The sequence below is a fragment of the Caballeronia sp. ATUFL_M2_KS44 genome, assembly GCF_023630965.1.
GTDB lineage: Bacteria > Pseudomonadota > Gammaproteobacteria > Burkholderiales > Burkholderiaceae > Caballeronia > Caballeronia concitans.
In genome coordinates this window covers 1-57,671 of record NZ_JALQEA010000036.1, presented here as the reverse complement: position 1 = coordinate 57,671, position 57,671 = coordinate 1, and the positions used below count along the sequence as shown (strand labels likewise).

The following is a 57,671-nucleotide window of genomic DNA, read 5'->3' as shown; positions in this document are numbered from 1 at the left end:
TCGCGTTGCTGCCGGCGCGCGGCGTGATTCGCGGGAGCGGCGTGCTGTTCGGCTTGCTGCTGGGCGTCGTGGTGGGCGGATCGCGCGTCGTGGTGAACGCGCATTCGGTGTCGGAAGTCGTGAGCGGATGCGCGCTCGGCGCGGCGGTTTCGCTCGCGTTCGTGTGCATCGCGTGGCGCGCGGAGCCGGGGAAGCTCTCGCCGGCGCCCGTTGCGGCAAGTCTGGCGGCTGTCGTCGTGGCGCTGCACGGCGTGCCGGTGCCGACGCAACACTGGATCACCGAGATCGCGCTCGGATTGTCCGGCCACCATTACCCGTACGTGCGCGCGCTCTGGAAGTCGAAGAGCCATCGCACGCTGGAGCGTCGCACGGACGTACAAGCCGTCAGCGCGACCGCGACGGCCTGACGCGGCCATCGCTCTTTTCGTTGTAGTGAAGCGCGTTTAGTCGTTCACGCCGATGATCACGCTTGATGCCTTCACCACCGCCACCGCTTTCTGACCCGGCGCGAGCCCGAGCGTATCGGCGCTGTGATTCGTGATGATCGCGGTGACGGTCGTGGAATCGTCGAGCGAAAGCGTCACCTCGGCGTTGACCGCGCCGCGCGTCACGCTGGCAACCGTGCCGCGCAACTGATTGCGCGCCGACAGCTTCGCCGGCGAATCTTCCATCAGCATGACCCACGACGCCTTGATGAGCGCGAACGCGTCGCCGCCTTCGGCGAGGCCGAGCGCCTCGGTGCTTTCATGCGTGACGACCGCGACGATCGTCTGACCGCCCGGCAAGCCGAGCTCGATTTCGTCGTTGACCGCGCCGCGCGTGACCTTCGTGACTTTCCCTGCTAGCTGATTGCGTGCACTCGTTTTCAATCCCAATCTCCCGATTAGTCGCCAATCGTCCTCGAAGCCTTCAATGGCTTCGCTCACCCTTCTCAAAAACTTGCGATGCTCGCGCTCGACCGCGTAATACGTGTCGATGATCCGCAGCGCCGATGCCGTCAGCCGCGTCCCGCCGCCGCCCCGCCCGCCGGTTGCGCTCGTCACGAGCGGCTCGCCGGCCAGATTGTTCATCGTATCGACGGCGTCCCACGCCGCCTTGTAGCTGAGACCGACCGCCTTCGCCGCCGCCGTGATCGATCCGGTCTCGCGGATCGCGGCCAGAAGCGCGATGCGCGCCGCACCGCCGAGCGTTTCGTCGCCGCTTTTCAGCCACACGGAGCCGTCGAGTCCGAGCGCGTCGCGTGGGTCGTTTGAAGCGGGCGAAGTCGTCCTGGTCATCGTCGGCGCGTGAGAAAGATCTTAAATGCGAACAGTTCAACGATTATATCGACGCGACGCGCGAAGAAGATCGAGAAACATCATCGGCGTATCGATTCATACGAAATAACAAAGGCTTACGAGTTCACGAAAGCGTCACATGCGCGGGCAAACATGGGCTATCCCGCAACGTCTCACGCCCTCAGGACGCGCCATGAATCAGATCGTCTTTCCCCAGTCGCAGGGAGGCCGCACGCTCGGACAGCGGCTCGCCTTTCTGGTGTTTCTGCTCGCGATCGGAGCGGGCGCGGTCTACTGCGTCATGCATTTGCTGGAAGACCTCGCACCGGTGCGCGAATCGTCGGCGTTTCCTTATATCCTGCTCGGCGTCGCGCTATTGATCGCGCTGGGATTCGAGTTCGTCAACGGCTTTCACGATACCGCCAACGCCGTCGCGACCGTCATCTACACGCACTCGCTGACGCCCAATCTCGCGGTCGTCTGGTCGGGCGCGTGGAATTTCATCGGCGTGCTCATTTCCAGCGGCGCGGTGGCGTTCGGCATTCTGCAATTGCTGCCGGTTGAACTCATTATCGGCGTCGGCAGTTCGCAGGGTTTCGCGATGGTCTTCGCGCTGCTGATCGCGGCGATCATCTGGAACCTCGGCACGTGGGCGCTCGGCTTGCCGTCGTCCAGTTCGCATACGCTCATCGGCTCGGTGATCGGCGTCGGCCTCATGAACCAGATGCTGCACGGAACCAACGGCACGTCGGGCGTGGACTGGAGCCAGGCGATTTCCGTCGGCAAGTCGCTGCTGTTCTCGCCGATCATCGGCTTCGTTCTCGCCGGCTTTCTGCTGTATGTGCTGAAGCTCGTCGTGCGCGTGCCGGCGCTTTATCAGGAGCCGAAGAAGAACACGCCACCGCCGTTCTGGATTCGCGGCCTGCTGATCCTCACGTGCACCGGCGTTTCGTTCGCGCACGGCTCCAACGACGGCCAGAAAGGCATGGGCCTCATCATGCTGATCCTGATCGGCACCGTGCCGACCGCCTACGCGCTCAACAAGGCTGTTTCGCCCGGCGAAACGCAGACGTTCCTCGCGGTCAGCCACAGCGCATCCGAGGCGTTGCAGCGCTATGCCGGCAGCGCACCGGCGGCGAAAGACACGCGCGCGACCGTCGAGCATTACGTTCAGACGAAGACGCTCGCGCCGGACACGGTCGCATCGCTCAAGAGCCTGGTCGATTCGATCGATTCGCAGATTCGCCCCAGCGAAAGCATCGCCGCCGTGCCGCAAGGCAATGTCCGCAACGTGCGCAACGAGATGTACATCGCGTCCGAGGCGTTGCGGCTGATGGAGAAGCAGAAAGCGCCCGCCTTCTCTTCGGGCGACGCCGCCGTGCTCGAAAACTACAAGCATCAACTCGATCACGCGACGAAGTTCATCCCGACGTGGGTCAAGGTCGCGGTGGCCGTCGCGCTCGGTTTGGGAACGATGGTCGGCTGGAAGCGCATCGTCGTGACGGTGGGCGAGCGCATCGGCAAGACGCATTTGACGTATGGACAAGGCGCGTCGGCGGAAGTCGTGGCGATGCTGACCATCGGCGCCGCCGATGCCTACGGGCTACCGGTGAGCACGACGCACGTGTTGTCGTCGGGCGTCGCGGGCACGATGGCCGCGAACGGCTCCGGCCTTCAGTGGCGCACGGTGCGCAGCCTCGCGCTGGCGTGGATTCTGACGCTGCCGGTTTCCATCGCGCTCGCCGGTTTGCTGTTCTGGCTCTTCCGCGGACTCTTCTGAAGAAGGCGGCGATGAAATTCTTTCAAGCCGCCCATCCAACTCTTTCCTTTTGACAATCGCCTGCGTCGGCGCGCGCGTCGTCCGATCGACGCCGCGCCTTGTGGCATCGGCACTTGCCGCCGATGGCACGGATGCTGCTCTTTGCTTCTCGTCGATCGCAACGCTGGACGGCCAGCGGCATCCCGCCGCTCGCTACGACGTGTGGCTTTATTGGGAGGCCACGTCGCGCCGGATGGTCGCGCGGTCTTTTATAAGGAGAAGTCAAATGACGATCGGAACCATCCTGTTGATCATCCTGATCTTGCTGTTGATCGGCGCCATTCCGTCCTGGCCGCACAGCCGAAGCTGGGGCTATGGACCGAGCGGGATTTTGGGCGTCGTGCTGGTCGTGGTGATCGTCCTGTTGCTGATGGGCCGGATATAAGCGCCTTCGCCGCTCGCTCAAAAAGAAAGGGGCGCTCGATTGGAGCGCCCCTTTCTCATGTGTGCCGCCTTCTTTCGCTTTCGGCTCGGTCAGACGCGCATGACCTGTCCGTTCGGATCGATCTTGCGGGGAATGACGGGTTCCTTCTGTTTCGACGACGACGCTTTGCCTTCCGGCGGCGTGATCGGCTGAGCGATCGATTGACCGATAGCGGTCTTATCGGCGACCTGCTTCACCGCCGATGCGCTCTTGCGCTTCTTCTTCGCCGCCGTCCGCGCCGTTGCGCCGTGCGCCTTGTTCTTGCCCTTCACCACGTGAACTTCGGGCGGGTTCCAGACTTCCGTGTAATGCGTCGCGGCCACGGCCGGCGACGAACCCAGCACGAAAGCCATCGTCAGGAATGCGAGCTTCAAGTCGTTTCGCTCCATCGATTTATGCCCCTAGTGACCGTGGCGCGCGCTGCGCGAGAGGATGGCGTCGAGCGAGCGCTCGGACGTTTCGAGTTCGCGCAGCGCCGCGTCGAGGCGCTGTTGCGAACGGGCCACCGAGCGCGCGCCATGCTCGAAATGCGGCTCGCCTCGCGTGGCGTCGAACGCGGCGTTGACCGCGCGCGTCGCGCGCATGAAACGTTCGAGCGCGGCGGCTTCGAGCGAATCGTTGCGGGAAATCATCGGCAAGCTCCTTGTTGCAGACAAGCTGTACGAATATACAGTAAGCCGGCCTCCCGGCAAACAAACGGCGCGGCACGTGGCGAAAATGCCGAAGCGCCTCTTGACCGGCGCGCGCATCGGCATGTGTGCGAGAGGCGCGGCATTTCGCCGCGCACTGGATCGCTCGCAGCCGGTTAAGCGCGGCTTAATTCTCCGCAGCCACACTCCAGTCGCGATCAGACCCGGCCGCCGCGCATTATGACGCGGCGCCGTCCATCCGGACTGCCGGGACGCCAACAGAGGAACGTGTCATGCCCGCCAACACCGCCGCGCGCCCATCGTTCGCCAATCTTGCGCGAGCCATGCGCAGCCACACCGCCCTGAAGCTCAGCCGATGCCGTCTGTCCGCGCCCATCGAGCCGCCGTGGGGCCAGCCGTATCGGATGGTCGAATGGTCGCTGAAAAGCGATCCGCGCCTGCAGCGCTGCGTCGTTCCGGCGGATTGCTCGCCGTCCGATATCGCCGATGCATTGCAATCCCACGTTCCCGGCCGCCGCTACGGTCCGCACGACGACGAAGACTGAGCGCCTGCCGAAAACGCCCAGCGCCCAACGCCCGCGCTAAATTTAGCTTGTATAAATCCATATCTGGACTACCATGCGTTAAGAGTTCCTTTGGAGACTTAACGACATGCCTCATGCCGCACGCGCTCCTTCGGCGGCGTCCGGTCATCCGGCGCCGCGTCCCGCGCCGGATATCGGCGACTTGTCCGCTGCCGGCCTGCGCGCCTTCATCAATATCGCCCGCGACTGGGCGCTGTCCGCCGACGAGCAGATCAAGCTGCTCGGCTCGCCCGGCCGCTCCACGTACTTCAAGTGGAAGAACGCGCCGGAATCCGCACGCCTCACGCGCGACACGCTCGAGCGCCTTTCGCTGATTCTCGGCATCTACAAGGCGCTGCAGATTCTGCTGCCGGAGCCGCACGCCGCCGATACCTGGGTCCGCCGTCCCAACGCCGCGCCGCCCTTCGGCGGACGGCCGGCGCTCGATCGCATGCTGGCGGGCAATATCAGCGATCTCGTCGCCGTTCGCCAGTATCTCGACGCGATGCGAGGCGGCTGGGCGTGACCGACAAGCACGCTGCACCGAACTGGCGGGACCGCTGGCCGCATGGCGAACTCGACTGGTCGCCCGCGTATCGCGTCATTCCCACGCGCTTTCCGGCGGTGAATCTGTTCGATCGCGTCGCGTCGCCGCAGGATTTCGACGCGCTCTACGCGCTCGAAGCAATGACCAACGACCGTCTGCGCACCGAGCTCGGCGAACTGGATCTCGTGCCGCACGAGGAACGCTGCTTCGGTCCCGGCTGCGGGCCGATCATGGCGGCGTTCACGCATTTGAACCCGAGCGGCAGCCGCTTTTCCGACGGCAGCTACGGCGTCTTTTATTGCGCCCGCGAGCGGCAGACGGCGATTGCGGAAACGCGCTATCACGCCGGGCTTTTCCTCGCCGCGACAAAGGAAGCGCCGCTGCGTCAGCAGATGCGTCTCTACACGGTGATGGCGCGCGGTGAAGTCGTCGATTTACGCGGCGATCGCATCGCGCGGGCGGGACTCGATCCGCGCATTCTCGCGCCCGACGATTACGCGCCCGGCAAGGCGCTGGGCCGTGCGATACGGGCGGCGGGCGCGCCGGGCATCGCGTATCCGTCGGTGCGCGATCCGCAGGGCGAATGCCTCGCCGCCCTGCGCACGACGATGCTGCGCGACTGTCACCACGCCGCGTATCTCGAATACAACTGGAACGGCGAGGCGATCGACTACGTGTTCGAGCTGAATCAGGTCGGATAAGCGGATCGATAAGCGGTCATCGGATCGCGACCGCCGTCGGCGTGCGCGTGCGCGACAGCTTCTTCGACGCCGGACGCGCCGCCTTCGGCGCGGTCTTGCGCGCGACGGTTTCGATCGCCTGCGCCGCCGCGCCCTTCGCGCTGCCCTTCAACGCGCCCGCGCGCGCCTTGCGGCTCGACTCGGCGAGCAGGCCGGTCAGCCGCGCATCGCTTGCCGCGGCGCCCTTGCGGTTCTTGCGCGCCGCCTCGCGCGCACGCCGCTTCGCATCCTTTTCGAGAAAGATGACGAGCGCGGCTTCATCCGTCTTGAGCCCGTGACGGCGCGACGCCGGCAGCGCTTCCGCGAGTTCGCCCGCCTCGAACGCCTCGATCACGGCCGGATGCACATAACACTTGCGGCAGACCGCAGGCGTGTTGCGCAGCAGTTGCGACACTTCCTTGATCGTCCCGACGATGTGCTTGCGCGCCTCCGTCACCGTCTCCCACTGGAGCTTTCGCAGCGCCGCGAGCGCGAACACGCTGCCCGCCCACGTCCGATAATCCTTCGCCGTGAACTCCGCGCCGGTGATCTCGCGCAGATAGTCGTTGATATCGGACGAACTGACGGCGTGGCGCGTGCCGTCCGCGTCGAGATACTGGAAGAGATCCTGGCCCGGCAGATCCATGCAGCGCTTCACGATCCGGGCGATGCGCGCATCGCTCACGGAGACGTCGTGCTCGATTCCGCTCTTGCCGCGAAACTTGAAGCGCAGCGTTCCCGCCGATACCTTCAGGTGGCGCTTTCGCAGCGTCGTCAGCCCATACGAGCGATTCTCCCGCGCGTATTCCTCGCTGCCGACGCGAATGAGCGTCGTATCGAGCAGACGCACGACGGTGGCGAGCACCTTGTCGCGCGGCATGCCGTCGAGCGCAAGATCGCGCGTGACGCGGGCGCGCAGCTTCGGCAGCACCGCGCCGAACGCGAGCATGCGCTCGTACTTGGTGGCGTCGCGGGTTTCGCGCCATTGCGGGTGATAGCGATACTGCTTGCGACCGCGCGCGTCGCGGCCCGTCGCCTGGAGATGGCCGCGCGAGTCCGGGCAGATCCAGACATCGATATAAGCGGGCGGAATGGCGAGCGCGTTGATGCGCCTGATCTCGGCTTCATCGTCGATGCGCTTGCCTTGCGTGTTGAAGTAGACGAACGCGCCGTCGATCCATTCGCGCGTGTAGCCGCGGCGCGAGTCGTCGACGTATCGCAGGCCTGGCGGAAGGTCCTCGGGGCAGGCCGAAGCGTGATCGCCTAGCGCGCCGTTGATTGCGCCCGTCTCTTTAGCCCCGTTGCTTGCGTTGGTCGCCACTGCGTGCCTCGCCTTTGTACGTTCGATTCATGGCGAGGGTTGGAGCAACGGCCATGCCGCCCTACGGCAACGCTAGTTCTCGCGCGCCTTCGGAAGCCGCCCATCGCTCCTTCACGGACCAACGTTCGTCGGTGCCGGCTTCGACGATCGTGAGCCGCCCTTCCGCCGCGAACGCGCCCGTATCGATGAAAATCTGCGAGCCGATCTGACGCACCGCGCGCATCGGCGTGTGGCCGCAATACGTCGGCGAGAGGCCGCGCTGAAGCGCCGGGTCCGCGTTGCCGAGCGCCAAGCCGCGGCCCCAGAGCATCTGGGAGCGCGTGTCGTCGGCAAACTCGGCGGCGTCGAGATCGGCGTCGCTGCCGAAGAACTCCGCGTGCAGCACGTTGAAGCGCCGCGTGCCCTCGCCGACGATCCGCACGAGCGGCAGGCGCGCGAGCCGCGTGGCGAGCATGCGGAGATGGTCGTCGGCGAGCGTTTCGGCCCACGCGCCGCCGATCGCGTACCACGCCTGACGACGCATGCTACCCGTCGCCACCGCGATCAGCGAGTCTTCGTGGTTGCCGAGCACCGGATAGAACCACGGCTTGTCGATGAGCTCAATCGCCGCGAGCGAATCCGTGCCGCGATCGATCAAATCGCCGACCGAGAACAGCCGGTCGCGCGAGCCGTCGAAGCCGATCTCGCGCAACAGATAGCGCAGCGCATCGACGCAGCCGTGCAAATCGCCGACGACGAAATCGCGGCCGATGTCATTGGCGGGATGCCTGCAAACGACAGGATAGGTAGGATCATTCATGCGTCGATCTTAGCGCCGGCACAACGCCCGGTGTGCGTGCTGGGTCGCTTTTCGCTGCGTTTTGGGTGGCAAGCGCGGCGGGCGTTTCGCATTGGTTTCCAATTGCGATTGTCGCCTGAAAGCGGGCGCGATGGCCATGTCCGCGCCATCTTCCTCGTCTCCTTTCCTCGGCGCGCTTTCTCATGTCGCTGTAAGGCGCGTCAGTGATAATCGCTGACTTCCATCGCTTTCTCTCTCGACGATGAACTTCCTCCCGCCCGTCTTGCGCACGCGTCCGCGCGCGTTGATCGCCCTGCTGGTCGGCTTTGTCGTCACCGCGCTGATTCCGGGACACGTCCGGCCGACCGTGCGCGCGCTGATCGGCTGGGACTCGGCCGTGTGGCTCTATCTCGCGCTGATCTGGCTGCAGATGGCCACCGCGCATCAGCGCAACGTGCAGGCGCTCGCCGAGCGCGAGGACGAAAACGCCGCCGCCGTGCTGATGATCGTGAGTCTCGCGGCCATCGCGAGCCTGGTGGCGATCGTCGTCGAATTGTCGGCGGCGAAGAGTCTCGGCGCGCACGCGTTCGTGAATTACGCGCTGACCGGCGCGACCATGCTCGGCGGCTGGTTCCTCATCCCGACGATGTTCACGCTCCACTACGCGCGGCACTACTACCGCTCGCCTCCGAACGATACCGCGCTCCGATTCCCCGACCGCCACCTGAAACCCGACTATTGGGATTTCCTGTACTTCTCGTTCACCATCGCGGTCGCTTCGCAGACTTCGGATGTCGTGCTCTGCTCGACGAGCGCACGCCGCACCGCGCTCGCGCAATCGGTCCTGTCGTTCTTCTTCAATCTCGCCGTGCTCGGCTTGTCCGTGAACATCGCGGCGAGCATGGTCGGCGGCTGACGTCCTTTCGCCCTCACTCTTCGATCAGGCGCGCAACGCGCCTGTCACATCGCGTCCATAAGCTCGTCTTCATGCGCTCTAAAGCGCCTGTGTAAAAACGCGGCGCGCGCCGCTGTCACTTTTACACGCAGCACGATCGTGCGCCCAAAAGGCGTTGCCGGATGCGCGGCAGCGGACCCTCTTCGAACATAAGTCCGAAATGATCGTGCGTCCCCGCACATACGCGCGGGGGTCGTGGCATGCACATTGCTGCACTGCGCCAGCCACTTAAAAGAACCCAATCTGCACCAGGAATGCGCGGCCCGGCTGCTCCTCGTTTCGCCGATACGACGACAACGAGCGCATGGCCATCGCCCCGCGTCTGCCCGCACAGGAGCCCATTTTGCCTTTGAACGTTCTGCTGGTCGCCTCCGAGGCCGTCCCGCTCGCCAAGACCGGCGGCCTCGGCGACATGGTCAGCGCTTACGCCGCCGCCCTTCGCGGCGCCGGCGTCGATGCCACCATCCTCCTGCCCGCTTATCCGGCCGCGATCGCCATGGCGGAGGACGTCAGCAAGGTTTGCACCTTGCGCGGCCTGCCCGGCGGCGATGCCGCGCTCCTGCGGGCACGCATGCCCGATACCGGCGTGCCGGTTCTTTTGCTGCGCTGCGATGCACTCTATGCGCGCACCGGGCTCTATCAGGATGCACAGGGCCGCGACTATCCCGACAACGCGGTGCGTTTCGCGACGCTGTCGGCGGCTGCGGTGCGTATCGCGCAAGGCGTGCGGGGCGTGAAGAAGCCGGACATCGTTCATGCGCACGACTGGCACAGCGGCCTCACGCCGCTCTTGATGAAGCATGCGGGCGTGCAGGCGAAGAGCGTCTTCACGATCCACAACCTCGCGTTCCAGGGCAACTACGCGCTCTCGCTCGGGCCGTCGCTCGGCGTGCCGGAAAAGTGGCTCGTGCACGCGCTGAGCGATCCGAAGAGCATCGAGTTCTACGGCGCGCTGAGCCTGATGAAAGCGGGCATCGTGCATAGCGACCGCGTGACGACCGTCAGCGAAAACTACGCGCGCGAAATTCTCACGCCGCGCTTCGGGCATTTGATGGAAGGCGTGCTGCAAAGCTGCGCCGGCAAGCTTTCGGGCGTGGTGAACGGCATCGACGAAGAAACGTGGAATCCCGCCGTCGATCCGCTCATCGAGCGCAATTATTCTTTCGACGACACGCGCGGCAAGCACGCCTGCAAGCGCACGCTGCAGCGCATGTTCGGCCTGCCCGTCGATCCGTTCGCGCCGCTCATGGCGATCGGCAGCCGCATGACCGGTCAGAAACTCGCGGACGTGGTGCTCGAAGCGCTGCCGCGTTTGCTCGAAAAGCATCCGCGTTTGCAACTCGCGGTGATCGGCCAGGGCGAGGCGTACATCGAGAAGGGCTTCAGAAAGCTTGCGCAGGAATGGCCGGATCGCGTGGGCGTGCATATCGGTTATAGCGAGCGCCGCGCGCACGCGCTGCACGCGGGCGCGGACATCCTGCTGCACGGCAGCCGCTTCGAGCCGTGCGGCCTCACCCAGCTTTACGCGATGCGCTACGGCACGCTGCCCGTCGCATCGCGCGTGGGCGGGCTCGCCGATACCATCGTCGATGCCGCCGACGCCGACATCGCGCCGCGCGAAATCGTCTACGTGCGCGACGGCACGCACGACGCGCCCATCGCGGTGAAAAGCGCATCGCGCGCGCCGACCGGCTTTCTCTTCGACGGCGAAACGCCCGACGATGTCGTCACCGCGGCGAGCCGCGCGATCGACGCGTACATGCGTCCGCCCGTCTGGCGCACGATGCAGCGCAACGCGATGTCGTGCGATTTCGGCTGGAGCGAGGCCGTCGCGAAGATGGTCGCGCTCTACTCCGATCTGAGCGGCCTGCGCCCGAGCCGCACCGCGCTGCGCCTGCGCCGTCTCGCCGAACCCGCCGCCGCGCCGCAAGTGCTCGCCCCTCGCGCACGCGAAACCTCCGGCAAGCCGCTCGTCGCCAAGAGCGCATAAGCGCGCGTGACTCGGAAGCCGCGGCGGCCCGCATCCGCCACGGCTTGCCGCATATTGCCGCATAGTATCGCTGTGACGATGCGCCGCTTCGGGTCGGGTTCGGGCGCGGCACGCAACGTGCTGTCAGCCGATGCAACGCCCGCTGGAACCCCTTTGGACCGTGGCGGCAGCCGTGCTCGATCCATTGCATCGCGAGACGCGACCCGGACTTGCATCGTCGACGGCGCTCGGCTTTCGCATGAGGTCCGCGAAGCGCGCGAAGCGCCACAACGTGCGGACCGGCCCTTCAGCCAGTTTGACCCGTGAGCGTGATCGCGATTGTTGCCCGCATCCCCGCCACCGCAGGACGACTCTGGAAAAGACGAACGATGGAAAACCATCAAGCTCATCATGCGTACGCGCCCCGCATCTATTTCATCGATCCCCTTCTCGTCGGCCCCCTGGCCAACTGGCCCGCGCAGTTCGAGCACGCGGCCGCGCTGGGGTTCGATCACGTCCTGATCGGCTCGCCGTTCACGCCCGGCAGCAACGGGCATCGCGAAGCCGTCGCGGATCATCATCGGCTGCATCCTGTCTTCGAATCGAGCGCGAGCGCCGCGGACGATCTGCGCGCCCTCGCCGATGCAGCGAAAAAGCACGGCATCACGCTGCTCGTCGATATCGTGATCGACCGCGTGAGCACCGAAGGCGGCCTCTTTCAGGACAACCAGCACTGGTTCAAGCCGTTCGAAAGCGCCGATGCGCGCCTCGATCCGCGCCGCCCGCCGAGTCAGCGCGACGTCGCGCACGCCAATTTCGCCGATGGCGAAGCCGCGCAGCAACTCACCACGTGGTGGGCGCGCGAACTGAGCGCGATCGCGGATGCGGGCATCGGCGGTTTTCGCTTCGGCTCGCCGGAGGCCGTGCCCGCGCACGTGTGGCGCAGGCTCGGCGCGGCGGTGCGCGAGAAGCATCCGGAGACGCGCTGGCTCGCGTGGACGGTGGGCGTATCGCGCCACGATCTGCACGGTCTTGCCGATGCCGGTTTCGACGCGGTCTTCGCTTCCACACGCTGGTGGGATTTCAGGAGCGCATGGCTCGTCGACGAACACGCGGCGCTGTCGCGCATCGCGCCGCCGGTCACGTTCCCGGAAGAGCCGTTCGGCGCCCGCCTGATCGCCGATCTGAGCGATACGAGCGATACCGCGCTCATCGAACGCGCGTACTGCCGCGCGCTCTTCACCGCCGCCGCGATCGGCACCGGCATGCTCGTGCCGATGGGTTTCGAATACGGCGTCGGCTTGCCGATGTCGCAGCAATACGGCGTCGCGGCCGAGTATCAGCGCGCGAAGAGCGAGGCGCGCATCGACCTGTGCGCGCAAGTCAAGCGCGCGAACGCGTTGCAGAGCGGGACCGCAACGCTTGGCAGCGTGGGCGAATTGCGCGCGCTGACGGGCGCGGGCACGCCGTACGCGGCGCTGATCCGCGCGGCGGGCGGCGACTTGCGGCATAGCGAATCGGCGGTGCTCGTCGTCATCAATCCCGATCTGGTCGCGCCGGTTCATGTCGATACGCGGCATCTGCTCGAAGGCGTGCCCGGCAACTACACGCGCTTCGCGCCCCTCGGCGATGCCGGCGCGAAAGCCGAGCGCCTCGCGTCGCTCACGCTGAAGGCGGGCGAAGTGCGCCTGTTCCGCGCGGAAGCCGAGCCGTTCGTTCTGCTCGCGCAGCCGCAGGTCAAGCGCGGCGCGAAGGCCGCCGACAAGAAGTCCGTGGCCGAAGCGATCTCCGCGCCGCGCGTGTCGATCGAAAGCGTGACGCCTTCGGTCGATAACGGCCGCTTCCCGGCGAAGCGCATTGTCGGCGAGGCGGTGGAGATTCAGGCCGCGATCTTCGCGGAAGGCCACGACAAGATCGCCGCTGCCGTGCAATGGCGCGCCGCCGACGAAACCGAATGGCACGAAACGCCGATGTCGCCCGTGCAGCCGCTCGGCCTCGACTTGTGGACCACGCGCATTCCGCTCGAACGCGTGGGACGCCATGAATTCGTGGTGATGGCGTGGCGCGACGATTACGCGTCGCTCGCCGATCACATGCAGAAGAAGCTGAAGGCCGGGCAGACGGTGGAACTCGAAGTCGAGGAAGCGAAGCATCTGTTCGCGCTGATTCTCGCCGAAGTGAAGACTGTTGAAGATTCGGACAGCGCGCCGCTGGAGAAGATCGTCAAGGAATTCACGAAGGCCGACGACGCGCGCAAGCTCGAACTCGTGCTCGCGCCCGCGACGGCGAAAGCGGTGGCGGCGGCGCGGCATCGACCGTTCCTGTCGCGCGATCCGGTGGTGTATCGCATCGATTCGGAACGCGCGGCCGCGCGCTTCGCGAGCTGGTACGAGATCTTCCCGCGTTCCATGAGCGACGACGAGAACCGTCACGGCACGTTCATCGACGTGATCGGCAAGATGCCGCGCATCCGCGAAATGGGCTTCGACGTGCTCTATTTCCCGCCGATCCATCCGATCGGCCTCGCCAATCGCAAGGGCAAGAACAACTCGCTGACGGCCGAGCCGGGCGATGTCGGCAGCCCGTACGCGATCGGCGCGAAGGAAGGCGGCCATACGGCGGTGCATCCGGAACTCGGCAATCTCGACGACTTCAAGCGCATGCTCGACGCCGCGCATGAACATGGTCTCGAAATCGCGCTCGACTTCGCGGTGCAATGCTCGCCGGATCATCCGTGGCTGAAGGAGCATCCGACGTGGTTCGCATGGCGTCCCGACGGCACGCTGCGCTATGCGGAGAATCCGCCGAAGAAGTATCAGGACATCGTGAACCCGGACTTCTATGCGAAGGACGCGAAGCCCGATTTGTGGATCGCGTTGCGCGACGTGTTCCTGCACTGGATCGCGGCGGGCGTGCGCATCTTCCGCGTCGATAATCCGCATACGAAGCCGTTTCCGTTCTGGGAATGGGTTATCGGCGACGTGCGCGCACGCCATCCCGACGTGATGTTCCTCGCCGAAGCGTTCACGCGTCCGCGCGTGATGAATCGCCTCGCGAAGCTCGGCTTCTCGCAGTCGTACACGTACTTCACGTGGCGCGAGACGAAGCGCGACTTCCTCGAGTACATGCACGACCTCACGCAGACCGACGCGAAGGACTACTTCCGGCCGAACTTCTTCGTCAACACGCCGGACATCAATCCGCGCTTTCTGCAAAGCTCGGGGCGTCCCGGCTTCGTGATTCGCGCGGCGCTCGCGGCGACGTTGTCGGGACTGTGGGGCGTGTATAGCGGCTTCGAGTTGTGCGAGGCCGCCGCGCTGCCGAACAGCGAGGAATATCTGGACTCGGAGAAGTATCAGTTGAAGGCGTGGGACTGGAACCGGCCGGGCAATATCGTCGGGGAAATCACGGCGCTCAACCGCATTCGCCGCGCGAATCCCGCATTGCAGACGCATCTCGGCGTGAACTTCCTGCCCGCGCATAACGATCACATCCTGTTCTTCGAGAAGGTGAACGCATCGGGCGACAACGTCGTGCTCGTCGCGATCAATCTCGATCCGTTCAACGAGCAAGGCGCGGACATCGAACTGCCCTGGAAGACGCTCGAACGCTGGGGCGTGAAGGAATACGATGCGGTCGCGGTGGAGGATCAGGTGACGGGCGACCGTTTCGAATGGCACGGACGCCGGCAGCATGTGCGGCTCAATCCGCATTCGCTGCCCTTCGCGATCTGGCGCATCTCGCCGACGTCGGGCCTGCCGAAGCCGCACGCGGATGCGAACGCCTGAATGCGCGGCGACGAGCGAACGAGCGTGAACCGATAACAAGGCACATCGCCTACGACGAGCACTTGGAGCAAACCGTGGATACAAGGGTGAAGCGCAACAAAAAGACATCGCTATTGAGCGACGATCCGCTCTGGTACAAGGACGCAATCATTTATCAGGTTCACATCAAGTCGTTCTTCGATGCGAACAACGACGGCATCGGCGACTTCGCGGGCCTGCTCGCGAAGCTCGATTACATCGCGGAATTGGGCGTCGATGCGATCTGGCTGTTGCCGTTCTATCCGTCGCCGCGTCGCGACGATGGCTACGACATCGCCGATTATCGCAACGTGCATCCGGACTACGGCACGCTCGCCGACGTGAAGCGCTTCATTCAGGAAGCGCACGCGCGCGGCATTCGCGTGATCACGGAACTGGTCATCAATCACACGTCGGACCAGCATCCGTGGTTTCAGCGCGCGCGGCGTGCGAAGCCGGGATCGAATCATCGCAATTACTACGTCTGGTCCGACACGGACAAGAAGTATGAAGAGACGCGCATCATCTTCATCGATTCCGAGCCTTCGAACTGGACGCACGATCCCGTTGCCGGCCAGTACTACTGGCATCGTTTCTATTCGCACCAGCCCGATCTGAACTTCGATAATCCCGCCGTCATCAAGGAAGTGCTTTCCGTGATGCGCTTCTGGCTCGACATGGGCATCGACGGTCTGCGGCTGGATGCGGTGCCTTATCTCGTCGAACGTGAAGGCACGAACAACGAGAACCTGCCGGAAACGCACGCCATTCTGAAGCAGATTCGCGCGACCATCGACGCCGAATATCCGAACCGCATGCTGCTCGCCGAAGCGAACCAGTGGCCGGAAGACGTGAAGGAATATTTCGGCGACGAAGACGAATGCCACATGGCGTTCCACTTCCCGCTGATGCCGCGCATCTACATGTCGATTGCGAGCGAGGACCGCTTTCCGATCACCGACATCATGCGGCAGACGCCCGATCTCGCGGCCACGAATCAATGGGCGATCTTCCTGCGCAATCACGATGAACTCACGCTCGAAATGGTGACGGACTCGGAGCGCGATTATCTCTGGAACACCTATGCCGCGGATCGCCGCGCGCGCCTGAATCTCGGCATTCGCCGCCGTCTCGCGCCGTTGATGGAACGCGACCGGCGCCGCATCGAACTGATCAACTCGCTGCTCTTGTCGATGCCGGGCACGCCCGTCATCTATTACGGCGACGAGCTCGGCATGGGCGACAACATCCACCTGGGCGATCGCGATGGCGTGCGCACGCCGATGCAATGGTCGTCGGACCGCAATGGCGGCTTCTCGCGCGCCGATCCCGAGCAGCTCGTGCTGCCGCCGGTGATGGGATCGCTCTATGGCTATGACGCGGTGAATGTCGAATCGCAAAGCCGCGATCCGCATTCGCTGCTGAACTGGACGCGCAAGATGCTCGCGGTGCGCCGCTCGAAGCATGCGTTCGGGCGCGGGACCATCCGCTTCCTGAAGCCGAGCAATCGAAAGATTCTGGCCTATCTGCGCGAACTCGAAGGCGAGCCGCCGATTCTCTGCGTCGCGAATCTGTCGCGCGCGCCGCAAGCGGTGGAACTCGATCTTTCGGAATTCGCGGGTTCGGTGCCGCTCGAAATGACCGCCGATTCGCCGTTCCCCGCCATCGGCCAGCTCACGTATCTGCTGACGTTCCCGCCCTATGGCTTCCTGTGGTTCCAGCTCTGTCCCGGCAATATGCGGCCCGCGTGGTCGCAAGCGCCGTCGGAGCAATTGCCGGAGTTCGTGACCATGGTCATTCGCGCGGGACAAACGGGGCCGACGCCGGAGAACGTGCGCCTGCTCGAATCGGAAGTGCTGCCGAGCTATCTCAGCAAGCGCCGCTGGTTTGCATCGAAGGATCAGAAGCTGCATGCGGTGCGTCTTGCCGCGCTCACGACGATAGAAGGCGCGGGCTTCGCGTTCACCGAAATCGAAGCCGATGTCGGCAAGCATACCGAGCGCTACGTGCTGCCGCTTTCGATTGCCTGGGGCACGGAAACCACGTCGCCGCTTTATATGCAGCTTGCGCTCGCGCGCGTGCGCCGTGGCCGCACGATCGGTCATATCACCGATGCGTTCGCGGTGCCGCAGTTCACCTACGGCATCTTGCAGAAGCTCAAGCAGCGCGCTGTCGTGCCGACCGTGCAGAAGAGCGAGATTCGCTTCGTTCCGACGGAACGCTTCGATACGCTCGACATGAATCCGGCATCGCCGCCCGAGATTCGCTGGCTCGCGGCCGAGCAAAGCAACAGCTCGCTCGTGATCGGCGACAAGGTCGTGCTGAAGCTCGTACGGCGCGTGGTCGGCGGCATTCATCCGGAAGCGGAGATGAGCCGCTATTTGACGAAGCTCGGCTACGCGAACACCGGCCCGCTGTACGGCGAAGTGGTGCGCGTCGATCCGCAGAACGTGCCGCATACGCTCGTGATCCTGCAAGGCTTCGTCGACAACCAGGGCGATGCGTGGAACTACGCGCTCGACTATCTGCGCCGTGTCGTCGATGAACTCGCGGTCACCGGCGATACCGACGAGACCAAGCCCGATCAGGCCGCGCAGGCGGGCGGACTCGAAGGCTACGGCAATATCGCGGGCATCATCGGCAAGCGGCTCGGCGAACTGCATGTCGCGCTCGCCACGCCGACCGACGACGAAGCGTTCTCGCCGCGCCGCGCCAACGCGAAGGACGTGAAGGGCTGGATCGACGGCACGCTGCAACTGCTCACGTCCGCGCTCGACATCCTCGAGCAGAAGATCGCCGGGTTCAGCGAGCATGACCGTGCGCTTGCGCAAGATCTGCTGGATCGTCGCGAGAAACTCGTCGATGCCGTGAAGAAGCTCGTTGCTTCCGATGCCGATGCGCTCTGCACGCGCATCCACGGCGACTTCCATCTCGGCCAGGTGCTGATGGCGCAAGGCGATGCGTATCTCATCGACTTCGAAGGCGAGCCCGCGCGCACACTCGACGAGCGCCGCAGGAAGACGAGTCCGCTGCGCGACGTGGCCGGCCTCATGCGATCGCTTTCGTATGCGAGCGCCGCCGCGCAGCCGACGACGGAGAACGCGCCCGCGCAAACCGCCGATCGCAAGCGCGCGCTGTTCGAGAAGATGCGCGTGTTCGCCGAAGACCGGTTCCTGCGGCAATACAAGCAGGCCGTCGCGGCGTCGCCCGAGACGATTGCAAGCGAGAGCGTATTTACCGCCCTGCTCGATCTTTTCCTGATCGAAAAGGCCGCTTACGAGATCCGTTACGAAGCAGCGAACCGGCCGACGTGGATCGGGCTGCCGCTGCGCGGTCTCGCGTCGCTCGCGAGCCGGCTGCTGGGCGATGCGGGCGCCCCGCCCGCGCCCGGCACGCGTCCTGCGAGCGACGCCATCAAGGACACTCCGGATGGAACCCATCATGAATAACCGTAGCGATGCGGGACCGGACACGCGCAATCCTGCGCATGGCCTGAATCCGCTCGATATCGATGCGATCGTCGAGGCGCGGCATCCCGATCCGTTCTCGATGCTCGGCCTGCATCAGACCGAACACGGCCATGTCGTGCGCGCGTTCTTGCCGAATGCAGCGGGCGCGAGCGTGATCGATGCATCGAATGGCGAGCCGCTCGGCACGCTCACGCGCATCCACGATGCGGGGCTTTTCGCGGGCTATGTCGAACGTCCCGCCGCGTACCGGCTTCAAATCGACTGGCACGGCACGCCGCAGGAAACGCACGACACGTATTCGTTCGGCCCCGTGCTGCCCGATGACTGGCTGAATCGCCTGTCGCACGCCGATCCGTATGCGGTGCTCGAATGCCTCGGCTCGCGGCCGGTCACGCATGGCGGCGTGGCGGGCGTGCGCTTCGCGGTGTGGGCGCCGAATGCGCGGCGCGTGTCGGTGGTCGGCGACTTCAATACGTGGGATGGCCGTCGGCATCCGATGCGTCTGCGTCATGACGCGGGCGTGTGGGAGTTGTTCATTCCGGGCATCGGCGCGGGCACGCGCTACAAGTACGAGATCGTGACGCGCGACGGCCATACGCTGCCGCTGAAGGCCGATCCGTGCGCGATGCAGAGCGAGAAGCCGCCTTCGACGGCATCGGTGGTGGCGGATGCCGACGCCATCGATCATTTCGCCTGGACCGATGGCGAATGGATGGGCTCGCGTGCTGGCAAGCAGACGCAGCACGCGCCCATCGCGATTTACGAAGCGCACGCGGAATCGTGGCTGCGCGTGCCGGAAGAAGGCAGTCGCGGCATGAACTGGCACGAGCTGGCGGAGCGTCTGATTCCGTATGCGAAGAGCATGGGTTTCACGCATATCGAGTTCATGCCGGTGGCGGAGCATCCGTTCGGCGGATCGTGGGGTTATCAGCCGCTTGGCCAGTTCGCGCCGTCCGCGCGTTTCGGCACGCCGGAGCAGTTCGCGGAGTTCGTGAATCGCGCGCATGAGGCGGGAATCGGCGTGATCATCGACTGGGTGCCGGCGCATTTTCCGAACGATGCGCATGGCCTCGTGCAATTCGACGGCACGCCGCTTTACGAGCATGCCGATCCGCGCGAGGGGTATCACCAGGACTGGAACACGATGATCTACAACCTCGGCCGCAACGAGGTGAGCGCGTTCCTGATCGCATCGGGGCTGGCGTGGCTGAAGCGTTATCACGTGGACGGCTTGCGTGTGGATGCTGTCGCTTCGATGCTGTATCGCGACTATTCGCGCAAGGCTGGCGAGTGGGTGCCGAATATTTATGGCGGCCGTGAGAATCTCGAATCGATTGCGTTTCTCAAGCGATTGAATCAGGAAGTGCGGCACATTCCTGGCGCGATCACGATTGCGGAGGAATCCACCGCATGGCCCGGCGTGACGGCGAGCGTGGAGAGCGGCGGCCTCGGCTTCGACTTCAAGTGGAACATGGGGTGGATGCACGACACGCTGCATTACATGCAGGAAGATCCGGTGTATCGGCAGTATCACCATCATCTGTTCACGTTCGGGATGGTGTATGCGTATTCCGAGCGATTCGTGCTGCCGCTATCGCACGATGAAGTGGTGCACGGCAAGGGATCGTTGATCGGCAAGATGCCGGGCGACCGCTGGCAGAAGTTTGCGAATCTGCGTGCGTATTTGAGCTTCATGTGGACGCATCCGGGCAAGAAGCTGTTGTTCATGGGCGGTGAGTTCGGTCAGGTGGCGGAGTTCAATCACGACGAATCGCCGCACTGGCATTTGCTCGACGATCCGTTCCATGGCGGACTGCAGAAGCTCGTGCGCGATCTCAATCTGCTTTATGTGAGTGAGCCTGCGCTGCACAAGCTGGATAGCGATCCGCGCGGATTCGAGTGGATTGTCGGCGATGACAATGCGAACAGTGTGTTTGCGTATCGGCGCACGGATGCCGAAGGGCGCGATGTGATCGTCGTTTGCAATATGACGCCGGTGCCGCGCGTCGGGTATCGCGTTGGGCTGCCTCGCGGCGGGCGCTGGAGTGAAGTGCTCAATTCCGATGCTGCTATTTATGGCGGTTCCAATACCGGGAACGGTGGGGTCATTCATGCGGATGACTTCACCAGTCATGGGAAGCAGCAGTCTGCTGCACTTACTCTGCCGCCGTTGGCTACTATCATTTTGCGGGCTGATTAAGTGGGTTTCTTCTTCTTTTCGTGTCGGTCTATTAGCACGCCCCTCCCCGGGGCGGGGGTCACTTTCTTTGCTGCTGCAAAGAAAGTAACCAAAGAAAGCAGCTTTTCTGGCCCAAAGCACTGACTGTGTAATCACTCCGTAGAACCAGATTGGCACTCAGCTTGATAGAACCTTGAATCACCTTCCACGCCCACTGACCACCAACGTCCTCCGAGCCCCCTGGCTCGTTAACACCAACGCAGTTTCGGCGCACGGGCAATGATGCAAGCGCGGCGCGAAAGGTAAGTGGGCGGTAGTGCCCGATCGGTTTTGTCGAGCCGGGGGGCTCGCATGACGTGGCGCTCAGTGGGCGTGGAAGGTGATCCAAGGTTGTGTCAAGCTGAGTGCCAGCGTGGGTCTACGGAGTGGTCACGCATGGTGTGCTTTGGGCCTAGAAAGCTGCTTTCTTTGGTTACTTTCTTTGCAGCAGCAAAGAAAGTGACCCCCGCCCCGGGGAGGGGCGCACTAATAGACCGACACGATCAAGAAGAAAGCGCCCCCGCCCCGGAGAGGGGCAACGCAAACAGACCGACGCGATAAAACCAGCCCACAAAAAGCATAGCGAGAGAAAAAGCAGAACCCCAAACAAACGCCGGAAAGGCAAAAAACAACGACCGATCATGCCAAACGCGCTTCCAGAAAAGTTGCTCCCGGGCGCTCCGTACCCGCTCGGAGCCAACTGGGATGGTTTGGGCGTCAACTTCGCGGTGTTTTCGTCGAATGCGCACCGCATCGAGGTGTGTCTCTTCGATAGTACCGGCCGCAAGGAGTTGATGCGCTTCGACCTGCCCGAATGCACCGACGAAATCTGGCACGGCTATCTGTCCGGCGCGCATCCCGGCACCGTCTACGGATTCCGCGCGCACGGACCCTATCAGCCGCAACAAGGGCATCGCTTCAATCCGCACAAGCTGCTGCTCGATCCCTACGCCAAGAAACTCGTCGGCCCCTGGCGATGGTCCGACGCGCTCTTCGGCTATCGCGTGCATTCCAATCGACTCGACATGTCGATGGACCGCCGCGATTCCGCGCCCGCCATGCCGAAATGCATCGTCACCGACGACGCCTTCGACTGGTCCCGCGACGTGCGCCCCGACACGCCCTGGGGCGAAACCATCGTCTACGAAACGCACGTGCGCGGTGCATCGATGAACCGCACCGATATCCGCCAGCACGAACGCGGCTCCTTCGCCGCGCTCTCGTCGCCATGGTTCATCGAACATCTGCAAAAGCTCGGCATCACCGCCGTCGAATTTCTGCCCGTTCACGCATTTCTGAACGACCGCTTTCTCGTCGAACGCGGGCTGCGCAACTACTGGGGCTATAACACCGCCGCGTTCTTCGCGCCCGAACCCACGTATCTGTCGACACACCGGCTCAACGAAATGCGCATCGCCGTGCGGCAACTGCACGCGGCAGGCATCGAAGTCATTCTCGACGTCGTCTATAACCACACGTGCGAAGGCAACGAACTCGGGCCGACGCTCTCGTGGCGCGGGCTCGACAACGCCAGCTACTATCGCCTCATTCCCGGCGACGAACGGCGCTACATCAACGAAACCGGCTGCGGCAACACCGTGAATCTCTCGCATCCGCGCGTGCTGCAAATGGTGATGGATTCGCTGCGCTACTGGTGCACGGCCTTCAATATCGACGGCTTTCGTTTCGATCTCGGCGTCACGCTCGGGCGCGAAGGACACGGCTTCGATCCCGGCTCCGGCTTCTTCGACGCGATCCGCCAAGACCCGATTCTCTCCACGCGCAAGCTCATTTCCGAGCCGTGGGATATCGGTCCCGATGGCTATCAGGTCGGCAATCATCCGCCCGGCTTCGCGGAATGGAACGACAAGTTCCGCGACGGCGTGCGGCGCTTCTGGCGCGGCGACGCAGGCATGCGGCCCGATCTCGCGGCGCGTCTCACAGGCTCCGCGGAATTGTTCAACCGGCGCTTCAGAAAGCCGTGGGCGTCGGTGAACTTCGTCGCGTCGCATGACGGCTTCACGCTCGCCGATGTCACCGCCTACACGCACAAGCACAACGAAGCGAATCAGGAGGGCAACAACGACGGGCACAACGAAAACTGCAGCGCGAACTGGGGCGTCGAAGGCCCGACCGACGATCCCGCCATTCTCGATGTCCGCGCGCGCCTCGCCCGTTCGATGATCGCCACGACGCTGCTGTCGCTCGGCACGCCGATGATCCTCGCCGGCGACGAATTCCTGCGCACGCAGCACGGCAACAACAACGCGTATTGCCAGGACAACGAGATTTCTTGGATCGACTGGGACGCGGCGCATAGCCCGCGCGGCGTGGAGATGACCGAGTTCGTCGCGCGCGTCATCGCGTTGCGCAAAAAATACCCGGTGCTGCGCGAAACCCGCTTTCTTTACGGCGATCGCGAAGTGCTGCCGGGCCTCTACGACGTGAGCTGGTTCGACGAACGCGGCAACGCGCTCGCCATCGAAGCATGGCAGGACCCCGAAGGCCGCGCGCTGACATTGCGTCGCGCGGGGCCTGGAATCACGGGTGAAATCGACGTCGTCCTCATCATGATCAACGGCGCCGCGCAATCGCTCGCGTTCGCGCCGCCCGCGCCGCACTTGGAATGGAATGTGCTCCTGGATAGCGCGGAGCCAGACGCCGTCGAACGGCCGCTTGTCGGAAGCGAACTGCAACTGGAAGCGCACAGTATCGTCGTGCTGCTCGCGCAACCGACCGGCGAAGCCGACTGGCAAGCCGTATGGATGGCGGGCGCGCATCAAGGCCCGCGTCTTCTGACCGCGCTGCCGCCGGACCCCGGAACGCTGCCCTCGCATCAGCCTCCGGAAATCGATTCGACGCATTAGAAGGCTTTGCCTCATGCGTCGAGGCTCGCGCGGCACGCATCCAATCAAAGTGGCAATGCGGTAGCAACCAGGCACGAAATCATGTCCGAACGTCCGATCGATCCTCACAAGCATCAACACGCGCATTGCCTTCCCTTCGGCGCCCATCTCACTGGCGCGGATCGCGAAGCGCCGTGCACGCGCTTTCGTTTCTGGGCGCCGTCGCGCGAGAGCGTGCAAGTCGAAATTCAACGTGCCGGCAGCGAAACGCCCGAACTCATCAAAATGCAGCCGGCCGGCGACGGCTGGTTCGAAGCCGAAGCGAATGCGGGCGCCGGCACGCTGTATCGCTATCGTCTCGACGACGACCTCGCGGTGCCCGATCCGGCATCGCGCTTTCAGCCGCAAGACGTTCATGGTCCGAGCGAAGTCGTCGATCCGCGCGCGTATCGCTGGAACAACACGAACTGGCACGGCCGTCCGTGGGAAGAGACCGTGCTGTACGAGCTGCACGTCGGCGCGATGGGCGGCTATAAAGGCGTCATCGCGCGTCTGCCCGAACTCGCGCAACTGGGCATCACGGCGATCGAACTGATGCCGCTCAACGACTTCTCCGGCACGCGCAACTGGGGCTATGACGGCGTGCTGCCCTATGCGCCCGATTCCGCGTATGGCCGTCCCGAAGAACTGAAAGAACTCATCGATACCGCGCATGGCCTCGGCCTGATGGTGTTTCTCGATGTCGTCTACAACCACTTCGGTCCGGACGGCAATTATCTGCATGCCTATGCGAAGACGTTCTTCCGCGAAGGCGTGAATACGCCGTGGGGACCGGCGATCGACTTCGAACGTCCGCAAGTGCGCGACTTCTTCTTCGACAATGCGCTGTACTGGCTCAACGAATATCGCTTCGATGGCCTGCGCCTCGATGCGGTGCACGCGATCAACGACGACGAATGGCTGCGCGAACTCGCGGACCGCGTGCGCAGTTCGGTGGAAGCGCAACGTCATATTCATCTCGTGCTGGAGAACGAGCACAACACGGCGAACCTTCTGGAAAAGCACTTCGACGCGCAATGGAGCGACGACTCGCACAACACGCTGCACGTGCTTCTCACCGGCGAAAGCGAGAGCTATTACGGCGCGTACTCGGAGAAGCCCATCGAGAAGCTCGCGCGTCTCTTGGCCGAAGGCTTCGTGTATCAGGGCGATCCGTCGCCCATTCACGATGGCGCGCCGCGCGGCGAGCCGAGCGCGCACTTGCCGCCCACGGCCTTCGTGATGTTCCTGCAGAACCACGATCAAGTGGGCAATCGCGCAATGGGCGAACGCCTGCGCTCGCTGACCGACGATCAATCGCTTTATGCCGCCACCGGACTCTTGCTGATTTCCCCGCAAATTCCGATGCTTTTCATGGAAGAGCAATACGGTTCGAAGCAGCCGTTCCTCTTCTTCACCGACTATCACGACGAACTCGCCGATGCGGTGCGCGAAGGCCGACGCCGTGAATTCGCGAAGTTCTCCGCATTCGCCGACGAAAAGCGCCGCGCGCAGATTCCCGATCCGAACGACAAGCGCACGTTCGAGATGTCGTCGCCGAGCGTGTCGAGCAAGGAAGACGAGCTGGATCGTCTGGACTGGCTGCACTTCTATCGCTCGGCGCTGACGGTGCGTGCGAAGCTCATCATGCCGCGTTTGAAGAGCTCGAAGGCGCTCGGCGCGAATGTGATCGGCGAGAAGGCGGTCGTTGCACGCTGGAAGCTCGGCGATGGCGAAACGCTCACCATCGCGCTCAATCTCGCGGATGCGCCCGTCGCCCTTTCCGATGCACCGCAAGGCAAGGTCATCTTCGAAACGCCCGCGCGTGCGCAGGATCGCACGAGCGCGGGCGAATTGAGCGCGCGCACCTTCGTCGCGTGGCTGACCGGCGACGTGAACGAATACGCAAGCGCGCACGATGCGCGTCATCTGGAACAGAAAGAAGGACAACGCCCGTGACCGCGAACCAGCAAAAGGATGCGCGTCCACGCTCTCCGCTCGAAACGCTCGCGGAACGCGCGGGCTTCGAAGTGGAATGGCAGGACGCGCACAAGAACACGCAGCGTGTGCCTGAAAACACGCTGCGCATCCTGCTCGAAAAGCTCGGCCTGCCATGCGGCAACGCCACGCAGATCAAGCAGAGCATGGCCGCCGTCGATGCGGAAATGAGCGGCCGCAAGCTGCCGCCGCTCATCACGGCGGAAGTGGATCGCGGCATCGCGCTGCCGGTGTCGGTGGCGAAGTCGGGCGCGCGGTATCGCGTGGAACTGGAAAGCGGCGAGGTCATCGACGGACGCTTCACGTCGCCCAAAGGCGAGACCGCGTTGCTCGCGCCGATCTCCGAGCCGGGCTATCACACGCTCGTCATCAACGACCATCGCACGACGCTCGCGGTCGCGCCTGCACGCTGCTATACGATCGACGACGCCTGGCGTCCGCTTCACGACGACGCTGAAAAAGCGCCGCCGCTATTCGGCATCGCGACACAGGTGTATGGCTTGCGCCGCAATGGCGATGGCGGCATCGGCGACTTCACGGCGCTTGCATCGTTTGCAACGAAGGCCGCGAAGCACGGCAGCCACGCGATCGCCATCAGCCCGATGCACGCGATGTTCAGCGCCGAGCCGAACAAGTTCAGCCCTTATTCGCCCTCGTCGCGGCTCTTCATCAACATCGCGCATGTCGATCCCGCCGCAGTGCTCGGTGCGCCGGCCGCGCGCGCCGCGATCGAAAAATCAGGCGTCGCCGATGAACTCGCCGAACTCGAAAGCATGCCGCTCATCGACTGGCCGCGTGCGATGAAAGCGCGCATCGCCGTGTTGCGCGCGCTCTTCGATGCGTTCTCGCAAGACAGTGAATCGGCGTTCGCGAAAGACTTTGCATCGTTCGTGAAAGAAGGCGGACGTGCGCTCGAAGATCACGCGCGCTTCGAAGCGTTGCAAGCAGAACAGATCGCGCGGAACGGCGAAGGCCACTGGCGCAACTGGCCAGAGGAATTGCGCGATCCGCGCAGCGATGCGGTGGCCGCGTTTGCAGACGCGCATCGCCGCGACGTGGACTTCTTCCTTTTCACGCAATGGCTCGCCGCCAAAGGTCTGATGCATGCTCAGCACGCCGCGCGCGATGCGGGCATGGCGGTCGGTCTCGTCGCCGATCTCGCCGTGGGTTGCGATAGCGCCGGAAGTCACGCGTGGTCGTATCGCGATGAAATGCTCACGGGCGTGTCGGTTGGCGCGCCGCCCGATCTCTTCAATCAGGCCGGCCAATCGTGGGGACTGACGACGTTCTCGCCGCGCGCGATGCGCATGCAGGGCTTCGCCGCGTTCATCGACATGTTGCGCTGTTCGTTCGCGCTGGCCGGCGGCATTCGCATCGATCATATTCTCGGCTTGCGTCGGCTATGGCTCGTGCCCGAAGGCGAAAGCGCGAAGGACGGCGCGTATCTGCGCTATCCGTTCGATGATCTGCTGCGGCTCATTGCGCTGGAATCGTGGCGCTATAACGCGATCGTCGTCGGTGAAGATCTCGGCACCGTGCCGCCCGGTTTCAGCGAGCGATTGCAGGAGCACGGCTTGCTAGGTATTCGCGTGCTATGGTTCGAACGTACTGAGGATGGCGAAGGATTCAAGCCGCCTCGCGAATGGAGCAACGGCGTGACCGCAACCACGACGACGCACGACCTTCCCACGGTCACCGGATGGTGGCGCGGAGAGGACATCGAATGGCGCTCGAAGATAGGCCAGACGATGGCGCGCGACGATGGCCGCGATCCCGTTGAAGTCGCGATGGAAGCGCGGAGCGAAGACCGCGCGCAACTGTGGCGCGCGTTTCAGGAAGCGGGCGTGGCGGCTCCGGATGTCGAAGCGCCGCCCGTCGATAACGCGCCCGTGGATGAAGCGCTCGCGTTCGTCGGCATGACGCCCGCGCCGATGGTCACGTATCCGCTCGAAGATTTGCTCGCGCTTGCCGAACAGCCGAACCTTCCCGGTTCGATCGACGAGCATCCGAACTGGCGTCGGCGCATGACGCTGCCCGTCGACGAACTCTTTCTGGACGATGCATTCTGCGATCGCCTGCTCGCCGTGGAATCCGCCCGCAAGCGCGCCGTTCACCCTGACAACTTAGATACCCCAAAGCCCGAAACGCCATGACAGTACCGCGCTCCACGCTAAGGCTTCAGCTTCACAAGGGCTTCACGTTCGACGACGCCGCCGCGCAGGTGGACTATTTCGCGTCGCTCGGCGTGAGCCATGCGTATGCATCGCCGATCACGACTGCGACATCCGGCTCCGCGCACGGCTACGACACCGTGGATTACACGAAGGTCAATCCCGAACTCGGCGGCGAGGAAGGCTTGCGACGCTTCGTCGAGAAACTGCGCGCGCACGACATGGGCTTGATCGTCGATGTGGTGCCGAACCACATGGGCGTCGGCGGATCGGAGAACGCGTGGTGGCAGGACATCCTCGAATGGGGCCGGCATGCGGCGCATGCGCGCTTCTTCGATGTGGACTGGCACTCGCCCGACCCCGCGTTGCGCGGCAAGGTGCTCGCGCCGTTTCTCGGCGCAGCGTATGGCGAAGAGTTGCAGGGCGGCAAGATCAAGCTCGCGTATCGTGCGGACGAGGGGCGCTTCGTCATTGAGTACTACTCGCATGTGTTCCCTGTGTGTCCGGTCGATTACCCCGCGGTGCTTCAAGAAGCGCCCGAGCTTGCGCAGCGTTTCAGCGGCCTGACGACGCAACCCGCCGATCAGCCGCGCGCCGCCGATGCATGCACCGCGCTCGCGACCATCGCGCAGACGGAAGGCGGACAGGCCGCGATTGCAGCGGTGCTCGCCGCGCATTCGTCGGAGACGCAGGCGGGACGCGAGCGCTTGCATCGGCTGCTCGAACGGCAGCACTATCGGCTCGCATGGTGGCGCACCGCAGCGGACGAAGTGAACTGGCGGCGTTTCTTCGACGTGAGCACGCTGGGCGGCGTGCGCGTGGAGCGGCCCGAGGTGTTCGAGGCATCGCATGCGCTGATCTTCCGGCTCTTCACGGAAGGTTTGATCGATGGCGTTCGCATCGATCACGTCGATGGCCTCGCGGAGCCGCGCGAGTATTGTCAGCGTTTGCGTGCGCGGCTCGAAGAATTGGCCGCCGAACGTCCCGAAGCGTTGCGCCACGGAAGCGGCCACACGTACTTCGTGGTCGAGAAGATTCTCGCGCGCGGTGAGCCGTTGCGTCGCGACTGGCAGGTGGACGGCACGACCGGCTATGACTTCATGAACGATGTCGGCGCGTTGCTGCACGACCCTGCGGGCGCGGAGCCGCTTGCTGCGTTGTGGGCCGAGATCACCGGCAAGAGCAGTGAGTTCGCGGATGAAGCGCTCATCGCGCGACGCAAGATTCTTGCGGAAAATCTCGCGGCAGAGCTTGACCGTGTGACGCGTGCGTTGCATCGCATTGCGCGCGATGCGCAGACCACGCGCGATTTCACGTTCACGTCCATCCGTCGCGTGGTGGCGGAACTCGTCGTGCATTTCCCGGTGTATCGCATCTATCCGGTGGGTGGCGTGCGCAGCGCAGAGGATGATCGTTATTTCTCGCAGGCATTGGAGAAGGCGCGCGAATCGCTGGCCGCTGCGGATCACGTGATACTCGATCAGGTCGCGCAATGGCTCGGCGGCAAGCTGCCTGACGAACCTGCGCAGGCTGAACGCAATGAACGTAATGAGCGGAACGATCGTCAGCGCGAGCGCGCGGCGGATCGCAATCGTGAGCGGGATCGCAATCAGGCGCAGGCGGGACAGAACCCGCAGGCATCGACGGGATCGCAGCGCCGCGCAGCACAGACCTTGTTCTCGCAACTGACGTCGCCGGTGGCGGCGAAGGCGGTGGAGGATACGGCGTGTTATCGCTATGGGCGGCTCATCTCGCGTAACGAAGTGGGCGCCGATCCGGGCGAATTTTCGTTGTCGGTCGAGGCGTTTCACAAGGGTAATAGTGAGCGTCTTGCGTCCTTCCCTCATGCGATGCTGTGCACCGCGACGCACGATCACAAGCGCGGAGAGGATGTGCGCGCGCGCATTGCGGCATTGAGCGAGATTCCCGATGAATGGGCGGCGACGCTCAAGGCGTGGTCGACGTTGAATACGCCATTGCGACGCGGGCCGAATGGCGGCCACGATGAAACGAGCGATAGCCACGACTGGGCGCCCGGCCCTGCTGCCGAGTCGATGCTGTATCAAACGCTCGTGGGTTGCTGGCCGCTCACGCTCGCGCCGGACGACGAAGCGGGCGTTCAGGAACTGGCGGAGCGCGTGGCGCAGTGGCAATTGAAGGCGCTGCGCGAAGGCAAGTTGCGCACGAGTTGGTTCGCGCCGGATGAGGCTTACGAGCAGGCATGCCGTGACTTCCTGTTCGATATCGTCTCGCCGCAGCGGCGCAATGGCTTCTTGCAGGAGTTGTCGTCTTTCGTCGCGCGGATTGGACCGGTCGGTGCAATCGATAGCTTTCAGCAGACGCTATTGCGGCTGACGGCCCCCGGTGTGCCGGATCTTTATCAGGGCACCGAGCTATGGGATTTCAGTTTGGTCGATCCGGACAATCGTCGGCCGGTGGATTATGCGTTGCGTCGTCAGTGGTCCGAAGAGATCGATGCGAAGGGTCCGCCTTCGGAGCAGATGCCGAATTGGCGTGATGGACGCGTGAAGCTCGGCCTCGTGCGGCGGGCGCTGGCGTTGCGCAAGCATTGTGAATCGCTGTTTGCGCAAGGTGAGTATTTGCCGCTCGCGGTGGAAGGGGAACATGCGAAGCATGTGATTGCTTATGCGCGGCATGCGGGCAGTGCTTATGCGATTGTGATTGCTACGCGGCTGGCGGCGCCGTTGCTCGGCGATAAGCGCGATGTACCTTTGGTCGAGCCTTCTGTGTGGGGCGACACTTATGTCGTGCTGCCGGAGGCGCTCCATTCTCGAGCGCTTTTCGATTGGCTCAGCCCGCATGCGCCTAAGGCGGATGGTGAGCGGCTCTTTTTGCGTGACGCGCTGGGTGTCATGCCGGTGGCGTTGCTCGTGGAGGAAGGGGTTCCGGGGTGTGGGGCTTAAGGTTTGTTTTTGCCTTGCCGGCGGGGTGGTCCTGTTTTTCGTGTCGGTCTATTAGCTCGCCCCTCCCCGGGGCGGGGGTCACTTTCTTTGCTGCTGCAAAGAAAGTAACCAAAGAAAGCAGCTTTTTCGCCCGCACTTCGTTTTCTGACGGTGCACTCCGTAGAAAAACGTTGGCACTCAGCGTGAATCAGCCTTGAATCACCTTCCGCGCCCGCTGAGCGCCACCCCATGCGAGCCCCCTGGCTCGACAAAACCATTGGTTTGCAATGCGCCACTCGAACAAATTTCACCCAGAACCTACTCATCGCGCCATCAATCGGGAAGACTTGGTTCGTAGCGTTATTCGTGACGCGTGGTTTGCGGTTGCTGGGCAGAGTCTTTGAGTTTTGAGTGGGCGCTAGCACGCGATGGTGTTGTCGAGCCCGGGGGCTCGCGTGGGGTGGCGCTCAGTGGGCGCGGAAGGTGATTCAGGGTTGATTCAAGCTGAGTGCCAACGTGGTTCTACGGAGTGATCAGACAGTCAGTGCTTCGGGCCAGAAAAGCTGCTTTCTTTGGTTACTTTCTTTGCAGCAGCAAAGAAAGTGACCCCCGCCCCGGGGAGGGGCGCACTAATAGACCGACACGAAAAAACGATACCGAAGAAAAGAAAATTTCAGAGTTCATTTTCGAACTCTTCTTCGCGTGGATACACGCGCACCAGTACGATCCGAGGCCCATTCATCTTCTTGACGACGATATCGAACCGGTCGAACGCAACGCGTTGCCCCTCCGACGGCAAGTCGCCCAGCGCATTAATGACCAGTCCGCCGACCGACTCAGCGCGCCCTTCATCGATATCGATCCCAAGCGCACGCTCGAGCGACACCACCGGCAACGAACCCTTGCCCATCAGCGTTCCATCGTCCATGCGCGACCAGTCCGCATCGCCCTGACGGAATTCGTCGTGAATCTGCCCCACGAGCGCACCGAGTAAATTATCGAGCGTGATGAAGCCGATCGGCTTCGCGCCCTTCCTCCCGACAATCGCGAAATGCGGCGCGCCCTTGCGAAAGCGCCTGAACAGTTCCAGCGCCGACAGATTCGGCGCCACGTACTGCACAGGCCGCACATAGCGCGATAACTTGTCGAGTTTCTCGCCGTCCTTGCTAAAACTGAAGCTGAACGTGCGACTCTCCGCATCGCGCGCAAGCAATAAGTCCTTCAGGTGAATCATGCCGATCACTCGCTCGCCCGTCGCATCCGCGAACAATGGATACCGGCTAAAGCGATGCCGCGCGATCACCGCGAGATTCTCGCGCACCGATAAATCATTACGCAGCCCCACGAGTTCATGCCCCGGCCGCATCAGATCCGACACCGTCATGCGGCTGAAGTCCAGCGAATGCGCAATGGTGTTCCACTCATCCGCGTTATACGACGATGCCCCGCCAAGACGCCGTCCACGCAAAATCAACTTGAGTTCGTCGGTGGAGTAATGCGCGTCGTGACCATGTTCGCCCGACATACCGAAGAGCCGCAACACCAGATTCGCACTGCTATTGAGCACCCAGATAAACGGGTACATCACCCAATAAAAGCCATAAAGCGGCGTGGCAAGCCACAAGCCCACTTGTTCCGCGCGACGAATGGCCCACGACTTCGGGGCAAGCTCGCCAACGACGATATGCAGAAATGAAATGACCGAGAACGCGAAGAAGAGCGAGATGGATTCGACGAGCCTTTCCGATTCCACACCGACCAGCGCAAAGAGCGGATGCAGCAACGAGGCGAACGCAGGCTCGCCTATCCATCCCAATCCGAGCGATGCCAGCGTGATGCCCAACTGACATGCGGAGAGATATGCATCGAGTTGCCCGTGGACCTTGGCGAGCAAGCGGCCAGGAAGGCCATTGGTCCGCGCAATGGCCTTGACGCGCGTCGCCCTGAGTTTGACGAGCCCGAATTCCGCCGCAACGAAAAACCCATTCAGGGCGACGAGCAACAATGCGCCGATCAGCGCGACAACCTGAGCCAAAGCAACTCTCTTCGAAAGTGGAAAGTGTCAGTATATGGGCGACAGGCAATCGAAAGTCAAATTACATCCCGGCAACCGCGATACGCGCCGATAGCACCACGTCCGCGCCATCCGCGATGTTCGCATGCTCGAACGCGCCTCCATGCGCCTCCGTCACGCGCTTGCAAAGCGCAAATGCCCACGCAATGCGTCCGCCCTCGCGCGGCTCCAGCGCCTGCCGCCGCGCGAACGCTTCGAGCACATGCGGCAACGATGCATCGGTCAGTGCCTTCGCCGATGCCGTGAATCGCACGTCCGTGCGCCACATGTTGCCTTCGATATTGCTCGTCACCTGCACGCTCGAATCGCGCGCACTCGCTTCGGCGGCGAACGCGAACATCAGCCACAGCATTTGCGTGAGGCGTTCGGCATCGCCTTCGACCTGCTCTTCCGCCAACGGCGATTCAACCGTGATCGTGACGCCGCGCTGCCGCGCAATGCTGCTTCGCGCAAACGTTGCGCTCTTGTCCAGCAACGGCAGCACCGCCACCGGCGCAAGCGACAACGCGAGCGCCTTCGTTTCGGCACGCGTCGTATCGACGGATTGCTCGATCAGCTTCACCTGCTGTTCCACGCCCGAGCGTATGCCCGCGAGCGCTCGCTGCGCGGCAGGATCCTTGGCGTCGATCTTTCGCTCGAGCACGTATCCCCAGCTATGAATGGCATTGAGCGGTCCGCGCAGATCATGCGAGACAACGGACAAAACGTGGTCGCGCATGAAAAGCGATGCTTCTGCCCGCAGATGCGCAATGCGCTCCGTGTTTTCCTGCGTCGGGGATGCGCCCGTGCGCGGCGAGACGATCAACGTGACGGACTCATTCGATGGCAGCGCGAGAATGCTGAAGCTGCGCGTCGAATCGTCGTCGATAGTGACTTGCGCGCGCCGGATGCCGTTGCCCGCGAGCGCCGCATCCGCGGCCTCGGCCAACGCTGCGGCAAGCGGCTTGGGCAAGGACGTTTCCGTGAGCGCGCGGCCCGTCAGTCCTGCGGAATCGATATCGAAGATATGAGCGAAGGCGGCATCGGCGGAAAGGCAGTGCTGGGCGGCATCGAGCACCAGCACGCCGTCGTTTCCTGCGGCAGCCGTATCGTTCTGCTGCGCGCCTCCAGATTCGACCGAACTGGAAAAAGACGTGGTCACGGTTGTTGGTCCTTGCGTATATCGATGTTGCGGTTCATGTCGCTAAGAAGCAAAAGCATGCAGGCAAAGGGCGCAACGACTGCGCCAAACGGTGCAGGCCCCGACGAGCCCATTATATGTGAGCGTCCGACGCGCATGCGAAGCATCGGACGCCCGTGCCTCGCTGTAGCAAGCAACATGCAAGCCGCCACTTTCAGGCTTTTGCATGGCCTTCGGAACACGCATTAGAAAGTCACTTGCGCAATTTTGTTGAGCGCCAGGCGGCGCACCATTTTCGGCAAGCATTAACGACCGCGACATATGCGGTCTTGCACACCAAGCCGATCAGGACGCGCCGATGCATCGTGCGTCTTCGAACACTTTCTGCTTACAAATAGCTATACGCTGCTGCTCAAGATAGCGCGCTGGTTGGCCGGCTCACGACATCATGGGCCGCGACGGGGACTCACTCCGACCAGCAACGCCGCTCTCGGCCACGGTAAGTCTTCAATCAAAATTTCAACCGGTGACACGAGCCCATGACACGCGACCGCAGCGTTGCGCCGACATTGCTGTCGGTGATCATTCCCGCCTTTAACGTCGAGCACTATATTGCCGCATCGCTTCGATCGGCGCTGTCTCAGCCACGCGCTGACGAGATCGAAATAATCGTCATCGATGACGGTTCGACCGACCGCACGCTGGAACGCATTCTCGACGTTCAGCGCAGCGCGCACGGCCGCAATATTCACGTCATTCATCAAGAGAACCGTGGCGTGTCGGCGGCCCGCAATCGCGCGATCGCGCTGGCGTCGTCGCCGTTCATCGGCTTTCTCGATTCCGACGACGTGTGGTCTCCGGATTTCGCCGCCAAGATCCTGCCCTTGCTCGACAGGAACGTGGCCGACATCATCGAGTTCAACGTCGGCATCATCAATTCGAATGGCAAGCTCATCGACCAGGTCGAGTTGATCGATCCCGCGACGACCGGTCCACGCACATGCGACCTTCACGCGCTACTCGACTTCGCACGCGTGTATCAGGTCTTTCCGGTCGCGCGCGTATACAGGCGCGAGCTTTGGGACGGCATCGAATTTCCAGCAGGTCGCGTCTATGAAGACGCCGCTGCCATTCCGCTCGTTTATGCACGCGCGCAAACGCTTTACCGGCTTGCCGACGACCTGTATTTCTATCGCCGCCGCGCGGGCAGCATCACGACGAAGGCAACACCTCATACGGTGATGAGTCTCACGATCTGCGCCGAAGAAACGCTCGCACGCTGCAACGGCGGTCCGCAAGATCCCTTCTGGCTCGCGATGTTTCACAAGGTCTTTGCCTACGCATGTCATCAGGTGGCGCGCGTGGATGCGCACGCGTTTGCCGAATCGATTCGACTCGTCGAGGGCACCGCCGCGCGCTATCGCGTCTTTGCTGCGAATCGCACGGACACGCCTTCGCAGCTGCGCTTTCATACACGAATCGTGGCGGACCGGCGCTGGTTTCAAACCAAGCGCATGGTCAAGCGCGTGCTCGGCAAGGAGCTTCGCGCGCCGACGCCGACGCCGACACCGCGCGCCATCGCGGCGAGCAATCAATAACAAAAACGAATAACGCATAACGAATAACACAGCGAGGATGTGATGCAGATCTATCCGTTGAGGCCCGGCTTCACAGCCGGCGACTGGTTCGAGCTTGCAGTGCAACCCGGGGCACGGTTTAGCATCGCGATCTATCAGCAAGGCAACGATGAAGACCTGAGTAGCGTGGGCGGTGTCGCCGTGCAACCGGGCGGCAGCGTGCGCGCGGAAATGATTAACGGGCGGATCGTTTTTCAATCGCCGGGCAGTCCGCGTAATGCACGCTTCGATGAGGACTGGCGCTGGCCCGTCGTGACCATCAAGCCGAATACGAATACGCTCGCGAGCGGCGCGTATGTCGCGATTGCCTATGAAGTCGATGCAAGCGGCCAGCCCTTGAACGACCTCGGGCGTCGCGCTGCTGCACACAAGCCCATTTTCGCGGGACCGCCCGATAGCGACAGCATGGCGCTCATCATCGCGCGGCCACGCAAGCCATCGGCTGCGATCGCGTACATCGTTCCCGTTAATACCTATCACGCATATAACTCGACGGGCGGCGGATGCTATTACGGCGATCCGATTCATCGCACGCAGCCGCAAACGCGAGTGAGTTTGTTGCGGCCCGGCGGCGGTCTCGGCGCACAACTCGGCGAGCCTATCGATCCGTATGATCCGCGCTCGCCGCGTCAGCAGTTCACGCATTGGGACGCCAAGTTCATTCGCTGGCTGCGGACCGAAGGCATCGCATGTGACTTCTATACGGATCATGACCTGCATCGCGGCACCGATCTGAAGCTCGATCAATATCGCTGCATGCTGAGCGTGGGACATCACGAATACTGGAGCAAGGAAATGCGCGAGCATGTCGCGCACTTTATTGCCGATGGCGGCAACCTCGCGATATTCAGCGGCAATACTTGCTTTCGTCCCATCGATTACGCGGATGCGCCCATTAATGGCGATTACGCGTTGATGAATCGCCTTGGCGAAAAGTGGCCGGGACATGACGAGTCGGACCTCATCGGACTCTCTTATGGATATGGCGGCGGCAAATATGGCGTATGGAAGCGACTGCGCGGCGGCTGGATCAAACGCGAGCGCGAAGCCATAGGCTTTACCGTGCGCAATGCCGACCATTGGGTCTTTGCAGGCACCGGCTTGCGCAATGGGCAAACCTTCGGTGCAGCGGACCGGCTCGTCGGCTATGAGGTCGATGGTGTGCCGCCCACGCCTAACGGCTTCGTCACACTGGCCGATACCGTGAGGCTCACGGGCTGGGACATGGGCGGCATGGGCGCAATGGGCGTCTTTCAGCCCGATCGCAATGGCAGCGAGAAACAAGGCCTCGTGTTCAACGGCGGCACGACCGACTGGCCTCGCGTACTGATGGACAAGCATGCACAGAGCCGGCTGATCGTCGATCAGATCACGCGCAACGTGGTGCGCAGGTTCGTCGGCTTGCCACCGCATCACATCGTGCGCGAAGATGCGTTCATCGAGCACGTCAGTCAAGCCGCGAATAAGATAATCGCGAACGCAGCGGCCTGAGCCGAGTGCGATGAATGACTGCGGAGCCGCCCTGCTCCGCGGTCGCTTTAGCGGATCACGCACATCGCGCGGATGACTTGCGTGTGCAAACCCACTGACCAATTCATTTTTTTCCTGTTAAATGTTCGCTGCGGACGCGTCGCGTCATTTCCGGGGCCTTGTCAAAGGCGCCGTACTGATGCGCGGTCGTTCCAGCGTTGCATCGCCTTTTGCCATGCCCCTCTGCGCATCCGCTGTCAGGTCAGGACACGGACGCTTCACCCTCCTTGTCCTTGCGTCTCTGTCGTGACGAGATAACGCTGACGAAACTATTCGTCTCCGGCGTTGTCATGGAATTGCCCACCATGAAGGGCACATTTAAAGAAGCAGCATTTTTTGCGTCATCGACATCAGGCAGCACTCAAGTCGGGAAAAACCGCTCAATGGCATCTTTTCGAAAGAACTTCACCATTCTGATGACGTTGCAGGTATCAACTTACCTTGCACCGCTTTTGACGCTGCCCTGGCTGGCACGCGTGCTTGGACCAAGCGAATACGGGCGGCTTTCCTTCGCCATGGCTTTCACGACGTACTTCATCACGCTGACCAACTACAGCTTTTCGCTTACCGCGACACCCAAGGTATCCATCAATCGCGATAACCGCGCGCTGCGGTCCCAGATGTTCTGGGAAACGATGTACGCGCAAATACTGTTATCTGTTGGCGGCTTCGTCGTGCTGCTGGCACTGACGTTCATCGTGCCGATGCTTGCGGAAAATCGCGAGCTGCTGCTCGTCGGCTTCGGCATGGCGATCGGCTCCATGCTCATTCCCACCTGGTATTTTCAGGGCGTGGAAGATCTTGGCGTCATCAGCGCAATCGTTTTTGTCGGACGCGCGCTGAGCATTCCGGCCATGTACCTGTTCGTCCGTCACCACGACGACGTGAACAACGCGATGTGGGTCAATACACTGGTGCCACTGCTCTCGGGCATTGCAATTTGCATCTACTTGTATTTTCGACGCGAGCTCGACTTCGTTCACGTGCCCTTCAAGACCGTCATCGACCGGCTTAAGGACGGATGGAGCGTGTTCATGGCGACATCGCTCGTCGATATCTATGCGTCGAGCAATATCGTGTTGCTGACGTTCATCGCGGGCAACGTGGCGGGCGGCTACTTCGCTGCGGGCGACAAGCTCATCCGCGCGGCGCTCAACATGCTGCGACCGCTCAAGACCGCCGCATATCCGCGTGTGAGCTTTTTGATGCACCATGCACGCGATGATGCATTCGCCTTCTTGCGCAAGATGTTCGTGGTGCAAGGCGCGATCGTTTCGATCATCTCCGTTTGTATTTTCTTCGGCGCACCGCTCGCGGTGAAACTGCTTTACGGCCCGCAGTTCGGACCGACGGTGGATGTGCTGCGGTGGATGGCGTTCGTTCCGCTGATGTCCGGCCTGGCCGATCTCTTCGGCGTTCAGACGATGCTTCCGCTCGGCATGAAATCCCACTTCAGCCGCGTGCTGATTGGCTCGGCGATACTCAACTTCGCTTTGCTCGCCGTACTCGCGACGCTGTTCCACGAGCAAGGCGCAGCAGCAACGGTGCTGATTGTCGAAACGGCGATCGCCGCTGCAATGGCCTTCACGCTGCATCTCGAAGGCGTGCCTTTGCTCAAGCGCTCGCGTCAAATGCCGGAAAGCGCCGGTTCGTGAGTCTGGCGCGTTTCGTGCTCCTCTGTGTGAATGCGTCTCTTTGAGACGCATCTTCCCCTTTCGCCGCCCCTACATGGTGCGGAACGCACGTGCATAAACACCTCGACACTGCCCGCTGACCGCGCTTCAGCGGCGGGCAGCGCATGCCTGACTGCGCCGCTACTCCAGAAGTTGCAGTCGTGTATGTGTGGTGCCGCACGGACGGACCATGGTTAGGGGTTTATGGTACTTAGTAAGAATACTTATTGTGAGCGGTGGCATGAAATCAGACGACCTTTCGTTCGAGCGCGTACAGAAACTGGTTGAGCGCGCTGAGAACCTGCGCATGCAATCGGCTGCCATTCCGGTCAAGGACTTGCGGGTGCTGCTCGAAGTCTGCGAGATCGCCTTCTCGCAACACCCGTTGGCCGACACCAAGACCCAACCCGAGGTCAATTGACCTTATCAGCACGACTTGCACTTGAGCCGAATCACGCGTTGCATCGAAAAGATGCATAGCCAGACGATTCACGCTTGAGCGCACGTCTCGTTCGACTCACTTCGTGCATTGGAAAAGCGTCGCTGCGTTGAAGCGCGACGCTTGATCTCGCGCCGCGCGAGTCCGTCATCGAGTCGAACTGGCTGCTCATTGCGGCTGCTCATTGCGGCCGTCTTTCGCGGCCGCATTCATTCGATCGGCATATAGCGTGAACAGGTTCAGCGAGTGATCTGAAACTCACTCGCTTAGTGATGCTTTGCTTTTCCCTGTAACGCCTTGTGTTTTCCTTTCAACGTGTACTCGCGCACAGTCCCCCGTTGCATAGCCCCGGGATATGTGTGCTACCAACTATAGATAAGACGTGGCGACTTATATTCTCCATTGCGAGTGCGACGGGGTGCTCGGCAGTTCGCGAAGAAGAAAAAGAGTCCGATATGAAAGAGATCGTCCACATTTCCGAGGCGTTCGGCGGCGGGGTATTGTCCATGCTGACGCAATTGTCGAACCGGGCAGCGGCAGCCGGGTTCGGCGTGACGATTCTTCATTCGATACGACCCGAAACGCCCGTCAACTTCGCAAGGCTCTTTCATCCCGCGATCAAGCTCGTTCACGTGAACATGCACCGTGAAGTGCATCCGGCGAAGGACTGGACCGGTGTATGGACTCTGGTCCGCGCGCTTCGTCAGTGCGAGCCTTCCGTCGTGCATCTTCATTCGTCGAAGGCCGGCGTGCTCGGTCGTGCTGCCGCGCGCATCGCGGCCCCCGACGCGCGAGTGTTCTATTCGCCGCACGGCCTCGCCTTCCTTCGCCGCGATGTCGCAGCGGCCAGGCAGTTCGCTTATCTCAGCTTCGAGCGCATTGCTGCGCGCATGGGCGGCACCATCGTCGCGTGCTCGGCCAGTGAATTGCAGGAAATCGAAAGCAGGATCGATCCGCGAAGCGCATTGCTGATCGAGAACGGCGTGAACGTAGCGGAGATTCCGCCGCGCATCGAGAAGGCCGATGGCGGCATCGTGATCGGCATGAGCGGACGCGCGTCGTACCAGAAGAATCACGAAGCGTTCGCCGCGCTTGCCACTGAATTTCAAACGCCGTCAGTCAGTTTTTTATGGATCGGCGGAAATGAGAATGAATTGCCCAGCCACGGGAACCACGCCGTGACATGCAGCGGATGGGTCACGCGCGATCGCGCGCTTGAACTCACTTCGAAGCTCGATGTCTACGTGCAGACGTCGCGTTGGGAAGGCATGCCGATCGCGCTGATCGAAGCGCAGGTCGCCGGCGTTCCCGCCGTGGTCACCGATGTCGTCGGCAACCGTGACGTCGTTCGGCATGGCGTGACGGGCTTCGTTGCAAAGAACATCGAAGAGATGAGGACGTACATTGCGCGCCTGCGTGACGACCCCGCATTGCGCGCACGCATGGGCGCGGCTGCCAGGCAATCCGCGAGCACGCGCTTTTCGATGGATTCGATCTTCCGTCAGTGGCTTTCGATCTACGAGTTCGGAGCGGAGAAGCATGCGCGCGAACCACTGGCGCCGAGTGAAGTCGCATCGTATGAAGCCGCCCCGACTCACAGTTTTGAAGCGAAATAAATGGACACCTCCTTCGCCACGAGCAAGCTCGTCTACAACGGGCGATTCACGAGTCAGAAGACGACCGGCGTGCAACGCGTTGCACGCGAGCTGGTCGCTGCGCTCATGAAGCTGCCGGAAGGTGCCCATGTGACGCTTGCCGTGCCGCCGCAGCCGGACCTCATGCCGGTCGATGGCGTGCCGACCGTGAAGCTCGGTTTCGGCAAAGGCGTGCTGTGGGAGCAACTCGCGTTGCCGTTGTTCGCGGGACGATCGCGCATCGTCAATCTCAGCAATTCGGGCTCGATCTTTCGCTCCAATCAGATCATCTACATGCACGACGCCGCAGTCTTCGACACGCCCGCGCATTTCTCGTGGAAGTTCCGCGCGTGGTATCGCGTGATGTTCTGGATACTCGCGCGCACGTCGAGCTGCGTGCTGACGAATTCGAAGTTCTCGCGCGACCGGCTTGCGCATCATGTCGGCGTGAAGCCGGAGCGCATCGGTGTCGTGCCGCTTGCCGCGGACCATCTGGATCACGTCGCGCCGGATTTATCGGTAATTGCGGAATTAAATCTCACGCCGAATCGTTACGTCCTCGCAGTAAGTAGCATGAACCCGACGAAGAACTTCAAGCGTCTCGTCGAAGCATTCATTCGTCTGAACGATCCTTCTATCGACCTCGTTATAGTCGGTATGAAGAATGCCGCGATCTTCGGCAAGTCGCAGGACTTGTCGAGCGCGCCGAATATCAAGGAAGCAGGTTATGTCAGCGACGAAAAGCTCAAGGCGCTGTATCAACATGCAGCGTGCTTTCTTTATCCGTCCATCTACGAAGGCTTTGGCATTCCTCCTCTGGAGGCAATGCGAAACGGATGTCCCACGCTCGTGGGACGCGCGGCCGCGTTGCCGGAAGCATGCGGCGATGCGTCCATCTACTGCGATCCGTATTCGGTCGAAGACATTGCAACAAAGCTGCGGGAACTGCTCGATTCGCCTACGCTTAGCGAAGACCTCAGGCGACGCGGGCTCGCGCACGCGGAGCGTTATCGCTGGACGGAAAGCGCGCGTCTATTGATGCATTTCATCAACAAGCAGTGAAGACGCGCAAGGCGCGCGCTGTTAGTGGAGGAAGCCGGTGAATATTGGAATCTATTGCGACTCGGGCATCAACGGTGGGCATGAAGAGATGCTCAAGCGATTCATGCTCGCGCTCGTCACGAGCGGGAACATAGAAACGCTGCATATTCTCGTATCGAAGAGCAATGCGCCGCTGCATCGCTATGTGAGCGAGCTGGCTCGGCATCATGCGAAGGTGCGCGTCGTGAGCCTTTCGTACACCGCGGAATCGATTCGCGGCGATCTCTTCGCGCTCTTCCGCGCGATCCGCACGACCGCCGCCACGCTGCGCACGTTGCAGCTCTCGAAACTGCTGATCGCGCAGGGCACGATCGTTTCCGCCATCGCGGGTCTGCTTGCCGCACGCTATGCGCATGTGCGCACGATCAGCTACCTGCCGCTCGTCGACGACGGCCCGGCAAACAACGGCACGACCGAAAAGGTCAAATGGCTCGCCAAGCGCGTGCTGTATCGCATGCCGGATGAATACGTGACGCTCAACGATCATCTGCGCGGCAAGCTGCGCGCGCTCGCGCCGAATGCGCGCACGATGATCCTCGAGAACTATGTCGATGACCGCTTCAGTCGCTCGATGCTCACCAAGTCCGCGGCGCGCGCATCGCTCGGCCTGCCCGACGACGGCACCACGATCATCGCGCATATCGGGCGGATCAATTTCAAGCAGAAGCGGCAGGACTTCCTGCTCGAATCCATCGAGCGCCATCCGGAGGCTTTCAAGCGGGCCATCGTGCTGATCGTCGGCGAAGGCGCGGATTCGGCGCGGCTCGCCGCCATGGTCGATGCCAGCCCGACATTGACGGCCTGCGTGCGGATCGTCGGTCCGAAGAGCGATGTGCTGCCGTATATCGTCGCAAGCGATACGCTCGTGCTGCCGTCCGCGTTCGAAGGCGTGCCGCTCGTGATGATCGAAGCGGTGCTCGCGGAACGGCCGATCGTCGTGTCGCGCATCTGCGGCCTCGAATCGTATTTGCCGGACGCGCTGCTCTTCCCCGCAGGCGATCACGATGCATTCGTCGAGCGCATCTTCACCGCGCACAACGTGCCGATGACCGGGCTCACGAACGACTTCCGCCGCCGCTTCTCGCGCGAAGTATTCGACGCACAGGCGCAAAACGTGATGATGTCAACGACGCCATCGCGCGGCGCGTTCGACCCGGCATCGCCCAAGCATTCGGATTTGCTGGCGAAATAGGCCGGACCGCTCTCCGGGGCGCTTCTCATGCCCCGACTCGCTCCCTCGCTCCGTTCTACAATGCTGGTTTCGACCAGCGGCATAAGAGCCGTGCAACCAGGGAGCAAACATGTCGAAAGTCACGACCGATTCCGGTCTCAAGTATGAAGACGTCACCGTCGGCGATGGCGCCGAAGCCGTCGCGGGCAAGACGGTCAGCGTGCATTACACGGGCTGGCTGACCGACGGCCAGAAGTTCGATTCGAGCAAGGACCGCAACGATCCCTTCGCCTTCGTGCTCGGCGGCGGCATGGTCATCAAGGGCTGGGACGAAGGCGTGCAAGGCATGAAGGTCGGCGGCGTGCGCCGTCTGACCATTCCGCCGCAACTCGGCTACGGCGCGCGCGGCGCGGGCGGCGTGATTCCGCCGAACGCCACGCTCGTGTTCGAAGTGGAACTGCTCGACGTCTGAGATCGCGATGAGCGCGCCGCTCGGCCCTTCCACGCCCACGGTCTCGCTGCGCCGCTATGAAGCGGTGCAGGCATCGGACGAGCACGACTTCCATCAGATCGTGCTCGGCTTCGACGGCGCAATGGGCATGGCGGTCGACGGCAACGAATCGCAGATCGATCGGCATCGCGCGTGGATCATTCCCGCAGGCGCGCGTCACGAGTATTGGGCCGAAGGCGTCAATCGCCAGCTCGTGCTGGATCTGCCGGCGTCGTCGGTGGCGGTCCCGGTGCGCTTCTTCGAACGCGCCCGCACCATCGAACTCGATGCGCGCCTCACGCAGCTCGTCGCGAACGTCGCGGTGAGCGCGAGCGTCGAAGCGTCCGCGATGCCGCGACGCTTCGCCTGGCAAGCGGCCACGCATCTGTGCGGCGCGTTGATGGCCGATGCCGGCGCGTCGCTGATCGGCGAAACGCGCGGCCTCGACTTCGCTCGCATCGACCGATGGCTGCGCGCGCATCTTTCCGAGCCGTTGCGCGTGGCCGATCTCGCCGCGCATTGCGGCTTCGGCATGCGGCGCTTTCATCAGTTGTTCAACGAAGCGTTCGGCGAGACGCCGCATCGCTATCTGCATCGCTTGCGGCTCGATACGGCGCTCACGCTGCTCGCCGATCCACGTACCTCGCTGACCGCCATTGCGCTCGATGTCGGCTTCGCCGATCAAAGCGCGTTCACGCATGCGTTCTCGAAGCGCTTCGGCATCGCGCCCGGACAATGGCGCAATAGCGGGCTGCAACGCGGTCAATAGACGCAAAAAAGCCCGCTCGTCGAATCGACCGAGCGGGCTTTCTCAAGCCGTCGTGAAGGCTTAATCCACCGACAGTTGCAGATGCAATTGCGAACGCGCAGGACCGCCTTCGAGCGCCTCGCCCGCGATGTCGCGGTCGGTCTGCTCTTGCGGCGCGAGACGCGCGGTTTCGATGCGATCGAGATAATCCGTGGTCACATCGCCGGTAATGTAGTTACCGTCGAAGCACGACGCCTCGAAATCCTCCAGCGCCGGATTGATGTCGCGCACCGCGCTCTTCAAGTCCTCGACGTCCTGATACACCAGATAATCCGCGCCGATCATGCGCGCCACTTCGTCGTCACTGCGGCCATGCGCGACGAGTTCGCCGCGCGTCGGCATGTCGATGCCGTACACGTTCGGGAATTTCACCGGCGGCGCGGCGGACGCGAAAATCACCTTGTTCGCGCCGGCATCGCGAGCCATTTGCACGATTTCATGCGATGTCGTGCCGCGCACGATGGAATCGTCGACGATCAGCACGTTCTTGCCCTTGAATTCGATGCCCATCGCGTTCAGCTTCTGGCGCACGGATTTCTTGCGCACCGCCTGGCCCGGCATGATGAACGTCCGGCCGACATAGCGATTCTTGAAGAAGCCTTCGCGATACTCGACGCCGAGCTTCGCGGCCACCTGCATCGCGGCGGGGCGCGACGAATCGGGAATGGGCATCACGACGTCGATCGGCACGTCGGGCAGCACGCGCTTGATCTTCTCGGCGAGATAGTCGCCCATGCGCAGACGCGCGTTGTAGACCGGCACGCCGTCGAGGCAGGAATCCGGACGCGCGAGATAAACCAGTTCGAAAATGCAGGGCTTGAGCACCGGCTTTTCCGCGCATTGATGGCTGTGCAGATTGCCTTCCGCGTCGATGAAAATCGCTTCGCCCGGTTCGACGTCGCGCACGAATTCGAAGCCGATGCCTTCGATCGCCACCGATTCCGACGCCACGATCCACTCGACGCCCGTCGACGTTTCCAGCTTGCCGAGCACGAGCGGGCGAATGCCGAACGGATCGCGGAACGCAATGAGCCCGTAACCGGCGATCAGCGAAACGATCGCATACGAACCCTTCACGCGGCGATGCACGCCCGCGACCGCCTTCCACAGCGCGGCGGCGTCGAGCTGGAGGCCCGAGCTTGCGAGTTGCAGTTCGTGCGCGAAGACGTTGAGCAGCACTTCGGTGTCGGAGGCGGTGTTGATGTGCCGGCGATCGATCCGGAACATCTCGTCCTTGAGCTGCATCCAGTTCGTCAGATTGCCGTTGTGCGCGAGGATGATGCCGAACGGCGCGTTCACGTAGAACGGCTGCGCTTCTTCCTCGTTCGATGCGGAACCGGCCGTCGGATAACGCACTTGCCCGATGCCGACGTTGCCCGGCAGGCTGCGCATGTTGCGCGTGCGGAACACGTCGCGCACCATGCCGTTGGCCTTGTGCATGTGGAAGTTGTTGCCGTTGGCCGTGGCGATGCCCGCCGCGTCCTGACCGCGATGCTGCAAGAGCAGCAGGCTGTCATAGATGACCTGATTGACAGGGCTTTGGGAAACTACACCTACGATGCCGCACATGGCATGGTCCTTCAAAGAGTCGAAACGGGGTCGAAAGGCGTGCAGCCGGCGCGCTGCCTCGGTTCGTCGAGCCGAACCGAAAGACGCAACCTGGCGTCGCGTTCCTCGTGTAGCCTGCCGTTCGTCTATTGTGCGGCGTTTCGCGCCGAATCGCCCGAGTCGGGGGCGACGTGCACATACGCGGCGAGCGTATCGGGAAGCAGCGGTTTCAGTTCGCGCACGCCTTGCTCGACCGTCGGCCGGAGCAGCGCGTTGCGCCAAAATTCTTTCTGCGGCAATTCGGTCAAGCCGGCAAGGGCGACCAGGATCACCACTAATATCACGCCTCTGGCGAGGCCGAACAGCAAGCCGAGCGAGCGATCCACTCCGCGCAGGCCGGTGATTTCGGTGATGCGCGTCAACAGCGCCGACAGCACGCTCGACAGCAGCAGCACCGCGCCGACCACCAGCAGAAACGCGATCAGCCATTGCGTCAGCGCGCCGCCCGGCCAGGTCGCCGGAATGTACGGCGCGACGACGCCCACGAAGCGGCCCGCGATCAGAATGGCGGCGATCCAGCCGACCAGCCCGAATGCCTCGGCGAGCAGTCCGCGCCACATGCCGCGCAGCGCGGACAGACCGATGACGGCCATTACCGCATAGTCGTAGCTCGTGAACATCGGCGCTTAGTTCGACGCCGGCCGCTTGCCGCCGGCGAGTCCCGCCTGGCGCACCTTCACGAGCGCAGCCGAAGCCGACGCGCGATCCGGGAACGGTCCGGCACGCAGCAGCGCGCGCGACGAGCCGTCGGACTGCTGGCGATGCTCGACATATGCGGGCACGCCCGCGGCTTTCAACTTGGCGACCCAGTTCTGCGCGGCGGTTTCGTCGTCGAACGTGCCGATTTGCAGCACGAAGCGGCTGCCCGCAGGCGACGACGGCGTGTTCGCAGCGGTCGATGTCGTGTTGGCGTTGCCGTTCGTCTCGGGCGCGGCTTCGGCGGCCTGCGGTTTGGCGGCGGGCTTGGCTGTGACCGTCGGCTTGCTTTCGGGCTTGGCCTCGGGCTTCGCTTCCGGCTTGGCCTGCGCGACCGCAGCCGGCGCGGAGGCTTGCGTCTGTGCTTGCGGCTGCGTCACGCCCGCAGCGGCGGCGCCTGGCGCGGATGCCGCAGCCGGGCCGTCATGTGCGACGCCGGCTTGCGTATCGGCGTCCGCGTCGCGCGATTGCTTCGCAGCGGGCGCGGCGCGATTGGGAATATCGATGGAAATGTCGTCGGTGACGGGCTTCGGGCGCGAATCCAGCACCATGGGCAGCACGATGACCGCCGCCAGCACCAGCGCGATTGCGCCGACCAGCCTGCGGCGCGCGCGCTGCTTCTCGGGCAAGGTGGGGTCGAGCATCATCGCGTCGGCGTCCGTGCGCTCGGAGCGGCGCGTGCGGCGCTCCGTCCGCACGGTTTGACGCGAGCCGCGCGGGGAATCGGAGTGTGCGTCGCTCGCCGCGCGTGCGTCGTCTTTCTTGCCGAACGAGAAAAGTCCCATGTATGGCTTGGTGCGTGAAACGTGGACGCCCGGCGTGGCCGGCCGTCTCAGTGATGCTGCGATTTGCGGTAAGCCATGACGCCAGCCACCGTATAGAAACTACCGAAAACCACGATTCTATCATTTTCGGACGCTCGGCTTAACGCGTCTCGAAAAGCGTCGGCGGGCGTCTCAAAGCGTGCAACGCTGCTGTCGGGACCTTCGTTGACACCGGCTTCGCGCAGCACCGCATCGAGCCGTTCCGCCGATGCCGCGCGCGGCGTCGGCAGCGCGGTCACGTTCCAGTGATCGATTTCGCCGAGAAGCTGATGCACGACGCCATCGATATCCTTGTCGTTCATCGCGCCGAACACCGCGTAGGTGTACGGAAAGTAGCCCATGTTGCCCAGATTCTGCGCGAGCACGGCGGCGGCATGCGGGTTATGCGCGACATCGAGAATGATCTGCGGCTTGCCCGGCAGCACCTGGAAGCGGCCCGGCAGTTCGACGTTCGCGAGTCCGAGCCGAATGTCTTGCGCCGACACCGGCAGCCGGTCGCGCAGCGCTTCGAGCGCGGCCAGCGCCGCCGACGTGTTGATCAGCTGATTCGCCCCGCGCAGCGCCGGATACGCGAGCGCCGAACGCCGCTGCGTGCGTCCGATGTAGCTCCATTGCTGCCGCTCGTTGCCCGGCTGCGCTTCGTAACGAAAATCGCGGCCGACGAGCCACAGATCCGCGCCGATCGCCTCGGCATGATCGATCAGCGTTTGCGGCGGCGATGGATCGCCGCACACCGCAGGCTTGCCCGCGCGGAAAATGCCGGCCTTCTCGAACGCGATCTTCTCGCGCGTATCGCCGAGATAGTCCGTATGGTCGATGTCGATGCTCGTGATGACCGCGCAATCCGTATCGACGATATTCACGGCGTCCAGCCGCCCGCCCAGGCCGACTTCGAGAATCACCGCGTCCAGCCCGCGCGATGCGAACAAATGCAGGATCGCGAGCGTCGTGAACTCGAAATAGGTCAGCGAGACCGGCTCCGGCAGACTCGCGCGCGCCTTTTCGACAGCCTCGAAATGCTCGAGCAGGTCGGCGTCGGTGGCGTCGGCGCCGTCGATGCGCGCGCGCTCATTGAACGCGAGCAGATGCGGCGACGTGTGACAGCCCACGCGATACCCCGCGCGCAGCAGGATGGTTTCGAGGATCGCGCACGTCGAACCCTTGCCGTTCGTCCCGCCGACGGTGATGACGGGACAATCGAACGTCAGCCCGAGCGCGTCCTTCACGCGGCCGATGCGCGCGAGGCCCATGTCGATGCCGACCGGATGCGCCGCTTCCAGATGGGCGAGCCACGCGTCGAGTGTGGGGAATGTGTTCATTTTCGAGATCGGGAAAGCAAAAGCGCCGCGCGGAACCTCGCGGGTTCACGCGCGGCGCGGCGCTGAACGAAATGGCCTCAGGCGACGGAGTCGGCGGGCTGTCGCGTCATCAACGCCATCAACTGGGCGAGTTCCTCGCGCATCTTCCGGCGATCGACGATCATGTCGACCGCGCCCTTCGTCAGCAGGAATTCCGCGCGCTGGAAGCCTTCCGGCAGCTTTTCGCGCACGGTCTGCTCGATCACGCGCGGGCCCGCGAAGCCGATCAGCGCCTTCGGTTCGGCGATCACGACGTCGCCCAGGAACGCGAAGCTCGCGGACACGCCGCCCATCGTCGGATCGGTCAGAACGGAAATGAACGGCAGTTTCGCTTCGGACAGCTTCGTGAGGAGCGCGGTGGTCTTCGCCATCTGCATCAGCGAAAGCAGGCTTTCCTGCATGCGCGCGCCGCCCGACGCCGTGAAGCAGATGAACGGCACGTTCTGCTCGATCGCGTTACGCGCGCCGCGCACGAAGCGCTCGCCGACGACCGAGCCCATCGAGCCGCCCATGAACGAGAACTCGAAGCACGCGACCACGCACGGCAGCGTGTGGATCGCGCCGCCCATGACGACCATCGCGTCGGTTTCGTCGGTGTCTTCCATCGCCTCTTTCAGGCGATCCGGATACTTGCGGCTGTCCTTGAACTTGAGCGCGTCGACCGGCACGACTTCCTGGCCGATTTCATAGCGGCCTTCCGGGTCCAGCAGGCGGTCGAGCCGCTCGCGCGCGCCGATGCGCATGTGATGGCTGCACTTCGGGCAAACATGCAGATTCGCCTCGACGTCGTTGCGATACAGCACCGCCTCGCACGCCGGACACTTCACCCACAGGCCTTCGGGAATGCCCTTGCGGCTCTTGGGATCGGTTTGTTTGATCTTGGGCGGCAGCAGTTTGTCGAGCCAGCTCATCGTTTTTCCTTGACTGTTCGGGGGCCGCGCGCGATTCACGCGGCGCGGCGGCGAAGATTATTTGGCGGAGTCGAGCGCCGTGCGGATTTCCGCGATGAAGCTCGTGAGCGACGCGGCCGCGGTCTCGGGCGGCGCCTCTTCGAGTAACTGCACGAGCCGGCTGCCGATCACCACGGCATCCGCGACTTCGGCCACGGCGCGGGCGGTCTGGGCGTCGCGGATGCCGAAACCGACGCCGATCGGCAGCGGCACATGCGACTTGATGGCCGGGATTTTACTCGCGATGCGCGAAACGTCCAGATTTGCCGCGCCGGTCACGCCCGTGAGGGACACGTAGTAGACGTAGCCGCTCGCGATTTTGCCGACCGCCGCGATGCGCTCGTCCGTCGACGTGGGCGCGAGCAGAAAGATCGGATCGATGTCCGACGCGCGCATGGTCGCGCTGAACGCTTCGGACTCCTCGGGCGGGTAATCGACGACCAGCACGCCATCGACGCCCGCCTGCTTCGCGGCTTGCGCGAAGGCTTCGGCGCCCATGCGCTCGATCGGATTCGCGTAGCCCATCAGGACGACGGGCGTTTTGTCGTCGGTTTCGCGAAAGCGCGCGACATCCGCGAGCACGCGCTTCAGCGTGACGCCGCGTGCGAGTGCGCGCTCGGACGAACGCTGGATGACGGGGCCATCGGCCATCGGGTCGGAAAACGGCACGCCCAGTTCGATGACGTCCGCGCCGCCCTTGGCCAGCGCGTGCATGAACTCGACGGTCTGTTCCGGGTTCGGATCGCCCGCGGTGATGAACGGGATCAGCCCTTTTTTGCCTTGCGCGGCGAGCGCCGCGAGCGTGTTTTTGATACGGGACATGGAAATTCTCGTAGTCGTATTCGGTAGGCGTCGGCAAGACGCAATCAGCGACGCTATTGAGCGGCTTGCGCTTCGGCGGCAATCGGCACGCTGGCGGACTTGACGGGCGCGCCACGCACCCGCGCGAGGCGGCTTTCCGCGATCGCGCAGTAATCCGCGTTGATCTCGTAACCCGTGAAGAGCCGTCCGTGGCGCGCGCAAGCGACTGCCGTCGTGCCGCTGCCCATGAACGGATCGAGCACGCGGCCGCCCGGCGGACAACTCGCCTGCACCATGCGCTCGATGATTTCCAGCGGCTTTTGCGTCGGATGATCGACGCGCTCCGCGTGCTGCCGATGCAGCCGCGACACCGACCAGACATCCTTCGGGTTATAGCCCATCTCCAGCCACTTGCTGCCTTCGAAAATCTTGCGCGAGCGCGCCTTTTTCGTCGCTGCGTCGTAAGGGATGCGCACCGGATCGAGATCGAAGTAGTAATCCCTCGATATCGCAAAATAGCCGATGTTGTCGTGTACTGACGTGTATTTGCGCGTCGTTCCGCCCATGCTCGGCACGCGCCGGTCCCAGACGATCTCGTTGATCATCATCATTCGGCGCTTCAGGAACACGAACAGTTCGGGCGAGTATTGCCACGTGCAGAACAGGTACAGCGAACCGCTTTTCTTGAGCTTGGGGATCGCCATGTCGAGCCAGCGATACGTCCACTCCAGAAAGGCGACGCCCGACAGCATGTCCGAGTCGTTCCCGTAGTCCTTGCCCAAACCGTACGGCGGATCGGCGACGATCAGATCGATCGACTCGTCGGGAATGCTCGCGGCATCGGCCAGAAAATCGCGGTTGCGAATGTCGATGCCGGCGCCCTGCAGCGCGCCGGCGGACATCGGTTCGTCGATGACAGTGCGCATCTGTGGCTTAGAACTGAATGCCCGATCGCTCCGCGACCGTGTGCATGTCCTTGTCGCCACGGCCCGACAAGTTGACGAGCAGCACCTTGTCGCGCGGCAGCGTCTTCGCGAGCTTCGCGCCGTAGGCCAGCGCGTGGCTCGATTCGAGCGCCGGAATGATGCCTTCGATCCGGCAGCAATCGTGGAACGCCTTGAGCGCTTCGTCGTCCGTGATGCCGACGTACTCGGCGCGGCCCGCGTCCTTCAGCCACGCGTGCTCGGGACCGACGCCCGGATAGTCGAGCCCCGCCGACACCGAATGCGTCTCGATGATCTGGCCGTTGTCGTCCTGGAGCAGATACGTGCGGTTGCCGTGCAGCACGCCGGCGCTGCCGCCCATCAGCGAGGCCGCGTGGCGGCCCGTGTCGATGCCGTCGCCCGCCGCTTCGACGCCGATGAGGCGCACGGCTTTATCGTCGATATACGGATAGAAAATGCCCATTGCATTCGACCCGCCGCCCACGCACGCGATGACCGCATCGGGCTGACGGCCCGCCATTTCAGGCATCTGCACGCGGCATTCGTCGCCGATCACGCGCTGGAAGTCGCGCACCATCATCGGATACGGATGCGGCCCCGCCACCGTGCCGATGATGTAGAACGTGTTCTCGACGTTCGTGACCCAGTCGCGCATGGCTTCGTTGAGCGCGTCCTTGAGCGTGCGCGAGCCGGATTCCACCGGCACGACGGTCGCGCCAAGCAGCTTCATGCGATACACGTTCGCCGCCTGCCGACGCACGTCTTCCGCGCCCATGTACACGACGCATTCCATGCCGAAGCGCGCGGCGATCGTCGCGGTCGCGACGCCGTGCTGGCCCGCGCCCGTCTCGGCGATCACGCGCGGCTTGCCCATCTTGCGGGCGAGCAGCGCCTGGCCGATCACGTTGTTTACCTTGTGCGCGCCGGTGTGATTCAGGTCTTCGCGCTTCAGATAAAGCTGCGCGCCGCCGAGCATCTCGCTCCAGCGCTTGGCGTGATAAATCGGAGAAGGACGGCCGACGTAGTGCTTCAGTTCGTAGTCGTATTCGGCCTGGAACTCGGGGTCCTGGCGGGCCGCGTCGTAGGCGCGGCGCAGTTCGTCGAGTGCATGAATGAGCGTTTCGGAAACGAAAACGCCGCCATATTGGCCGAAATGGCCTCTTTCGTCAGGCAAGTTGTACATTGCGTCACTCTCTCGGTAGTGGATCGACAAGTCGATGCCGGTCCACGTTCGGAATCAGCCGGCGTCCGCTTCGCGCACCGCGCGCATGAACGCCGTCATTCGGGCGGGATCTTTCACGCCCTTCGCGCCCGGCACCTCGATGCCGCTGGAGACATCGACCGCGAACGGGCGCACGCGCCGGATGGCGTCACTGACGTTTTGAGCGTTCAACCCACCACTCAAAACGGCCCGATGCCCGAGATCTGTTGGGATAAGTGACCAATCGAATACCTTTCCGCCGCCGCCGAAGCCCTCGACGAGCGCGTCGAGCAGGATACCGCCTGCGGCTGCATATTTAAGCGACGATTCTACCAAATCGCTTGCAGCCGCATCAGGCCCGACACGCACCGCGCGCCAATAGGGCAAACCCGCAATCGACGCGAGTTTCGCGCATTCTTCGGGCGTTTCGTCACCGTGAAACTGAAGCAGCGAAAGCGGCACGCTCGACGTGACTTCCTCGATCCACTCGGGCGTCGCGTTGACGAAAAGCCCGACCGCCGACACTAGCGGCGGAACGTGCCGCGCCAGTTCCACGGCTTCCTTGACGCTCACCGAACGCGGACTCGGCGGATAAAAGACGAAGCCGACCGCATCCGCGCCGAGCGCGACGGCGTGCTGCACGTGCTCCGCGCGCGACAACCCGCAGAGCTTGATTCTCGTCCGATGCAAATCCTGGTTACTCATGTCTGTCATGTCTCGTCCGCCCAGATGGCGCTCCACGGCATGCTCGCGATGTGCGGCGGCGGCACCGCGAAGCGTTCCGGATAGCCGACTTCCGCCAAATAAAGCCCGTCCGGCATGAAGGTGGGCGCGGCGATGCGGCGATCGCGGGCGGCGAGGACGTCGGCCATCCACGAAACCGGGTGACGGCCCCGCCCGATCGCGACGAAGCATCCCATCAGATTGCGCACCATGTGATGCAGGAACGCGTTCGCGCGAAAACGGAAGTGGACGAAATCGCCCTGCTCGCGCACATCGATCTGATAGACGTGCTTGACCGGCGTTTTCGACTGGCAATCCGCCGCGCGGAACGACGAAAAATCGTGCTCGCCGATCAGACACGCGGCGGAATCGCGCATCGCGGCGACGTCGAGCGGCGTGTGGACCCAGCCCGCGCGTTTCGCGAGCATCGGCGAACGCACCGGATTGACGTACAGCACGTAGAAGTACGTCCGCTCGAAGGCCGCGAAACGCGCGTGGAAGTCGTCGGGCATCGGCTTCGCCCATTGCACCGCGACCGTTTCCGGCAGGAACGCGTTCGTGCCGCGCACCCACGAGAACTCGGCGCGATCGAGATCCGTCTCGAAATGAACGACCTGGCCGAGCCCGTGAACGCCCGTGTCCGTGCGCCCGGCGACGACCGTCTGCAGCGGCGTCTGCGCGAATTCCGCGAGCGCGCGCTCGAGCGTGTTCTGCACCGTCTTGCCGTGCGGCTGCGATTGCCAGCCGCAAAACGCCGCGCCGTCGTACTGAATGCCCAACGCGATCCGCATGTCAGGAATGCGGCGCGAGAGTCGAAAGCAGCGCGGCGGCTTTCTGGCGCGTGGCCGTATCGTTCGATGCGATCACTTCCTGCAGCAGCGTGCGCGCGCCGCCGAGATCGCCCAGTTCGATATATTCGACGGCCAGTTCCAGCTTGTTGCGCGCGATGGTCGCGAGCTGCGCCGGGGTCAGCGCCGGCAGCGGCTCGGTCTGACTCGACGGAAGGTCCAGATCGAAGTCCAGGCTGAGCGGACCGAACTGGGTCGGCCCCAGCCGCGCGCCCAAGCCCGCGACCGACGCTGCGCCGGCCGTCCCCGCTTCGATCTGCGCGGCGGCGGATGGCGGCGCGATATCGGCCTTCGATTGCTGCGCGGCGTCCGTTTCAGCGACGGGCTGCGGCACGAACGGCACAGGCTCGATCGGCGTTTGCGATTCGTGGAGCGGCGGCGTTGCGCCCGAATCGAGCGGGGAATTCAGCTTCAATTCCATGCGCGGCGGCAAGCCGAGATCCAGCGAATCGAGCGCCTGAACCGCTTCGGTCGGAAATTTCGGCATCGGAAAGCGATCGCCTTGCGTCGGCTCGTCGTCTTCCGCGTGTTCTTCGTGTGCATGCGCCTGCGCCTGGCGCAACTCGGCTTCACGAGCGATGATCTCGCGCGCCGCCGCCTCGCGGGCCTGCTGCGCCTGCGCTTCCTGTTCGGCTGCTTCCCGCGCTTCGCCTTCGCGTCCCGCCGTTTCGCGAGCGAGCGCATCGCGCGCCGCTGCTTCGCGTGCACGGATCTCGCGCTCTTCCGCCTCCCGCGCCGCAGCTTGCCGCGCGGCGGCCTGGCGCTCCTCGGCTTCCCACTTCTCGGCTTCGCGGCCAGCGATCTCGCGCTCTTGCGGTTGCTGCGCGTCGGCTTCGCTCATCTCGACGGGACGCGGCGGCATGAACGCGGAATGGAGCGCAGCCGGTGCGGCAGGCATGAACGGAGCGGGCGGCTCCGCGCGGTCGCGGTCGTTCGCTTGGGTTTCGGCGGCTTCGGGCGCTTCGGGCGCGGCTTCGGCTTCCGAAGGAGCGTCGAGCGGCGCTTTAGCGGACGGAGCGGCATCGTCATCGGAAGGGGCGGCGAATGACTGAGCCGCCTCATAGCTTTCCATGCTCGCCGCGACCGCATTCAGTTCCGATTGATCGCGCGGCACCGCATCGCCTTCGAGGTCGGCAGCGCCGGTAGCCGGCGGATAAACAGCCGACGCGGGCACACGCTCGTGGCGGCGCGCTTCGGCCTCCGCCTTCGCCCGTCGACGTTTGGCGCTGCGCCACATCATCAGAAGGAAGAGCAGGAGCAGCACCGCGATGGCGAGCCCGAACAGCATCGGGTCCGGACCGACGCGGCGCGCGGGCACCGACTCCGGCGCGGGTGCGCTGGCCGCCGGCGCAACGGCGGGCGTGGCAGGCGGCTGCGCTTCCGAAGCTTGCTGCACGCCGCTGGCTGATTCGACCGCCGATGCAGACGGCGTACTCTCCGAAGCCGCCCCGGTCGTGCCCTGCGACGCGGGCTCCGGCGCGCTAGCCTGAACAGCACTCGCCGCAGCCTGCGCATCCGACGCGCCGCCGGCTTCGCTCGCCGGCACGTTGAGCACGGCGCCGAGCTTGAGCCGGTTGATGTCGTGGCCCGCGAACGCGTTCGGGTTCGCGTCGAAGAGCGCGCGCGCCATCTTTTCCTTGACGGCGCGTTCCTTCGATCCGGTGATCTCGCCCGCGACATCGTTGAGCGACTGTCCCGGCTTCACCGCGTACCGCTGCCCGGATGCGACCGTCGCCGATGCGCCGGCGGCTGCATCGCTCGCCTGCGCGATCGCCGCGCCGGACATCGTCGAAAGCAGCGCGCAGAGGGCGACGCTCGCCGCGGCAAACGCCGCATGCGCTGACGGGATAAAAGACCGGCGGGGTCGTCGAATCATTGAAGCTCCACGGTACGGCGAAAAGTTGAATCAGAACGAGGACGCGCGCGACGGACGGTCACGACCGGCCGTTTGCATGCAGCGCCGATAAACCGGCCCCATAAACAAAAAGCGCCGCGATGACGCGACGCTTTTCGTTCGATGTCCGCGCTTTAGGCGCGTAGTTTACTTTACTTGTCCAGCAGAATGCGAAGCATGCGGCGCAGCGGTTCGGCCGCGCCCCACAGAAGCTGGTCGCCGACCGTGAACGCCGACAGATACTCGCCGCCCATCGCGAGCTTGCGCAGACGGCCGACCGGCACCGTCAGCGTGCCCGTGACCACCGCCGGCGACAGATCGCGCATCGACGCTTCGCGCTCGTTCGGCACGACCTTCACCCAGTCGTTCGCCGAAGCCAAAATGCCGTTGATTTCGTCGAGCGGCACGTCCTTGTTCAGCTTGATGGTCAGCGCCTGCGAGTGGCAGCGCATCGCGCCGATCCGCACGCACAGGCCATCGACGGGAATCGATCCCGGCTCGCCCATCGCCGGCTTGCCGAGAATCTTGTTGGTTTCCGCGCCGCCCTTCCACTCTTCCTTCGACATGCCGTTGCCGAGATCCTTGTCGATCCACGGAATCAGCGAGCCCGCGAGCGGCACGCCGAAATGATCGGTCGGCATGGCGTCGCTGTTCATCGTGGCGAGCACCTTGCGGTCGATATCCAGAATGGCCGACGACGGATTCGCCAGATCGCCCGCCACCGACGCGTTGAGCGCGCCCATCTGCGACAGCAGTTCGCGCATGTTCTGCGCGCCCGCGCCCGAAGCGGCCTGATACGTCATGGCCGTCATCCAGTCGACGAGGTTTTCGCGGAACAGGCCGCCGAGCGCCATCAGCATCAGGCTGACCGTGCAGTTGCCGCCGACGAAATCGCGCCCGCCCTTGACGAGCGAATCCTTGATGACGTCGAGGTTGACGGGATCGAGGATGATGACCGCGTCGTCCTTCATGCGCAGCGCCGATGCCGCGTCGATCCAGTAGCCTTTCCAGCCCGCCGCGCGCAGCTTCGGATACACGTCGTTCGTGTAGTCGCCGCCCTGGCACGTGATGATGGCGTCGCACTTTTTCAGGTCGTCGATGCTCGTTGCGTCTTTGAGCTTCGTCTCGTTTTTAGCGAACGACGGCGCGTTGCCGCCCGCATTGCTGGTGCTGAAAAACACCGGTTCGATCAGGTCGAAATCGCCTTCCTGCTGCATGCGCTGCATCAGGACGCTGCCGACCATACCGCGCCAACCAACGAGACCTACGTTCATGACTAACCTTATCTGTGGACTCTTCCCCGCATCCTTGCCCGGCGTGGCCGCGCGGGGAAGACGCTCGGACACGAGGGACGATCAGCGAATCGTGATCGCTTTAATGGAGATTTTCGTCGTGCGCGTTTTCGACGTGCCGATAGCGGCGATTGCGCCAATGCTGGCGATAACGTCGATACGCTGGACAAAGGCGAGACTCGTCGCGCGAGCGTGGATGCCGCGACCGATGGAGTCCGTAGAGAATTGAGAGTTCTTCGCCATGACCAAACAATATACACGAGTTGCGGGGGGGGGGGGGGGGGGGGGGGGGGGGGGGGGGGGCCGGGGGGGGGGGGGGGGGGGGGGGGGGGGGGGGGGGGGGGGGGGGGGGGGCGGGGGGGGGGGGGGGGGGGGGGGGGGG

The 57,671-nt window shown here is 63.4% G+C and carries 44 protein-coding genes (1 of these 44 running past the window's edge); 24 read left to right on the top strand and 20 right to left on the bottom strand.

Features of this window, described 5'->3' with window-relative positions:
* Nucleotides 1–407, top strand: partial view of a phosphatase PAP2 family protein gene (locus NCR39_RS15110; RefSeq protein WP_502800222.1) — the 3' portion only. The gene continues 280 nt to the left of window position 1, outside the view; only the last 407 of its 687 coding nucleotides appear in the window; its start codon lies off the left edge, out of view; its stop codon occupies nucleotides 405–407.
* A gap of 36 nt (nucleotides 408–443) precedes the next feature.
* On the opposite strand, the gene NCR39_RS15105 is transcribed toward NCR39_RS15110, so the two are convergent.
* Complete coding sequence (locus NCR39_RS15105; protein WP_250452910.1) at nucleotides 444–1,277, bottom strand: TOBE domain-containing protein; 834 nt, start codon at nucleotides 1,275–1,277, stop codon at nucleotides 444–446.
* 193 nt (nucleotides 1,278–1,470) lie between these two features.
* Between NCR39_RS15105 and NCR39_RS15100 the strand changes: the two genes are divergently transcribed.
* Nucleotides 1,471–3,057 carry an inorganic phosphate transporter gene (locus NCR39_RS15100; protein WP_250452909.1) on the top strand — a complete coding sequence of 529 codons (1,587 nt, stop codon included), beginning with the start codon at nucleotides 1,471–1,473 and terminating at the stop codon, nucleotides 3,055–3,057.
* Nucleotides 3,058–3,322: 265 nt separating this feature from the next.
* Nucleotides 3,323–3,481, top strand: a complete 159-nt coding sequence (locus NCR39_RS15095; protein WP_250452908.1) for a DUF3309 family protein — start codon at nucleotides 3,323–3,325, stop codon at nucleotides 3,479–3,481.
* 89 nt (nucleotides 3,482–3,570) lie between these two features.
* Here the strand turns inward: NCR39_RS15095 and NCR39_RS15090 are convergent, their stop codons facing one another.
* Together NCR39_RS15090 and NCR39_RS15085 are read right to left on the bottom strand one after the other, a co-directional pair.
* On the bottom strand, nucleotides 3,571–3,894 hold the full coding sequence (locus NCR39_RS15090; protein ID WP_250452907.1) for a hypothetical protein: 324 nt from the start codon (nucleotides 3,892–3,894) through the stop codon (nucleotides 3,571–3,573).
* A gap of 27 nt (nucleotides 3,895–3,921) precedes the next feature.
* Nucleotides 3,922–4,152: a hypothetical protein gene (locus tag NCR39_RS15085; RefSeq protein ID WP_250452906.1), complete on the bottom strand. Its 231-nt coding sequence runs from the start codon at nucleotides 4,150–4,152 to the stop codon at nucleotides 3,922–3,924.
* A gap of 290 nt (nucleotides 4,153–4,442) precedes the next feature.
* Between NCR39_RS15085 and NCR39_RS15080 the strand changes: the two genes are divergently transcribed.
* The 3 genes from NCR39_RS15080 to NCR39_RS15070 all read left to right on the top strand — a co-directional run bounded on the left by NCR39_RS15080 (nucleotide 4,443) and on the right by NCR39_RS15070 (nucleotide 5,981).
* Nucleotides 4,443–4,715, top strand: a complete 273-nt coding sequence (locus NCR39_RS15080) for a DUF2866 domain-containing protein (RefSeq protein WP_250452905.1) — start codon at nucleotides 4,443–4,445, stop codon at nucleotides 4,713–4,715.
* Between the two features lie 106 nt (nucleotides 4,716–4,821).
* A complete protein-coding gene (locus NCR39_RS15075) occupies nucleotides 4,822–5,259 on the top strand; it encodes an MbcA/ParS/Xre antitoxin family protein (protein WP_040050270.1) in 438 nt (145 codons plus the stop codon).
* Entirely contained in the window at nucleotides 5,250–5,981 is a 732-nt protein-coding gene (locus NCR39_RS15070; RefSeq protein WP_284507231.1) for an RES family NAD+ phosphorylase, read from the top strand. The genes NCR39_RS15075 and NCR39_RS15070 overlap by 10 nt, the downstream gene beginning before the upstream one ends.
* 16 nt (nucleotides 5,982–5,997) lie before the next feature.
* Here the strand turns inward: NCR39_RS15070 and NCR39_RS15065 are convergent, their stop codons facing one another.
* Together NCR39_RS15065 and NCR39_RS15060 are read right to left on the bottom strand one after the other, a co-directional pair.
* On the bottom strand, nucleotides 5,998–7,278 hold the full coding sequence (locus NCR39_RS15065; protein WP_250452955.1) for a DNA topoisomerase IB: 1,281 nt from the start codon (nucleotides 7,276–7,278) through the stop codon (nucleotides 5,998–6,000).
* Nucleotides 7,279–7,381: 103 nt separating this feature from the next.
* Nucleotides 7,382–8,119, bottom strand: coding sequence for a metallophosphoesterase (locus tag NCR39_RS15060; RefSeq protein ID WP_250452903.1), 738 nt, complete (start codon nucleotides 8,117–8,119; stop codon nucleotides 7,382–7,384).
* 241 nt (nucleotides 8,120–8,360) lie between these two features.
* Between NCR39_RS15060 and NCR39_RS15055 the strand changes: the two genes are divergently transcribed.
* The 9 genes from NCR39_RS15055 (at nucleotide 8,361) to treY (ending at nucleotide 30,494) form a co-directional block, all read left to right on the top strand.
* Nucleotides 8,361–9,014 (top strand): DUF1345 domain-containing protein, encoded by a 654-nt coding sequence (locus NCR39_RS15055; RefSeq protein ID WP_250452902.1) that lies wholly within the window; start codon nucleotides 8,361–8,363, stop codon nucleotides 9,012–9,014.
* 382 nt (nucleotides 9,015–9,396) lie between these two features.
* Nucleotides 9,397–11,043 (top strand): glycogen synthase GlgA, encoded by a 1,647-nt coding sequence (glgA, locus tag NCR39_RS15050; protein WP_502800221.1) that lies wholly within the window; start codon nucleotides 9,397–9,399, stop codon nucleotides 11,041–11,043.
* A 368-nt stretch (nucleotides 11,044–11,411) separates the two neighbouring features.
* Nucleotides 11,412–14,810 (top strand): maltotransferase domain-containing protein, encoded by a 3,399-nt coding sequence (locus NCR39_RS15045; RefSeq protein ID WP_250452900.1) that lies wholly within the window; start codon nucleotides 11,412–11,414, stop codon nucleotides 14,808–14,810.
* A gap of 86 nt (nucleotides 14,811–14,896) precedes the next feature.
* Nucleotides 14,897–18,277, top strand: coding sequence for a maltose alpha-D-glucosyltransferase (treS, locus tag NCR39_RS15040; RefSeq protein ID WP_250452899.1), 3,381 nt, complete (start codon nucleotides 14,897–14,899; stop codon nucleotides 18,275–18,277).
* Nucleotides 18,270–20,498 carry a 1,4-alpha-glucan branching protein GlgB gene (gene glgB / locus NCR39_RS15035; protein WP_250452898.1) on the top strand — a complete coding sequence of 743 codons (2,229 nt, stop codon included), beginning with the start codon at nucleotides 18,270–18,272 and terminating at the stop codon, nucleotides 20,496–20,498. The genes treS and glgB overlap by 8 nt, the downstream gene beginning before the upstream one ends.
* Nucleotides 20,499–21,157: 659 nt before the next feature.
* On the top strand, nucleotides 21,158–23,383 hold the full coding sequence (glgX, locus tag NCR39_RS15030) for a glycogen debranching protein GlgX (protein WP_250452897.1): 2,226 nt from the start codon (nucleotides 21,158–21,160) through the stop codon (nucleotides 23,381–23,383).
* A gap of 81 nt (nucleotides 23,384–23,464) precedes the next feature.
* Nucleotides 23,465–25,360: a malto-oligosyltrehalose trehalohydrolase gene (gene treZ / locus NCR39_RS15025; RefSeq protein WP_250452896.1), complete on the top strand. Its 1,896-nt coding sequence runs from the start codon at nucleotides 23,465–23,467 to the stop codon at nucleotides 25,358–25,360.
* The gene (gene malQ / locus NCR39_RS15020) at nucleotides 25,357–27,552 is read left to right on the top strand and encodes a 4-alpha-glucanotransferase (RefSeq protein WP_250452895.1); all 2,196 of its coding nucleotides are present in this window, start codon (nucleotides 25,357–25,359) and stop codon (nucleotides 27,550–27,552) included. Before treZ ends, malQ begins: the two co-directional genes overlap by 4 nt.
* Nucleotides 27,549–30,494: a malto-oligosyltrehalose synthase gene (gene treY / locus NCR39_RS15015; RefSeq protein ID WP_250452894.1), complete on the top strand. Its 2,946-nt coding sequence runs from the start codon at nucleotides 27,549–27,551 to the stop codon at nucleotides 30,492–30,494. The genes malQ and treY overlap by 4 nt, the downstream gene beginning before the upstream one ends.
* 652 nt (nucleotides 30,495–31,146) lie before the next feature.
* On the opposite strand, the gene NCR39_RS15010 is transcribed toward treY, so the two are convergent.
* Nucleotides 31,147–32,508: a hemolysin family protein gene (locus tag NCR39_RS15010; protein WP_250452893.1), complete on the bottom strand. Its 1,362-nt coding sequence runs from the start codon at nucleotides 32,506–32,508 to the stop codon at nucleotides 31,147–31,149.
* A gap of 61 nt (nucleotides 32,509–32,569) precedes the next feature.
* Entirely contained in the window at nucleotides 32,570–33,688 is a 1,119-nt protein-coding gene (locus NCR39_RS15005) for a sensor histidine kinase (protein ID WP_350029678.1), read from the bottom strand.
* A 518-nt stretch (nucleotides 33,689–34,206) separates the two neighbouring features.
* Between NCR39_RS15005 and NCR39_RS14995 the strand changes: the two genes are divergently transcribed.
* The 9 genes from NCR39_RS14995 (at nucleotide 34,207) to NCR39_RS14955 (ending at nucleotide 44,111) form a co-directional block, all read left to right on the top strand.
* On the top strand, nucleotides 34,207–35,265 hold the full coding sequence (locus NCR39_RS14995; RefSeq protein ID WP_250452892.1) for a glycosyltransferase family 2 protein: 1,059 nt from the start codon (nucleotides 34,207–34,209) through the stop codon (nucleotides 35,263–35,265).
* 42 nt (nucleotides 35,266–35,307) lie between these two features.
* The gene (locus NCR39_RS14990; protein WP_250452891.1) at nucleotides 35,308–36,795 is read left to right on the top strand and encodes a N,N-dimethylformamidase beta subunit family domain-containing protein; all 1,488 of its coding nucleotides are present in this window, start codon (nucleotides 35,308–35,310) and stop codon (nucleotides 36,793–36,795) included.
* Nucleotides 36,796–37,217: 422 nt separating this feature from the next.
* Nucleotides 37,218–38,489 carry a flippase gene (locus tag NCR39_RS14985; protein ID WP_250452953.1) on the top strand — a complete coding sequence of 424 codons (1,272 nt, stop codon included), beginning with the start codon at nucleotides 37,218–37,220 and terminating at the stop codon, nucleotides 38,487–38,489.
* A 259-nt stretch (nucleotides 38,490–38,748) separates the two neighbouring features.
* Nucleotides 38,749–38,928 carry a hypothetical protein gene (locus NCR39_RS14980; protein WP_250452890.1) on the top strand — a complete coding sequence of 60 codons (180 nt, stop codon included), beginning with the start codon at nucleotides 38,749–38,751 and terminating at the stop codon, nucleotides 38,926–38,928.
* A gap of 473 nt (nucleotides 38,929–39,401) precedes the next feature.
* Entirely contained in the window at nucleotides 39,402–40,562 is a 1,161-nt protein-coding gene (locus NCR39_RS14975) for a glycosyltransferase (RefSeq protein ID WP_250452889.1), read from the top strand.
* On the top strand, nucleotides 40,563–41,642 hold the full coding sequence (locus NCR39_RS14970; protein ID WP_250452888.1) for a glycosyltransferase family 4 protein: 1,080 nt from the start codon (nucleotides 40,563–40,565) through the stop codon (nucleotides 41,640–41,642).
* A 37-nt stretch (nucleotides 41,643–41,679) separates the two neighbouring features.
* A complete protein-coding gene (locus NCR39_RS14965; protein WP_250452887.1) occupies nucleotides 41,680–42,873 on the top strand; it encodes a glycosyltransferase in 1,194 nt (397 codons plus the stop codon).
* A gap of 109 nt (nucleotides 42,874–42,982) precedes the next feature.
* The gene (locus tag NCR39_RS14960) at nucleotides 42,983–43,324 is read left to right on the top strand and encodes an FKBP-type peptidyl-prolyl cis-trans isomerase (protein WP_250452886.1); all 342 of its coding nucleotides are present in this window, start codon (nucleotides 42,983–42,985) and stop codon (nucleotides 43,322–43,324) included.
* Nucleotides 43,325–43,331: 7 nt separating this feature from the next.
* Entirely contained in the window at nucleotides 43,332–44,111 is a 780-nt protein-coding gene (locus NCR39_RS14955) for an AraC family transcriptional regulator (protein ID WP_250452885.1), read from the top strand.
* A 60-nt stretch (nucleotides 44,112–44,171) separates the two neighbouring features.
* Here the strand turns inward: NCR39_RS14955 and purF are convergent, their stop codons facing one another.
* The 13 genes from purF to NCR39_RS14890 all read right to left on the bottom strand — a co-directional run bounded on the left by purF (nucleotide 44,172) and on the right by NCR39_RS14890 (nucleotide 57,532).
* Nucleotides 44,172–45,719 carry an amidophosphoribosyltransferase gene (gene purF, locus NCR39_RS14950; protein WP_250452884.1) on the bottom strand — a complete coding sequence of 516 codons (1,548 nt, stop codon included), beginning with the start codon at nucleotides 45,717–45,719 and terminating at the stop codon, nucleotides 44,172–44,174.
* A gap of 125 nt (nucleotides 45,720–45,844) precedes the next feature.
* Complete coding sequence (locus NCR39_RS14945) at nucleotides 45,845–46,378, bottom strand: CvpA family protein (protein ID WP_250452883.1); 534 nt, start codon at nucleotides 46,376–46,378, stop codon at nucleotides 45,845–45,847.
* Between the two features lie 6 nt (nucleotides 46,379–46,384).
* Complete coding sequence (locus NCR39_RS14940) at nucleotides 46,385–47,239, bottom strand: SPOR domain-containing protein (RefSeq protein ID WP_250452882.1); 855 nt, start codon at nucleotides 47,237–47,239, stop codon at nucleotides 46,385–46,387.
* A 47-nt stretch (nucleotides 47,240–47,286) separates the two neighbouring features.
* On the bottom strand, nucleotides 47,287–48,597 hold the full coding sequence (gene folC / locus NCR39_RS14935; protein ID WP_250452881.1) for a bifunctional tetrahydrofolate synthase/dihydrofolate synthase: 1,311 nt from the start codon (nucleotides 48,595–48,597) through the stop codon (nucleotides 47,287–47,289).
* A gap of 77 nt (nucleotides 48,598–48,674) precedes the next feature.
* Nucleotides 48,675–49,547 (bottom strand): acetyl-CoA carboxylase, carboxyltransferase subunit beta, encoded by an 873-nt coding sequence (accD, locus tag NCR39_RS14930; RefSeq protein WP_040049967.1) that lies wholly within the window; start codon nucleotides 49,545–49,547, stop codon nucleotides 48,675–48,677.
* A 57-nt stretch (nucleotides 49,548–49,604) separates the two neighbouring features.
* Entirely contained in the window at nucleotides 49,605–50,408 is an 804-nt protein-coding gene (trpA, locus tag NCR39_RS14925) for a tryptophan synthase subunit alpha (protein ID WP_250452880.1), read from the bottom strand.
* A 53-nt stretch (nucleotides 50,409–50,461) separates the two neighbouring features.
* Entirely contained in the window at nucleotides 50,462–51,313 is an 852-nt protein-coding gene (locus tag NCR39_RS14920) for a DNA-methyltransferase (RefSeq protein WP_250452879.1), read from the bottom strand.
* Nucleotides 51,314–51,320: 7 nt separating this feature from the next.
* Entirely contained in the window at nucleotides 51,321–52,514 is a 1,194-nt protein-coding gene (gene trpB / locus NCR39_RS14915; protein WP_250452878.1) for a tryptophan synthase subunit beta, read from the bottom strand.
* 54 nt (nucleotides 52,515–52,568) lie between these two features.
* A complete protein-coding gene (locus NCR39_RS14910; protein WP_250452877.1) occupies nucleotides 52,569–53,237 on the bottom strand; it encodes a phosphoribosylanthranilate isomerase in 669 nt (222 codons plus the stop codon).
* Between the two features lie 5 nt (nucleotides 53,238–53,242).
* Nucleotides 53,243–54,046, bottom strand: a complete 804-nt coding sequence (truA, locus tag NCR39_RS14905; protein WP_250452876.1) for a tRNA pseudouridine(38-40) synthase TruA — start codon at nucleotides 54,044–54,046, stop codon at nucleotides 53,243–53,245.
* A 1-nt stretch (nucleotide 54,047) separates the two neighbouring features.
* On the bottom strand, nucleotides 54,048–55,979 hold the full coding sequence (locus tag NCR39_RS14900) for a FimV/HubP family polar landmark protein (protein WP_250452875.1): 1,932 nt from the start codon (nucleotides 55,977–55,979) through the stop codon (nucleotides 54,048–54,050).
* Between the two features lie 170 nt (nucleotides 55,980–56,149).
* Complete coding sequence (gene asd / locus NCR39_RS14895; protein ID WP_250452874.1) at nucleotides 56,150–57,271, bottom strand: aspartate-semialdehyde dehydrogenase; 1,122 nt, start codon at nucleotides 57,269–57,271, stop codon at nucleotides 56,150–56,152.
* An 81-nt stretch (nucleotides 57,272–57,352) separates the two neighbouring features.
* Nucleotides 57,353–57,532 carry a hypothetical protein gene (locus NCR39_RS14890; RefSeq protein ID WP_250452873.1) on the bottom strand — a complete coding sequence of 60 codons (180 nt, stop codon included), beginning with the start codon at nucleotides 57,530–57,532 and terminating at the stop codon, nucleotides 57,353–57,355.
* Nucleotides 57,533–57,671: the final 139 nt, after the last annotated feature.

Bases quoted from the DNA above. Each gene is read 5' to 3' on its own strand.
- NCR39_RS15105 (WP_250452910.1), bottom strand. From the start codon at position 1,277: ATGACCAGGACGACTTCGCCCGCTTCAAACGACCCACGCGACGCGCTC.
- NCR39_RS15100 (WP_250452909.1), top strand. From the start codon at position 1,471: ATGAATCAGATCGTCTTTCCCCAGTCGCAGGGAGGCCGCACGCTCGGA.
- NCR39_RS15095 (WP_250452908.1), top strand. From the start codon at position 3,323: ATGACGATCGGAACCATCCTGTTGATCATCCTGATCTTGCTGTTGATC.
- NCR39_RS15085 (WP_250452906.1), bottom strand. From the start codon at position 4,152: ATGATTTCCCGCAACGATTCGCTCGAAGCCGCCGCGCTCGAACGTTTC.
- NCR39_RS15080 (WP_250452905.1), top strand. From the start codon at position 4,443: ATGCCCGCCAACACCGCCGCGCGCCCATCGTTCGCCAATCTTGCGCGA.
- NCR39_RS15075 (WP_040050270.1), top strand. From the start codon at position 4,822: ATGCCTCATGCCGCACGCGCTCCTTCGGCGGCGTCCGGTCATCCGGCG.
- NCR39_RS15060 (WP_250452903.1), bottom strand. From the start codon at position 8,119: ATGAATGATCCTACCTATCCTGTCGTTTGCAGGCATCCCGCCAATGAC.
- NCR39_RS15055 (WP_250452902.1), top strand. From the start codon at position 8,361: ATGAACTTCCTCCCGCCCGTCTTGCGCACGCGTCCGCGCGCGTTGATC.
- NCR39_RS15045 (WP_250452900.1), top strand. From the start codon at position 11,412: ATGGAAAACCATCAAGCTCATCATGCGTACGCGCCCCGCATCTATTTC.
- glgB (WP_250452898.1), top strand. From the start codon at position 18,270: ATGAATAACCGTAGCGATGCGGGACCGGACACGCGCAATCCTGCGCAT.
- glgX (WP_250452897.1), top strand. From the start codon at position 21,158: ATGCCAAACGCGCTTCCAGAAAAGTTGCTCCCGGGCGCTCCGTACCCG.
- treZ (WP_250452896.1), top strand. From the start codon at position 23,465: ATGTCCGAACGTCCGATCGATCCTCACAAGCATCAACACGCGCATTGC.
- treY (WP_250452894.1), top strand. From the start codon at position 27,549: ATGACAGTACCGCGCTCCACGCTAAGGCTTCAGCTTCACAAGGGCTTC.
- NCR39_RS14995 (WP_250452892.1), top strand. From the start codon at position 34,207: ATGACACGCGACCGCAGCGTTGCGCCGACATTGCTGTCGGTGATCATT.
- NCR39_RS14990 (WP_250452891.1), top strand. From the start codon at position 35,308: ATGCAGATCTATCCGTTGAGGCCCGGCTTCACAGCCGGCGACTGGTTC.
- NCR39_RS14985 (WP_250452953.1), top strand. From the start codon at position 37,218: ATGGCATCTTTTCGAAAGAACTTCACCATTCTGATGACGTTGCAGGTA.
- NCR39_RS14980 (WP_250452890.1), top strand. From the start codon at position 38,749: ATGAAATCAGACGACCTTTCGTTCGAGCGCGTACAGAAACTGGTTGAG.
- NCR39_RS14975 (WP_250452889.1), top strand. From the start codon at position 39,402: ATGAAAGAGATCGTCCACATTTCCGAGGCGTTCGGCGGCGGGGTATTG.
- NCR39_RS14970 (WP_250452888.1), top strand. From the start codon at position 40,563: ATGGACACCTCCTTCGCCACGAGCAAGCTCGTCTACAACGGGCGATTC.
- NCR39_RS14960 (WP_250452886.1), top strand. From the start codon at position 42,983: ATGTCGAAAGTCACGACCGATTCCGGTCTCAAGTATGAAGACGTCACC.
- NCR39_RS14955 (WP_250452885.1), top strand. From the start codon at position 43,332: ATGAGCGCGCCGCTCGGCCCTTCCACGCCCACGGTCTCGCTGCGCCGC.
- purF (WP_250452884.1), bottom strand. From the start codon at position 45,719: ATGTGCGGCATCGTAGGTGTAGTTTCCCAAAGCCCTGTCAATCAGGTC.
- NCR39_RS14945 (WP_250452883.1), bottom strand. From the start codon at position 46,378: ATGTTCACGAGCTACGACTATGCGGTAATGGCCGTCATCGGTCTGTCC.
- NCR39_RS14940 (WP_250452882.1), bottom strand. From the start codon at position 47,239: ATGGGACTTTTCTCGTTCGGCAAGAAAGACGACGCACGCGCGGCGAGC.
- folC (WP_250452881.1), bottom strand. From the start codon at position 48,597: ATGAACACATTCCCCACACTCGACGCGTGGCTCGCCCATCTGGAAGCG.
- accD (WP_040049967.1), bottom strand. From the start codon at position 49,547: ATGAGCTGGCTCGACAAACTGCTGCCGCCCAAGATCAAACAAACCGAT.
- trpA (WP_250452880.1), bottom strand. From the start codon at position 50,408: ATGTCCCGTATCAAAAACACGCTCGCGGCGCTCGCCGCGCAAGGCAAA.
- NCR39_RS14920 (WP_250452879.1), bottom strand. From the start codon at position 51,313: ATGCGCACTGTCATCGACGAACCGATGTCCGCCGGCGCGCTGCAGGGC.
- trpB (WP_250452878.1), bottom strand. From the start codon at position 52,514: ATGTACAACTTGCCTGACGAAAGAGGCCATTTCGGCCAATATGGCGGC.
- NCR39_RS14910 (WP_250452877.1), bottom strand. From the start codon at position 53,237: ATGAGTAACCAGGATTTGCATCGGACGAGAATCAAGCTCTGCGGGTTG.
- truA (WP_250452876.1), bottom strand. From the start codon at position 54,046: ATGCGGATCGCGTTGGGCATTCAGTACGACGGCGCGGCGTTTTGCGGC.
- NCR39_RS14900 (WP_250452875.1), bottom strand. From the start codon at position 55,979: ATGATTCGACGACCCCGCCGGTCTTTTATCCCGTCAGCGCATGCGGCG.
- asd (WP_250452874.1), bottom strand. From the start codon at position 57,271: ATGAACGTAGGTCTCGTTGGTTGGCGCGGTATGGTCGGCAGCGTCCTG.
- NCR39_RS14890 (WP_250452873.1), bottom strand. From the start codon at position 57,532: ATGGCGAAGAACTCTCAATTCTCTACGGACTCCATCGGTCGCGGCATC.